General features: G+C 70.3%; 47 protein-coding genes (1 of these 47 only partly in view). 28 read left to right on the top strand and 19 right to left on the bottom strand.

The window, feature by feature from the left end:
• Together ABZ664_RS13950 and ABZ664_RS13945 are read right to left on the bottom strand one after the other, a co-directional pair.
• Nucleotides 1-483, bottom strand: the beginning of a protein-coding gene (locus ABZ664_RS13950) for an MFS transporter (protein WP_362508104.1). The gene continues 726 nt to the left of window position 1, outside the view; the window shows 483 of its 1209 coding nt (coding positions 1-483); the start codon lies at nucleotides 481-483; its stop codon lies beyond the left edge, outside the window.
• Nucleotides 484-659: 176 nt separating this feature from the next.
• A complete protein-coding gene (locus ABZ664_RS13945) occupies nucleotides 660-2111 on the bottom strand; it encodes a benzaldehyde dehydrogenase (RefSeq protein WP_362508273.1) in 1452 nt (483 codons plus the stop codon).
• Nucleotides 2112-2309: 198 nt separating this feature from the next.
• Here ABZ664_RS13945 and pcaB point away from each other — a divergent pair, with 198 nt between their 5' ends.
• The 5 genes from pcaB (at nucleotide 2310) to ABZ664_RS13920 (ending at nucleotide 6527) form a co-directional block, all read left to right on the top strand.
• Entirely contained in the window at nucleotides 2310-3794 is a 1485-nt protein-coding gene (pcaB, locus tag ABZ664_RS13940) for a 3-carboxy-cis,cis-muconate cycloisomerase (RefSeq protein WP_362508101.1), read from the top strand.
• Nucleotides 3795-3832: 38 nt separating this feature from the next.
• Nucleotides 3833-4294 carry a 4-carboxymuconolactone decarboxylase gene (gene pcaC, locus ABZ664_RS13935; protein WP_362508098.1) on the top strand — a complete coding sequence of 154 codons (462 nt, stop codon included), beginning with the start codon at nucleotides 3833-3835 and terminating at the stop codon, nucleotides 4292-4294.
• The gene (locus ABZ664_RS13930) at nucleotides 4278-5084 is read left to right on the top strand and encodes an IclR family transcriptional regulator (RefSeq protein ID WP_362508095.1); all 807 of its coding nucleotides are present in this window, start codon (nucleotides 4278-4280) and stop codon (nucleotides 5082-5084) included. Before pcaC ends, ABZ664_RS13930 begins: the two co-directional genes overlap by 17 nt.
• Nucleotides 5085-5330: 246 nt before the next feature.
• Nucleotides 5331-5789, top strand: coding sequence for a hypothetical protein (locus ABZ664_RS13925; RefSeq protein ID WP_362508092.1), 459 nt, complete (start codon nucleotides 5331-5333; stop codon nucleotides 5787-5789).
• A gap of 96 nt (nucleotides 5790-5885) precedes the next feature.
• Nucleotides 5886-6527 carry an MBL fold metallo-hydrolase gene (locus ABZ664_RS13920; RefSeq protein WP_362508089.1) on the top strand — a complete coding sequence of 214 codons (642 nt, stop codon included), beginning with the start codon at nucleotides 5886-5888 and terminating at the stop codon, nucleotides 6525-6527.
• 48 nt (nucleotides 6528-6575) lie between these two features.
• Here the strand turns inward: ABZ664_RS13920 and ABZ664_RS13915 are convergent, their stop codons facing one another.
• Nucleotides 6576-7931 carry an MFS transporter gene (locus ABZ664_RS13915; protein WP_362508086.1) on the bottom strand — a complete coding sequence of 452 codons (1356 nt, stop codon included), beginning with the start codon at nucleotides 7929-7931 and terminating at the stop codon, nucleotides 6576-6578.
• A 66-nt stretch (nucleotides 7932-7997) separates the two neighbouring features.
• Between ABZ664_RS13915 and ABZ664_RS13910 the strand changes: the two genes are divergently transcribed.
• On the top strand, nucleotides 7998-8984 hold the full coding sequence (locus ABZ664_RS13910) for a winged helix-turn-helix domain-containing protein (RefSeq protein WP_362508083.1): 987 nt from the start codon (nucleotides 7998-8000) through the stop codon (nucleotides 8982-8984).
• A 59-nt stretch (nucleotides 8985-9043) separates the two neighbouring features.
• Here ABZ664_RS13910 and ABZ664_RS13905 read toward each other — a convergent pair whose 3' ends face one another.
• The 3 genes from ABZ664_RS13905 to ABZ664_RS13895 all read right to left on the bottom strand — a co-directional run bounded on the left by ABZ664_RS13905 (nucleotide 9044) and on the right by ABZ664_RS13895 (nucleotide 13985).
• Nucleotides 9044-9826, bottom strand: a complete 783-nt coding sequence (locus ABZ664_RS13905; RefSeq protein ID WP_362508080.1) for an SDR family NAD(P)-dependent oxidoreductase — start codon at nucleotides 9824-9826, stop codon at nucleotides 9044-9046.
• 175 nt (nucleotides 9827-10001) lie between these two features.
• Nucleotides 10002-10778 (bottom strand): AMP-binding protein, encoded by a 777-nt coding sequence (locus tag ABZ664_RS13900; protein WP_362508077.1) that lies wholly within the window; start codon nucleotides 10776-10778, stop codon nucleotides 10002-10004.
• Between the two features lie 699 nt (nucleotides 10779-11477).
• The gene (locus tag ABZ664_RS13895; RefSeq protein WP_362508074.1) at nucleotides 11478-13985 is read right to left on the bottom strand and encodes a tetratricopeptide repeat protein; all 2508 of its coding nucleotides are present in this window, start codon (nucleotides 13983-13985) and stop codon (nucleotides 11478-11480) included.
• Nucleotides 13986-14152: 167 nt separating this feature from the next.
• Between ABZ664_RS13895 and ABZ664_RS13890 the strand changes: the two genes are divergently transcribed.
• Nucleotides 14153-16030, top strand: a complete 1878-nt coding sequence (locus ABZ664_RS13890) for an ABC transporter ATP-binding protein (protein ID WP_362508071.1) — start codon at nucleotides 14153-14155, stop codon at nucleotides 16028-16030.
• On the opposite strand, the gene ABZ664_RS13885 is transcribed toward ABZ664_RS13890, so the two are convergent.
• Together ABZ664_RS13885 and ABZ664_RS13880 are read right to left on the bottom strand one after the other, a co-directional pair.
• Complete coding sequence (locus tag ABZ664_RS13885) at nucleotides 16018-17478, bottom strand: penicillin-binding transpeptidase domain-containing protein (RefSeq protein ID WP_362508067.1); 1461 nt, start codon at nucleotides 17476-17478, stop codon at nucleotides 16018-16020. The genes ABZ664_RS13890 and ABZ664_RS13885 overlap by 13 nt on opposite strands.
• A 326-nt stretch (nucleotides 17479-17804) precedes the next feature.
• Nucleotides 17805-18161: a MerR family transcriptional regulator gene (locus ABZ664_RS13880; protein WP_362508064.1), complete on the bottom strand. Its 357-nt coding sequence runs from the start codon at nucleotides 18159-18161 to the stop codon at nucleotides 17805-17807.
• Between the two features lie 274 nt (nucleotides 18162-18435).
• On the opposite strand from ABZ664_RS13880, the gene ABZ664_RS13875 reads away from it, so the two are divergent.
• A complete protein-coding gene (locus ABZ664_RS13875) occupies nucleotides 18436-19374 on the top strand; it encodes an aldo/keto reductase (RefSeq protein WP_362508061.1) in 939 nt (312 codons plus the stop codon).
• A 13-nt stretch (nucleotides 19375-19387) separates the two neighbouring features.
• Here the strand turns inward: ABZ664_RS13875 and ABZ664_RS13870 are convergent, their stop codons facing one another.
• Nucleotides 19388-20044, bottom strand: coding sequence for a TetR/AcrR family transcriptional regulator (locus tag ABZ664_RS13870; protein WP_362508058.1), 657 nt, complete (start codon nucleotides 20042-20044; stop codon nucleotides 19388-19390).
• A 70-nt stretch (nucleotides 20045-20114) separates the two neighbouring features.
• On the opposite strand from ABZ664_RS13870, the gene ABZ664_RS13865 reads away from it, so the two are divergent.
• Both ABZ664_RS13865 and erm read left to right on the top strand, forming a co-directional pair.
• Nucleotides 20115-21431 carry a GH1 family beta-glucosidase gene (locus ABZ664_RS13865; RefSeq protein ID WP_362508055.1) on the top strand — a complete coding sequence of 439 codons (1317 nt, stop codon included), beginning with the start codon at nucleotides 20115-20117 and terminating at the stop codon, nucleotides 21429-21431.
• Nucleotides 21432-21778: 347 nt separating this feature from the next.
• Complete coding sequence (erm, locus tag ABZ664_RS13860) at nucleotides 21779-22612, top strand: ErmE/ErmH/ErmO/ErmR family 23S rRNA (adenine(2058)-N(6))-methyltransferase (protein ID WP_362508052.1); 834 nt, start codon at nucleotides 21779-21781, stop codon at nucleotides 22610-22612.
• Between the two features lie 87 nt (nucleotides 22613-22699).
• On the opposite strand, the gene ABZ664_RS13855 is transcribed toward erm, so the two are convergent.
• Nucleotides 22700-23305 (bottom strand): NAD(P)H-dependent oxidoreductase, encoded by a 606-nt coding sequence (locus ABZ664_RS13855; protein ID WP_362508048.1) that lies wholly within the window; start codon nucleotides 23303-23305, stop codon nucleotides 22700-22702.
• A gap of 151 nt (nucleotides 23306-23456) precedes the next feature.
• Between ABZ664_RS13855 and ABZ664_RS13850 the strand changes: the two genes are divergently transcribed.
• From ABZ664_RS13850 to ABZ664_RS13795, 12 genes are all read left to right on the top strand, one after another.
• Nucleotides 23457-24311 (top strand): helix-turn-helix transcriptional regulator, encoded by an 855-nt coding sequence (locus tag ABZ664_RS13850; protein ID WP_362508045.1) that lies wholly within the window; start codon nucleotides 23457-23459, stop codon nucleotides 24309-24311.
• Between the two features lie 303 nt (nucleotides 24312-24614).
• Complete coding sequence (locus tag ABZ664_RS13845; protein ID WP_362508042.1) at nucleotides 24615-25454, top strand: hypothetical protein; 840 nt, start codon at nucleotides 24615-24617, stop codon at nucleotides 25452-25454.
• Nucleotides 25455-25508: 54 nt separating this feature from the next.
• Nucleotides 25509-26501 (top strand): sigma-70 family RNA polymerase sigma factor, encoded by a 993-nt coding sequence (locus tag ABZ664_RS13840; protein ID WP_362508039.1) that lies wholly within the window; start codon nucleotides 25509-25511, stop codon nucleotides 26499-26501.
• A gap of 226 nt (nucleotides 26502-26727) precedes the next feature.
• Nucleotides 26728-27489: an SDR family oxidoreductase gene (locus tag ABZ664_RS13835; RefSeq protein WP_362508036.1), complete on the top strand. Its 762-nt coding sequence runs from the start codon at nucleotides 26728-26730 to the stop codon at nucleotides 27487-27489.
• A 190-nt stretch (nucleotides 27490-27679) separates the two neighbouring features.
• Nucleotides 27680-28543, top strand: coding sequence for a maleylpyruvate isomerase family mycothiol-dependent enzyme (locus ABZ664_RS13830; RefSeq protein ID WP_362508033.1), 864 nt, complete (start codon nucleotides 27680-27682; stop codon nucleotides 28541-28543).
• A gap of 271 nt (nucleotides 28544-28814) precedes the next feature.
• Nucleotides 28815-31052 carry a glycoside hydrolase domain-containing protein gene (locus ABZ664_RS13825; RefSeq protein WP_362508270.1) on the top strand — a complete coding sequence of 746 codons (2238 nt, stop codon included), beginning with the start codon at nucleotides 28815-28817 and terminating at the stop codon, nucleotides 31050-31052.
• The gene (locus ABZ664_RS13820; protein WP_362508030.1) at nucleotides 31049-32323 is read left to right on the top strand and encodes a glycosyltransferase; all 1275 of its coding nucleotides are present in this window, start codon (nucleotides 31049-31051) and stop codon (nucleotides 32321-32323) included. The genes ABZ664_RS13825 and ABZ664_RS13820 overlap by 4 nt, the downstream gene beginning before the upstream one ends.
• 80 nt (nucleotides 32324-32403) lie before the next feature.
• Entirely contained in the window at nucleotides 32404-33222 is an 819-nt protein-coding gene (locus ABZ664_RS13815; RefSeq protein ID WP_362508027.1) for a trypsin-like peptidase domain-containing protein, read from the top strand.
• Between the two features lie 80 nt (nucleotides 33223-33302).
• On the top strand, nucleotides 33303-34292 hold the full coding sequence (locus ABZ664_RS13810; RefSeq protein WP_362508024.1) for a MoxR family ATPase: 990 nt from the start codon (nucleotides 33303-33305) through the stop codon (nucleotides 34290-34292).
• 6 nt (nucleotides 34293-34298) lie between these two features.
• Complete coding sequence (locus ABZ664_RS13805) at nucleotides 34299-35363, top strand: DUF58 domain-containing protein (protein ID WP_362508021.1); 1065 nt, start codon at nucleotides 34299-34301, stop codon at nucleotides 35361-35363.
• Between the two features lie 175 nt (nucleotides 35364-35538).
• Nucleotides 35539-36489, top strand: a complete 951-nt coding sequence (locus ABZ664_RS13800; RefSeq protein ID WP_362508018.1) for a VWA domain-containing protein — start codon at nucleotides 35539-35541, stop codon at nucleotides 36487-36489.
• Between the two features lie 62 nt (nucleotides 36490-36551).
• Entirely contained in the window at nucleotides 36552-37613 is a 1062-nt protein-coding gene (locus ABZ664_RS13795; RefSeq protein WP_362508015.1) for a VWA domain-containing protein, read from the top strand.
• Nucleotides 37614-37637: 24 nt separating this feature from the next.
• Here ABZ664_RS13795 and ABZ664_RS13790 read toward each other — a convergent pair whose 3' ends face one another.
• Complete coding sequence (locus ABZ664_RS13790) at nucleotides 37638-38789, bottom strand: saccharopine dehydrogenase NADP-binding domain-containing protein (RefSeq protein ID WP_362508012.1); 1152 nt, start codon at nucleotides 38787-38789, stop codon at nucleotides 37638-37640.
• Between the two features lie 102 nt (nucleotides 38790-38891).
• Here ABZ664_RS13790 and ABZ664_RS13785 point away from each other — a divergent pair, with 102 nt between their 5' ends.
• Nucleotides 38892-39839 (top strand): helix-turn-helix domain-containing protein, encoded by a 948-nt coding sequence (locus ABZ664_RS13785; protein WP_362508009.1) that lies wholly within the window; start codon nucleotides 38892-38894, stop codon nucleotides 39837-39839.
• 152 nt (nucleotides 39840-39991) lie between these two features.
• Here ABZ664_RS13785 and ABZ664_RS13780 read toward each other — a convergent pair whose 3' ends face one another.
• Nucleotides 39992-41416, bottom strand: coding sequence for an arabinofuranosidase catalytic domain-containing protein (locus tag ABZ664_RS13780; RefSeq protein WP_362508005.1), 1425 nt, complete (start codon nucleotides 41414-41416; stop codon nucleotides 39992-39994).
• Between the two features lie 626 nt (nucleotides 41417-42042).
• On the opposite strand from ABZ664_RS13780, the gene ABZ664_RS13775 reads away from it, so the two are divergent.
• Complete coding sequence (locus tag ABZ664_RS13775; RefSeq protein WP_362508002.1) at nucleotides 42043-42429, top strand: hypothetical protein; 387 nt, start codon at nucleotides 42043-42045, stop codon at nucleotides 42427-42429.
• A gap of 31 nt (nucleotides 42430-42460) precedes the next feature.
• On the opposite strand, the gene ABZ664_RS13770 is transcribed toward ABZ664_RS13775, so the two are convergent.
• On the bottom strand, nucleotides 42461-42985 hold the full coding sequence (locus ABZ664_RS13770; protein WP_362507999.1) for a hypothetical protein: 525 nt from the start codon (nucleotides 42983-42985) through the stop codon (nucleotides 42461-42463).
• Between the two features lie 80 nt (nucleotides 42986-43065).
• On the opposite strand from ABZ664_RS13770, the gene ABZ664_RS13765 reads away from it, so the two are divergent.
• Complete coding sequence (locus tag ABZ664_RS13765) at nucleotides 43066-43497, top strand: hypothetical protein (protein WP_362507996.1); 432 nt, start codon at nucleotides 43066-43068, stop codon at nucleotides 43495-43497.
• Between the two features lie 37 nt (nucleotides 43498-43534).
• Here ABZ664_RS13765 and ABZ664_RS13760 read toward each other — a convergent pair whose 3' ends face one another.
• Together ABZ664_RS13760 and ABZ664_RS13755 are read right to left on the bottom strand one after the other, a co-directional pair.
• The gene (locus ABZ664_RS13760; protein ID WP_362507993.1) at nucleotides 43535-44659 is read right to left on the bottom strand and encodes a LacI family DNA-binding transcriptional regulator; all 1125 of its coding nucleotides are present in this window, start codon (nucleotides 44657-44659) and stop codon (nucleotides 43535-43537) included.
• A complete protein-coding gene (locus tag ABZ664_RS13755; RefSeq protein ID WP_362508267.1) occupies nucleotides 44643-46211 on the bottom strand; it encodes a glycoside hydrolase family 43 protein in 1569 nt (522 codons plus the stop codon). Before ABZ664_RS13755 ends, ABZ664_RS13760 begins: the two co-directional genes overlap by 17 nt.
• Before the next feature lie 295 nt (nucleotides 46212-46506).
• Between ABZ664_RS13755 and ABZ664_RS13750 the strand changes: the two genes are divergently transcribed.
• Together ABZ664_RS13750 and ABZ664_RS13745 are read left to right on the top strand one after the other, a co-directional pair.
• The gene (locus tag ABZ664_RS13750; protein ID WP_362507990.1) at nucleotides 46507-46689 is read left to right on the top strand and encodes a hypothetical protein; all 183 of its coding nucleotides are present in this window, start codon (nucleotides 46507-46509) and stop codon (nucleotides 46687-46689) included.
• Nucleotides 46686-48830 carry a cellulase family glycosylhydrolase gene (locus ABZ664_RS13745; RefSeq protein ID WP_362507987.1) on the top strand — a complete coding sequence of 715 codons (2145 nt, stop codon included), beginning with the start codon at nucleotides 46686-46688 and terminating at the stop codon, nucleotides 48828-48830. Before ABZ664_RS13750 ends, ABZ664_RS13745 begins: the two co-directional genes overlap by 4 nt.
• Before the next feature lie 440 nt (nucleotides 48831-49270).
• On the opposite strand, the gene ABZ664_RS13740 is transcribed toward ABZ664_RS13745, so the two are convergent.
• Nucleotides 49271-50743, bottom strand: a complete 1473-nt coding sequence (locus tag ABZ664_RS13740; protein WP_362507984.1) for a DUF1996 domain-containing protein — start codon at nucleotides 50741-50743, stop codon at nucleotides 49271-49273.
• A 321-nt stretch (nucleotides 50744-51064) separates the two neighbouring features.
• Entirely contained in the window at nucleotides 51065-51931 is an 867-nt protein-coding gene (locus ABZ664_RS13735; RefSeq protein ID WP_362507981.1) for a hypothetical protein, read from the bottom strand.
• 537 nt (nucleotides 51932-52468) lie between these two features.
• Between ABZ664_RS13735 and ABZ664_RS13730 the strand changes: the two genes are divergently transcribed.
• The gene (locus tag ABZ664_RS13730; RefSeq protein WP_362507978.1) at nucleotides 52469-53902 is read left to right on the top strand and encodes an aldehyde dehydrogenase; all 1434 of its coding nucleotides are present in this window, start codon (nucleotides 52469-52471) and stop codon (nucleotides 53900-53902) included.
• Between the two features lie 263 nt (nucleotides 53903-54165).
• Here the strand turns inward: ABZ664_RS13730 and ABZ664_RS13725 are convergent, their stop codons facing one another.
• Both ABZ664_RS13725 and pta read right to left on the bottom strand, forming a co-directional pair.
• Entirely contained in the window at nucleotides 54166-55491 is a 1326-nt protein-coding gene (locus ABZ664_RS13725) for an acetate kinase (RefSeq protein ID WP_362507975.1), read from the bottom strand.
• Nucleotides 55488-57533 carry a phosphate acetyltransferase gene (gene pta / locus ABZ664_RS13720; RefSeq protein WP_362507972.1) on the bottom strand — a complete coding sequence of 682 codons (2046 nt, stop codon included), beginning with the start codon at nucleotides 57531-57533 and terminating at the stop codon, nucleotides 55488-55490. The genes ABZ664_RS13725 and pta overlap by 4 nt, the downstream gene beginning before the upstream one ends.
• Between the last annotated feature and the right edge of the window lie 138 nt (nucleotides 57534-57671).

Below are 57671 nucleotides of genomic sequence, written 5' to 3'. Positions count from 1 at the left end.
CACCTCGCGCCAGCCGAGCCCGGTGGCCCGCTCGATCGGTACGACGGAACCCGATGCCAGGGCGGCGCCCAGCACCAGGCCGGAGACGTAGATCGCGGTGAACGGCCCGACCCGCGAGGGGAAGTGCTGCTTGACCACGCCGGGCATCACCACGTTCATCACCGCGATGGCCGTACCGGCGACGGCCGCGCCCGCGTAGAGGGCCGGGACGCTTCCCTCGGCACGCAGTGCCACCCCAGCCGCCAGGATCAGCAGCCCTGCCAGGAGTGTGCGGTCCAGGCCGAAGCGGCGGGCGAGCAGGGGGGCGAGCGGGCCGAGGATGCCCAGGCAGACCACCATGACCGTAGTGATCGCCCCTCCCCCGGCGGCGCTCAGCCCGAGGTCCTCCATGATCTCGCCCAGCACCGGGGAGATGCCCGCGAGCGCGGGCCGCAGGTTGAGCGACGCGAGCACGAACCCCGCGATGAGCAAAACCCGCGACATCCGCGACATCGGCGACATCGACGCCCGTGACACACTGACTCCCCGTTCGGACATTGCCCAACTCTCCCATAAGCCTCACGACGCACCGTCAGGGAAAGTTGGGTCATCACAGAAAGGTGCCAGGACACGGCCTACCGCCGTCACGACGCACCGTCAGGGAAAGTTGGGTCAGGCGATCAGAAGGGGTAAGTCGCGATATTTCCTTGCATCGTCACCCAGCGGGTCTCGGTGAAGGCCTCGATGTTGGCCCGTCCCCCGCCGAAACGCGCGCCGGTGCCCGAGGCCCCGACCCCGCCGAACGGGGCCACCGCCTCGTCGTCCACCGTCTGGTCGTTGACATGCACGATCCCGGTGGGAACGAGGTCGGCCAGCGCGAGGCCCCGCATCGCGTCGCGCGTGAGGATGCCCAGCGACAGTCCGTACTCGCTGTCGGACGCCAGCGCGGCGGCCTCCTCGATCGTGGAGAACGGCACGACGGGCGCCACCGGGCCGAACACCTCCTGGACGTAGGCGGGAGCGCGCTCGGGCAGGTCCGCCAGGACCGTGGGCCGGTAGAAGAGCCCTTCGTAGGTGCCGCCCGCCGCCAGCCGCGCCCCGGCGTCGACGCTCGCGGTGACCAGGCCGTGCACCTTGTCCAGCTGGCCTGAGTCGATGAGCGGACCGAGCGCGACCTGCCCGCTCGCGGGGTCGCCGACCGGCAGGTGGTCGGCCTTCTCCGCGAGCCGGGCCACATACTCCTCCGCGATCGAGGAGTGCACCAGGTGGCGTCCGGTGGTCATGCAGATCTGTCCCTGGTGCAGGAAGGAGCCCCACGCGCCCGCCGAGACCGCGAGGTCCAGGTCCGCGTCGTCCAGGACGATGAGCGCGCTGTTCCCGCCGAGTTCCAGATGCGCCCGCTTGAGCAGCCGCCCGCACGCCTCGCCGACCGCGCGTCCCGCCGAGGTCGAGCCGGTGAAGGAGATCACCCGTACCAGCGGATCGCCGACGAGCGCCTGCCCCGCCTCCACCCCTCCCGGCAGTACCTGAAGCAGGCCGGACGGCAGTCCCGCCTCCTCGAAGACGCGGGCGACGGCGACACCCCCGGAGACGGCGGTGCGCGGGTCGGGCTTGAGGATCACCGCGTTGCCCAGGGCGAGCGCCGGGGCGACCGAACGGATGGCGAGGATCAGCGGGAAGTTGAACGGCGCGATCACGCCGACCACCCCCACGGGTACCCGCCTGGCCAGGCTGAGCCGCTGCTTGACGGTCGGCAGGATCTCCCCCAGCGGCTGGGACGCCAGCGCGGCGGCCTCGTAGCACTCCTGGGCGGCGACGTGCGTCTCCACACCCGCTTTGGGGCGGATCGACCCGGCCTCGCGAACCAGCCAGTCCTGGATCTCCTCCGCGTGATCCTCGAACAGCCTCCCGGCCCGTCGCAGCACGGCCGCCCGCTCCTCGAAGGAGGCCGCCGCCCACTCCCGCTGCGCCCGTACGGCGAGCACGGCCGCCGCCGCCACGTCCTCGGCCCCCGCCACGCCGACCCTGCCGAGTTCGGCTCCGGTGGCGGGCTCGACCACGGCCGTGTCGCCCGCGTGCGAGGTGACCCAGCCGTTCCCGAAGACCTGCCCGGTCCACGTCGTCGCATCCATGAGGGTCGTACGGGGCACGGGACCTCCCGAGGGAAAGGACAAGGGGATAGTGTTCGTTATGCGAACAATGATTCCCTGAACGAACGAGGCGTATCGCGGAAGCTACGCCGCTTATGTCGGATATGTCAAGGAACGATCACCGAGGGACCGACCATCCGGAGAGCAACCTCCAGGCCCCCCAGACAGGAGCCTCCCACCGTGAACGACGTCCACATCCTCGACGCGGCCCGCACGCCCACCGGCCCGCCCCCCGGTCTGTTCTCAGGGATGTTCTCCAGGGGCGAGGCGTCGGCGCGGGTGTCGGATGTCGCCTGGCTCGCCGCCATGCTGGACGTCGAGGCCGCGCTCGCCGGCGCGCAGGCCGGGATCGGCCTCGTCCCCGCCGAGGTGCCCGCCGCGCTGGCCGCGGCCTGCCGTCCCGAGCTGTACGACATCGCCGAGCTGGGCCGCGAGGCCGCGCGGACCGGCAACCCCGTCATCCCCCTGGTCACCGCCCTGCGAGAACGGATCCAGCCGGAGCTGCGGCGGTTCGTCCACTACGGCGCCACCAGCCAGGACGTCAACGACACCGCGGCCATGCTGATCGCCCGTCGCGCCCTCACACCGGTCCTCACCGACCTGTCGGCCTGCGCGGACGCCTGCGCGCGACTGGCGTCCGAACACCGCGGCACCGTCATGGCCGGGCGTACCGTGCTGCAACACGCCGTACCCATCACGTTCGGGCTGAAGGCGGCGGGCTGGCTGAGCGCGCTGGACCACGCCAGGACCGGGCTCGCGCAGGTGCCGCTGCCGGTCCAGTACGGCGGGGCCGCGGGCACCCTCTCGGTCCTCGGCGGGCGGGGCCACGAGGTGCCGCCACTCCTCGCGGCCGAGCTGGGACTCGCCGAACCGGTCGTCCCCTGGCACACCGACCGGACCCCGGTGGCCCGGCTCGCCTGCGCACTCGGCACCGTCGCCGGGACGCTCGGCAAGACGGCGAACGACGTGAAGCTGCTCGCCCAGACCGAGGTGGCGGAGGTCGCCGAGCCGGCGGGTCCCGGCCGGGGCACCTCCAGCGCGATGCCGCACAAGCGCAACCCGGTGGGCTCGATGTCCGTACTCGCCTGTGTCCAGCGCGTCCCCGGGCTGGTCGCCTCGATCCTCGACGGCATGGTCCAGGAGCACGAGCGCGCGGCGGGCCCCTGGCAGGCCGAGTGGGAGACGCTGGGCGAGCTGCTCAGGCTCGTCGGCAGCGCCGCCTCCTGGCTCCGCGAGGTACTGGAGGGCCTCACCGTGGACGTCGCGAGGATGCGCGCCAACCTCGGCGCGACCCGCGGGCTGCTCATGGCCGAGCAGGTCGTCGTACGGCTCGGAGGCACCCCCGAGGCCCGGCGACTGGTGGACGCCGCCTGCGCCCGCGCCGCCGAGGGGGGCTCGGAGCTGCGGGAGGTCCTGCTCGCCGATCCCGGTGTCTGTCTGAGCACCGAGGAGATCGACGCGGCCCTCGACCCTGCGGGCGCCCTCGGCTCCGCCGCCGTCTTCGTCGACCGGGCGCTCGCCGCCCACGAGAACCGCATGAGCCCGCACCTGAGCGGACGGAACGCGGACGAGTGGCACGAACGGACAGGAGACCGGAAAATGAGCGGCGCGGGCGGACGGGAAGCCGGGGATACGGGAACACAGACGGGATTCCCACGGGAATGAGCGGCTCGGACGGACAGAAGCGCGGGGAGGCCCGAGGAATGAGCGACGCGGACGCGCGGACGCGCGGGAAGACCGGAGAGGTGAGCGAGGCGAACAGGTGGGAGGCCGGGGACGCGACGCGCCGGGCCGTGCTCGGCGACGAGCACGTGGACCGCGCCGTCGCGACGACCACCCCGTTCACCGCGGACTTCCAGGAGTTCATCACCAGGTACGCCTGGGGCGAGATCTGGACCCGCCCCGGCCTGGACCGGCGCACCCGCAGCTGTGTCACGCTGGCGATGCTCGCCGCGCTCGGGCACGAGAACGAGCTGGCCATGCACGTGAGGGCCGCGCTCCGCATCGGCCTGACCGAGGAGGAGATCAAGGAGGTCCTGCTGCAGACCGCGATCTACGCGGGCGTGCCCGCCGCCAACCGGGCGTTCGCGGTGGCACGGGCGGCGCTGAGGTCCGGGGGAAACTTCGAGGGGAACGAGGAGGGCGGGGATGACCGAACCGATTGACCGTGGCTCGGAGCATGTGCAGTCACTGGCACGCGGGCTCTCGGTGATCAAGGCGTTCAGCGCGACGAGCCCCGAGCTGACGCTCAGCGAGGTGGCCCGCGCGACCGGCCTGACCAGGGCCGCGGCCCGGCGGTTCCTGCTGACGCTCGTCGACCTCGGCTACGTCAGGACCGACGGGCGGCTGTTCGCGCTCTCCCCCCGCGTCCTGGATCTCGGGTACGCCTACCTGTCGGGCCTCTCGTTGCCCGAGGTGGCCGAGCCGCACCTCGAACGCCTCGTCGCCGAGGTGCGCGAGTCGGCGTCGGTGGCGGTGCTCGACGGCGAGGACGTCGTCTACGTGGCCCGGGTGGCCACCAGCAGGATCATGCGGGTGACCATCAACATCGGCACCCGCTTCCCGGCCCACTGCACCTCGATGGGCAGGGTGCTGCTCGCCTGGCTGCCGCCCGACGACCTCGACGCCTACCTCGGGCGCGTCGAGCTCCACCGGTTCACCCCCAACACGATCACCTCCCCCGCCGCCCTGGGGGCCGAGCTGGAAAAGATCCGCGCCCAGGGCTGGGCCATGGTCGACCAGGAGCTGGAGGAGGGCCTGCGCTCGATCGCCGTCCCCGTCAGGGAACGTTCGGGACGGGTGAGCGCCGCGATCAACATCTCCTCGCACGCGAGCCGTACGACCCCGGAGTCCGCCCGCCGCGATCTGCTCCCGCCGTTGCTCGCCACCGCCGCGCGGGTGGAGACCGACCTGCACGCGGCGGGCGTCAGGAGCGGTTCCCTGTCCCACCGCTGACCCTTTCCCTCGCTGTCCCTCGCTGTCCCCCCGCTGCCCACCGCTGCCCACCGCCCCGCGAAGGCGCAGGCCGGCGCGGGGTTGGCCGTGACGACGGCGGGCATACCGACCTCGTCGCCGACTCGGGGGAAAACGCATGTCGCAGGGGTGGAGGACGGCCGTTCCGCAGCGACGGCCACGGGTCCGGACCGCCACGGGGTCAGGGCACGTCCACGACCCGGTCTGCCTGCGCCTGGCGGGAAGGCGATGAGCGTGAGCCCGGTGGCGGGGATCCTCGCCGGCGCGGCGGGCACCACCGCGCTGAACATCGCCGGTTATCTGGACATGGTCGTACGTGGCCGGGCCGCGAGCGGGTTGCCGGCCGAGGCCGCGGGCAAGCTGGCCGACCGCGCGGGTGCCGACCTCGGCTCGGGGGAGGCCGCCGACAGCAGGCGCGAGGGCATGGGCGCGCTGCTCGGGTACGCGACGGGGCTGGGTGTCGGCGGGCTGTACGGCCTGCTGACCGGAGACCGTCGCGTTCCGCCGCCGTTGGCCGCCCTGGGACTGTCGGCGATGGCGATGGCCGCGAGCGTGGCCCCCCTCACCGCGCTGCGCCTGACCGACCCGCGCGAGTGGGACGCGTCGTCCTGGGTCTCCGACATCGTCCCCCACCTGGCCTACGGCGTGACGGCCGCGACCGTGTACGACCGCCTGACCCGCCCCTGACCCGGCCGGCGTCCGTCTCCGCGTACGATCCGTCGGCGCCCGTTCGCCCTTGGCGGATCCGATCAAGGAGGCGCCACGGGTGAGCAGGATGGGCGCATGACGATAAGACTCACCAAACTCGGACACGCGTGCGTACGGCTGGAGAAGGACGGGCGGAGCCTCGTCATCGATCCCGGTGCGATGACCCCCGAGGTCGATGCCATCACCGGGGCCGAGGCCGTGCTCGTCACCCACGAGCACTTCGACCACTTCGAACCCGACCGTCTGCGCGCGGCCGTCGCCGAGAATCCGCGTCTCGTCGTCCACACCTGCCCCGGCGTGGCCCGGCACCTGACCGAGTTGGGCGACAGCGTACGGGTCGTGCGTGCGGGGGACGTGCTGGCGGTCGCCGGGTTCGAGGTGACCGTCGTGGGAGAGAAACACCACTTCAGTCATCCCGACGTACCACCGGTGGACAACGTCGGGTTCATCGTCGACGGGGAGGTCTTCCACCCCGGCGACGCGCTCACCGTCGTCGACGTGCCGACGTTGCTGGTGCCCGGCCAGGCCCCCTGGATGACGGTTCCCGACATGATCGTCTACCTGCGGACGATGGCACCCCGGCGCGCGTACGCGATCCACGACGGGCTGATCAACGACTGGGGCGTCAAGGTGCTGGAGAGCGTGCTCGCCAGTGAGGCCGAACGACTCGGGGCCGACATCCGGCGCCTCACCCCCGGCGAGAGCGTCGACCTCTGACCCCCTGTTGATGACGAACCATGCCCGGTCTCCTGGGGCGGAGCATCGTCATGCGGGCGGCTGTCCACCGGTTCTCAGGGGGCGGTGCAGGGCGAGGGAGCTGAGGACGGTCGCGGCTCCCATGAGGACGATCGCCGTGTGCGGGGAGGTCAGCTCGGCGGCGGCGCCGGCGAGGGCGCCGCCCACGGCCTGGCCGGTCATCATTCCCGCGGCGGCCAGGCCGAAGGCCTGCCCCCTCACGGCTTCCGGCACCGCGTCCACGAACCACCGCTGCAACCCCAGCTGGCAGGCGCTCGACGCCGCGGTGGCGAGCATCACGATCAGCGCGGCTCCGGCGAGTCCCGGCTGGAGTGCGAAGGCGAGCAGGGGGACGCCCGACACGATCGCGAAGGGAAACGTCAGCCGTTCCCTTCCGGTGGGCGAGACGAACCGGCCGATGACGAAGTTTCCGGCCGCCAGGCCGACGGAGGCGGCGGCGAGCGCGAACCCTGCGGTGTTGCCCAGGTAGGGGATCATCATCGCCTCGGCACCCACTATGAGCGAGATCGGCAGCCACTGCGCGAGCAGCAGTCCGCGTACGCGGGGGTCCGTCAGCAGGGCCCGGTTGACGCGCAGCGTCTCCCGTACGGCACCGCCATCCGCCCGGGTCCGGGCATCCGCCCTGCCCGTCTCCTCGGTGAGGGAGCCGCCGCCTGGAATACCCGTGTCGGAGAGCTCGCCATCGGAGAGGTTCTCATCGGGAAGGCCACCGCCGGAGGGGCCACCGTCCTTCGTATCGGCGCCGGGGAAGCCGGTGTCCCTCGCGTTCCTGGCGGGGAAGTCGGGCAGGCCGTAGCGCAGTACCGCGGCCGCCAGGAGGGACAGCACCGCGGTGACGGTCAGCGCCCCCTCGGGTCCGACGAAGGCGAGGATGGCGCCGCCCGCCGCGAGGCCGCCGATCTGGGCCCCGGCGGCCGTCACGTTCAGCACCGACCTGGCCAGGACGAACGCGTCGCCGGGCAGCAGGTCGGGCAGGAGTGCGCTGCGCGCCGCCCCGAAGACCGGCGAGAACAGACCGGTGGCGAGAACGAGGACGAGCATCGCCCAGACGGGCAGCCCGGTGAAGGCGAGGAGCAGGCAGGTCACCATCCGCAGCAGCTCACCGATGATCATCAGCGCGCGAGGGCGGAGCCGGTCGGCCAGCGAGAGCAGGAACGTCCCGCCGACGATGTAGGGGAGGAAGCCCACCATGTACGCCGCCGCCGACAGTCCCGGCGAGCCGGTCCGCGCGTACACCAGCGCCGACAGGGCGAGCATCTTGACCTGGTCCCCCGCGACCAGGAGGGTGAAGCTTCCGAACAGGACACGGAACTCCCGGCTCGCGAAGACCTCCGTATAGGTCGCGCCGCGCTCTTGTGTGGTCATGGACACGATGGTGGAAGACGCCCGAACGGCTGACTAAGCTTTCGGATATATCCGAAAGGTCGCCCAGTGGTCTTCCGTATCGAGGTCACCCCGCACGACATCATGGCGAGCAGGTTCGCCATCTCCCCGCTCATCGTGACCAAGCACGCGCTCTGGATCCTCTCCGGCAGGCGGGAGGCCGGGGAGTGGCGGGCGTGGATCGCCAGGATGCGGGAGCCGTACGAAAGACTGCTGCTCACACACCCCGGGCTGGTTCCCATGGTGGCGCTGTTCCGTGAGCGTTACTACAACGCCGACTTCCCCGCGCCGCCACCGACCGGCGTGAACACCCCGTTCGAGGCGGAGATCGCGGTGGTGCGGGCCACCCCGGTGGCGCGGGCACACGCCGAGATCACCAGGAACCTGGAGGGGGCGCCGCGCCTTCCCCGGCCCGTCATGGACGTGCTGTTCTCGCCGGAGGTCGTACGACTGTTCGCCGAGGCGCTGAGTGCGATCTGGCAGGAGATCGTCTCCCCCGCGTGGCCGCGCTTCCACGCGATCCTGGAGCGGGACGTGGTCCAGCGGGCGGGCCGTCTGGCGACCTACGGCTGGGGCGCGGCACTCGACGACCTCAACCCCCGGGTCCGGTGGCGTCCCGACGGTGTCATCGAGGTGTTCTCCAGAGAGAAGGAGGAGACCCACCGGCTCGACGGGCGCGGGCTGCTCTTCATACCGACCGTGTTCCCCACCGGGATCGGCTCCTACCTGGAGTCCCACTGGCCGTATGCGATCAGCTATCCGGCTCGGGGCACCGGCGTCCCGCCCGAGACGCCGGACGGCCTGGCCGGACTGATCGGCAGGACCAGGACCCGCCTCCTGCTGGAGTTGGCGACCCCGGCGACCACCACCCAGCTCGTGTCCCTGCTGGAGCTGAGCCTGGGGACCGTGGGCGGGCACATCTCCGCCCTGCGCAGGGCGGGCCTGGTCACCGGGAGCCGCACCGGTCGCGGTGTCCTGTACCACCGCACCGCGCTGGGCGACTCCCTGGTCAGCCCATCAAGGCTGCGGTCTTGAGGAGCCGACGGCCGATCAGACGATGAGGAACGCGACACGGAACACGATGCCCCGGACGCTCATGCCGCGTGCGACGGGAGAGAGACGCCGGTCAGCTTGGCGCACGCGTCGAGGAGCCCGTCCTGCAACTCGGGCGAGCGCGCGGCGGGATGGACGAAACACGGTTTCCGGTGGTGGAAGTAGCCGCCGGTCACGGTGGCCTCGGGGTCCTGGCTCACGGCGAGCCACGCCTGCGTCACCGGCCCCTGGGAGAGGTCGTCGGGCGCGCCCGGACCTCCCATCTTCGTCGGGACCCAGCCGGGTTCGAGCGCGTTGGACAGCACGTCGGGCCATCGGCGGGCGACCGCGAACGCGAGAACGACGTCCAGCAGCTTGCTGTCGGCGTACGCCCGCGAGCCGTCCCAGGGCCGGGCGGTCCACTGGAGGTCGTCCAGACCGGTGTCCCCGCCGCGATGCATGCCCGAGCTCAGGTAGACCAGCCGGGCGGGCGGGGCGATGAGTGCCGTGAGCAGGTACGGGGCGAGCACGTTGACCGCGAACACGTGGGCGAGCCCGTCGGCGGTCTCGATCCTGCTCGGCTCTCGGTATCCGACGGCGGCGTTGTGGATGATCGCGTCGTAGCGGGCCATCCTGCCTGCCTGGACGGCGACCGACCGCATTCCCTCGATGGTGGTCAGGTCGCCGATGAGGACGGCTTCGGCCTCCGGCAGCGCGTCGCGCGCGTCACCGGCGCGGGTGTCGTTACGTGCGTGCAGGGTGACGTCATGGCCGTCGTGAGCCAGCAGCCGGGCGGCCATGAGACCGAGGCCGTCGGTGGAGCCGGTGATCAGAACACGTGCCATGGAGACGATCCCCTTTTTTCGAACGGGCTGATCGTTGACTACCCAGCGGAACGGGGGCGCACGCCGCCGGATGGGCATCAGGCCAGGTCAAACCCCTGCCAGGCCATCTCGAGGAGGCCATCGGACGCGCCCGGACACGGTCGGCGACCACCTGCAGGTCGCCTCGGAGACGCCGTCAGACGCGCTGGACGGCTCCGTCGGACATCGCCACGACGGTGACGCCGAAGTCGTGGATCGTCGCCGACAGCTCGTCGGACGAGAGGCCAGGGGCTACGACGACCAGGGAACCGCGCATCAGCGCCAGCCCGATCAGCGTCGTCATGGCCAGGCTGCACCCCAGGGGCCAGGTCACCAGAAGGACGTCGGACTTGCCCAGCTCGGCACCCTCGTCGAGGGTGTTCATCCGCGTGATCAGGTCGTGGTGGGTGAGCACCCCCCCGTCGTCGATCAGGAGGGCGGGCTGCACCGCCGGATCGAGGAAGGGCAGCGGGACGGGCTCCAGGAGTAGCAGGTCGGCGAAGTCGACGGTGTCACGGGCCTGACCGAACGCGATCACCTGCCGGACCCGCGAGTCCTCCACGGCCCGCAACGACACGTCCGCCAGGCGCGGGGTGGTGATGAGCAGCCGCGCGTCCCACTCGGCCAGCAGGTCGGCCATCTCCTCGCATCCGGAGGTGATCGGCGCCGCCACCCCTCCCGCCGCGATGACCGTGTGCACCGCCAGTGTCTGGGCCACCGCGCTGTCCACGTGGATCCCGGCCACCTGGCGCCGTCTGGCTCCCCGCCTCACCAGGCCCGACGCTCCCCGCGTCACCTCCGCGGCCAGCCGGCGATAGCCGTACACCACCCCGGCACCGAGGTCGATCAGCGCGGGTCGATCACCTCGACCGTGTGCGTAGCCGAACACCGCTTCGGTGAGGGTGCAGCTGGTTGACGGGGAGGTGGGTCTCATGCCGCCGACGGTAGGGCCGTTCCATCCGCGCGGGCATCCGTAGATGTATGTAGATGACTGTGTATTCGGCCCCCTGCCCCCGGCGCGCACCCGGTCGGCGGGTCCGCACCCCCGATGAAACCGCTCCCCGCGCTCCGAATCCCCGATGAAAACGTGCCTCCGCTCCGAATCCCCTGCCCCCCGGCGGGCGTCGGGGCCACGGGCTCCGCCTCCGATGAAACCGCTGAAACCGCTCCTCGCGCTCGAAACCCCCGATGCGACCGGTCCGCCGACTCCCCGGCCTCTGTGAACCTCCGTCGTGAACCTCCGTCGTGAACCTCCGTGGCCTCCGTGGAAACGGAGACGCGATGGGCGGGCCCGAGCCCTGCGCGACTCGAGCCCGCTGTCGCATGGCCCATGCCCCAGGTCCCCACCCCTCCGAGGGGACCCGGGCCATCAACGGGGACACGCGACGTCCGCGACGTGCTCGACCGAGACGCCCGGGATGGTGTGGACCTGCCGTCCCGGACCGGAACTGTGACCGGCACGGTGCGGAAGGCTGGACGTCATCGGTCGAACACCAGGAAAACGTATGGCGCGCGGTGAGCACGACACATGCACCGGACTGCGTATCCGGAGATGTATCTTCACGCCCACGAATGTGTAGCCCGGGGTATGTAGAGCTGCACGCCCGCCGGACGGGACGCGTGAACGCGCGGCCTAGGAGCGGTTCTGCTCGATGACCCAGGTGGCCACCTGGGTCCGGGAGGAGAAGCCGAGCTTGCCCAGGATGTTGGCGACGTGCCTGGCGGCGGTGGCGGGGCTGATCACCAGCTCGTCGGCGATGGCCTTGTTGCTCATCCCCCTCGCGATCAGCTCGGCGATCTCCCATTCGCGGCAGGTCAGCGTGGTCAGCGGGGCCGCGACCGGATGCTTGCCGAGCAGTACGGGCGTCTCGGACGGCTCGTCGAACTGCAGCGCGTAGCGGACCGCCTGTTCCTGGGACATCTCCTGGCCGTGCGCCCACAGCTGGGCGACGAGCGCGTCACCGAGGCGCGCACGGGCGGGCTGGAGCAGCTCCTCCATCCGCGCCCCGAACCCGGGTGGCAGCACGGCGCCGCTCATCGCGCTCCTGATCGCGGCGGAGGCCCCGGCCAGGCGCACCGCCCGGCGGTCGTCCTCCTCGGCGAGCGCGAGTTGCGCGAGCGTCTCGATGCGGCGGGCCACGCCGAGCCGCTGTCCGGTCCCGATGCAGAGTCTCAGGCTCTCGATCAGCCTGACCCGCGCGGTGGGGAGGTCTCCCTGGGCCAGCGCGATCCTGCCGAGCCCCGACAGGCAGGTGATCGCCTGCCAGTGGGCGGTGATGTCCTGGAGCATGTCGAGGGCGCGCTCGTAGTGGGCTCGGGCCTCGACGAGGTCGCCGCGGAGCCAGGCGACCTGGGCCAGGCCGATGAGGGCGACCGGCGCGGCCCAGTGGTTGTCGAGCTCGTGGGCGATGGCGAGCGCGGCCTCGAAGGATCGCTGTGACTCCTTCGCCCTGCCCTCGGACAGCGCGAACGTGCCCTCCATGGAACGGATGACCGTCTCGTGCCAGGGGTCGTCGACCGTGCGTACGGCCTCCAGCGCCTCATCCAGCAGGGATCTGACCCTCTCGGGGCGCCGCTGGTAGATGGCCACCCAGGCGAGGATGGCGAGCGCGCCGCTGAGCGGCCCGTACAGGCCCGCCTCGCGGCACAGGCCGACCGCGGCGGTGCAGGCGATCTGCGCGGTGTCGGGGTCGCCCTGCCCGAAGGCCACCTGCCCGCGCAGCGCGAGGGCGTCGCCGCGCACGCACGGCGTCAGCTCCTCGGGGGCGGCGTCGAGCAGGCGGTCGAGCCACTTGTCGGCCGGGGTGAACCTCCCTCCGGCGATGATCGGCCAGCGCAGCAGGACGAGGAGGCGCAGCGCGCTCTCCGGGTCGCCCGCGGACTCGACCGACCAGCGCACCGCCGCCCACACGTTGGTCTGGAGTTCGTCCAGCATGACCAGCATCGGGCAGATCTCCGGCCAGGTCGGGCGGGGGCGCCTGACGATCGTCCGGTGGATCCTGGCGGCGACCTCGATCATGTGGTCGCGGTGCAGCCGCCGGAACTCGGGCTCCTCGCCCGAGGCGTCGAGCTGCTCGACGGCGTACTCGCGAATCGTCTCCAGCATGCGGTAACGCGTCTCGCCGGCCACCTGGGCGTCGGCCAGGACCAGCGACTTGTCGACCAGGTCGCAGAGCACCCCCAGGACGTCCTCGGCCCACAGCGCGTTACCCGCGCAGACCTGCTCGGCCATGTCGAGCGTCCACCCGCCGGTGAAGACCGCCAGCCGGCGCAGCAGGATCCGCTCGGGCTCGTTGAGCTGCTGGTAGCTCCAGTCGACGGTGGCCCTGAGCGTCTGCTGCCTGGCCGGGGCCGTCCTGTCGCCCGCGGACAGCAGCCGGAACCTGTCCCTGATCCTGGCGTTGATCTGCTCCACGGTCAGCACCCTGCACAGGGCCGCGGCGAGCTCGATCGCGAGCGGCATCCCGTCGAGCGCCTCGCAGAGCCCGACGATGTCGGCCGCGTTCTGCTCGGTGACGGAGAAGGCCCGCGAGGCGGCGGTGGCACGGTCGGCGAAGAGGCGCACCGCCTCGCTGGTGTTGAGGAGGAGGTGCACCGCCTCGCCGGTGCCGAGGTCGTGGCCGCCGCTTCTGGGCAGGGTGAGCGGCGGCACCCGCCACACGGTCTCCCCCGCCACCCTGAGCGGCTCGCGGCTGGTCGTGAGCACGCGCACGTCGGGGCAGACGGTGAGCACGGCGCGGCAGAACCTCGCGGCCTCCTCGATGAGCGACTCGCAGTTGTCCATGACGAGCAGCAGCCGCCGGTCGCCGAGCGCGTCGATCAGGGTGTCGGCCAGCGCGCGGGACGGCTCGGCCTTCACCCCGAGCACGGCGGCCACCCGGGGCTCGATCTGGTCGCCGCGCACCGCGTCGGCCAGCTCGACCAGCCAGACGCCGCCGGGGAAATCCTCCGCCACCTGGCGCGCGACCCGGACCGCGAGCCTGCTCTTGCCGATGCCACCCGCACCGCAGAGCGTCACCACCCGGGCGACGCCCAGCAGGTCGATGAGCTCTTCCACGTCGGCTTCACGCCCCACGAAACCGTTGGGTTCGAGGGGGAGATTGCCTCCGGTGAGGGAGGCGTGTGCGGTGTCCTGGGTCATCGGCTCTTAAAGAGGTCGCGGGTAGAACCGTCACAGAAAGTGTGACATCAATTACCGAACCATGCCCAACTCTTAGAATCTTTTCTAGCTATGGATTATCCTGCCCAGCCCTGGCCGCCCTCGGCCATCCGATGGCCATCACCGGTGCGTCGACTCACACTGCTCCCATGACAGACTCCCCGGCCGACCCGGCTCCAGAGATCGGCGAGATCAGCGTCTCCGGTTGGTACGCCCACACCGACAAGATGACGAAGGTCGGCTTCCTGACCATAGCCCGCAGGCTTCCCGCGCTGGTGTCGCAGGCCGTCAGACTGGCGTGGCTGGCCGGCCCCCGTGACACCGTCGTCGCGATCACCCTGAGCCTGCTGGGCGGGATCTTCACCGCGTTCGGACTGTTCGCCACGACGGGGGTGCTGTCGGCGCTGTTCGAGGCGGGACCGACCCCCGAGCGGGTGCGGGCCGCCCTGCCCAGCCTGATCCTGGTGGGTGTCGCCGCGACGCTGCGCACCCTCACGCAGGCGGGCGCGGGCTGGGCACAGTCGCGGCTGGAACCCCAGGTCGGCCGGATCGCCGAGGAACGTCTGTACGGGCTGACCAGCCGGGTCGGCCTCGCGTCCTTCGACGACCCCGAATTCCACGACGCGCTCCAGCGGGCCAGGTCGCGTGGGGTCGGCGTCGCGGACGAGGTGGTGAGCACGGCGATCAACACGCTGACCGCGCTCATCGGCATCGTCGCCGCGGCGAGCGTGCTGGGGGTGCTCCACCCGGTCCTGCTGCCTCTGCTGGTGCTGGCGGTGCTCCCCGACGCGTGGGCGGCGGTCCGCGCGGCGCGCATGCGCTACACGACGATGTACGCCCTGATCCCGGCCAGGCGCCGTAAGTGGATCATCGCGGAGCTGCTGGCCGAGCGTGAGCCGGCCGCGGAGGTGCGCTCGTTCACCATGCGCGGCTTCCTGATGCGGATGTACGACGCGGTGGCGACGGCCGAGCAGAACGTGATGCTCGGACTGGCACGGCGCCAGGCCCTCGCGCGGGTGGTGGGCGAGGCGCTGGGCGGCGTCGGCACGGCCGTGGTCTACGTCGCCCTGGGCGTGCTGCTCGCGGTGGGCGCGGTCCCTCTCGCGGTCGCGGGCACCGCGGTGCTCGCGATCCGTTCCGGCCAGACCTACCTCGCCAACCTGATGCACGCCACGAACCGCCTCTACGAGGAGGGCCTGTACTTCACCGACTTCCTCGACTTCTGTGCCGAGACCGAGAGCGGGCTGCCCGCCGGACGCCCGGCGCGGGCGCCGGAGGATTTCGAGCGGATCACCGCCGAGGACGTCGTCTTCACCTACCCGGGAGCCGCGGAGCCCGCGCTCCGGGGGCTCACGGTCACCATCGGCAGGGGGGAGGTGATCGCCCTCGTCGGGGAGAACGGTTCCGGCAAGACCACGCTGGCCAAGATCCTGTCGGGTCTGTACGAACCGGACAGTGGCCGGGTCAGCTGGGACGGCACGGACCTGGCGGACGTCGACCCCGACGAGCTGCGCAATCGCATCGCGGTCATCGCCCAGGACCACACGCGCTGGCCGCTGACCGCCCGTTACAACATCAGCATGGGCACCGACAAGGGAGAGCCGGCGCTCGTCGCGGCGGCCGAGGTCGCGGGCGCCGACCAGGTGGTGGCCGAGTTGCCGCACGGCTACGGCACCCTGCTCGACCGGCGGTTCAAGGACGGCCAGGAGTTGTCGGGCGGCCAGTGGCAGCGGATCGCGGTGGCCCGGGGGTTCCACAGGGACGCTCCGCTGCTGATCTGCGACGAACCCACCGCCGCCCTGGACGCCCGCGCCGAGCACGCCCTGTTCGAACGCATCCGGCAGCACGCCGACGGGCGCACCGTGCTGCTCATCACCCACCGGCTGGCGAGCGTCCGCTACGCCGACCGGATCTACGTCCTCGACCACGGCGAGGTCGTCGAGCACGGCACCCATGAGGAGCTCATGGATCTGGACGGCCTCTACGCCGACCTCTACGGCCTCCAGGCGAGGGCCTACTCGGCCTGACCGCCGAGGAACGCCTCGATCACGCCCCTCGCGATCGATGCCGCCCGCCTGTCGGGGCCGCCGCCCTCGACCAGCACTCCGACGGCGATCCGAGGGGAGACCGCGGGGGCGAAGCCGCTGAAGACGGCGTGGTCCTCCCCCGGGGGGACGTTCTCCGCCGTGCCGGTCCTCCCCGCGCCCTTCATCCTCCGGAGGGCCGCGGCGGCGCCGGTTCCCTCCCTGCCGGTGGCGGCGATCATCATCTCCGTGAGCCGTTCCGCCTCCTCGGCGCCGACCGCGCGGCGGTACGGCGAGGGCTCGGTCACGTCGATCACCGCGCCGTCGGCGAGGCGGACCTCGTCCACGAGGTGGGGGCGCATCAGCGAGCCGTCGTTGGCCACCGCCGCCGCGATCATCGCGATCATGAGCGGGGTCGCCCGGACGTCGGACCGCCCCAGGGCCGACATCGCGGTCCGCGCGTCGTCCAGCTCGGAGGGATAGACGCTCCTGGTCACCGGCATGGGCACCTCCAGGTCGTCGGTGTCGAACCCGAAGGCCTCCGCCCGCTCGCGCAGCGCGTCCTGGCCGAGGTCGATCCCGATCTTCGCGAAGGGGGTGTCGCAGGAGAGCCTGAACGCCTGGAGCAGCGGAAGGTCGACGTCGCCGCAGGCGGCGCGGCCGTCGCGCAGGTGGGTGCCGGTGCCGGGGAGGTGGAAGGACCTCGGGGCGCCGACGCGGGTGTCGAGGTCGTACCGCCCCGAGCCGAGCGCCGCCGCACTGGTGATTACCTTGAAGGTGGATCCCAGCGGGTAGGTCCGCTGGATCGCCCGGTTCAGCAGCGGGTCCGCGGGGTCGCCCCGCAGCCGCTTGTCCGTCATGTCGAGCATGGCCGCGTCGAAGCTCGCGTAGAGGTTCGGGTCGTAGGAGGGCAGGGAGACCATGGCGAGGATCGCGCCGGTGCGAGGATCGATCGCGACAACGGCACCGGGCCTTCCCGTGGCGCGCAGCCCGTCGTAGGCGGCCCGCTGGGCACCGCGGTCGACGGTGAGCCTGAGTGTGGCGCCGTCGCGAGTGCCCTCGACCAGCCCGTGCACCCTCACCCGGGGGTCCTTCCCCGACAGCAGTGCCTCCTCGGCCTGCTCGACGCCGCCGGTGCCGCGGAGCGAGAAGTGCCCGGTGATCGTGGCGTAGAGCGGACCGCCGGGATAGACCCTTCGGTATCGGTAGGCGGCGTTCCTGGCCTTGCGGCTGGTCGCGACGACCGTGCCGTCGCGGAGCAGGATCCTGCCCCGGGGGTTCTCGAAGCGCGCGATCATCGTCCGCCGGTTGCGCGGGTCCTCGTTGAGCCGTTCGGAGTCCAGCGCCTGGAGGTAGGTCACGCTGGCGAGAAGGGCGAACAGCATCCCCCCGCACATCAGGGCGACGTGACGCAGCGGAATGTTGATCCGGCGTGCCCGCGGTGCGATCATGACCCCTCCCCGGACACCCGACCTCGATACCGGTTTAACAGCCGGACCGAAAAGGGCACCTCGACCGGGGGCAAAGCCGTCGTACGACTTCTGAACGGCCATATACCTCAGGGGTCACGCCGACGCGGACCGCGCGGCCGTACGGCTCTCCACCGACCCGGACACGCGGCCCCCGACGGCGCGGGGCGACGCGGATCAACGCGGACCGACGCGGACCGCGCGGTTCTCGGGGAGAGCGGATCGACGCGGGCCGCGCGACCTCCCGCCTGACCACCGACGCGGGCCGCGCGGTTCCCGACCTCCCGCCGGGGCGGGCCCCGCGATTTCTAGTCGGCCACCGAGCGGTAGTAAGCGATCTTGTTCCGGATCGCCCGCTGCTGCTCGCGCAGGTTCTCGACCTGCTCCTGCACCCGCCGGTCGTGTGCTTCGAGCAGCGCGATCCGGTCGTGGACCGTGTGGTCGCCCTCCCTGATCATCTCCGCGAAGCGGATCATCTCCGCGATCGGCATGCCGGTGTCGCGCAGGCAGCGGACCATACCGAGCCAGCCGACGTCCTTCTCGGTGAACCTGCGCTGCCCGGCCGCGTTGCGGTCGATCGACTCAAGCAACCCGATCCGCTCGTAGTAGCGGAGCGTGTCGAGGCTGAAGCCGGTCTCCTCCACCACCTGTCTCGGTGTGTACACACTCACACTCGTGGCCCCCATCGAATAACCGCCTAACCGAAAAGTCGCCCCTGCCGACCTGTCGCCACCGACGAATCGGCACAACCAAAAACGGCCCCGATCCGGTGTGCCCACACCGGCTCAGAGCCTTGGCATATCCACCTGCGGAGAAGCCAGGGGATAAACCACGCATAACCCTACCTATGCCCTCTTGGCCATCACAAACAATTTTTCTCCATCATTTCCCGGCCATCCACTTGCCCTGGAGTTCACTCCAGCATTCAAGGTGGTGCCCATGACTCACATCCCCCTCGCTCTGGGCACCATCCCCTTCGGCACGACGGTCGACGACAAGACCGTCTTCGCGATCCTCGACCGGTTCGTCGACGCCGGAGGCGCCCTGCTGGACACCGCGAACAACTACCCGTTCTGGAACGAGGGCGCCACCGGCGACGAGAGCGAGCTCGCCATCGGCCGATGGCTGGCCGCCCGGGGCAACCGCGACCGGATACTGCTGAGCACCAAGTGCGGCGGGCGGCCGACCGTCCCCGGTGACCGGACCCTGGACTCCGCCGAGGGCCTGTCCGCCCCGGTGATCGCCGCCGCCGCCGAGGGCAGCCTGCGACGGCTGGGCACCGACCACGTCGACGTTTACTGGGCGCACCTCGAAGACCGTTCCGTTCCCCTGGAGGAGACCCTGGGCGCCTTCGCCGAGCTCGCCCAGGCGGGCAAGGTCCGCGAGATCGGCGCGAGCAACGTACCGGCCTGGCGTCTGGAGCGCGCCCGCGCCGTCTCGCGGGCGAACGGCTGGCCGCCCTACACGAACGTGCAGCTCCGCCACACCTACCTGCGCCCCCGGCCCGGGGTGTCGCTGCGGGAGGGGGGCCACGTCCTGGCCCAGGACGACATGCTCGACTATCTGCGCTCGGAGTCCGACCTCACCCTGTGGGCGTACAACACGCTCATGTTCGGCGCCTACACCCGCGAGGACCGCCCGATCCAGGACATCTATGATCACCCGGGCACCACCCGCGGGCTCGCCGTGCTGCGGGAGATCGCGGGTGAGCTGAACGCGACCGTCAACCAGGTGGTGCTGGCCTGGCTGATCGGCGGTGACGTGAAGACGATCCCGATCGTCGGCGTGACCTCCACCGCCCAGCTGGAGGAGGCCCTGGGCGCCCTGGACCTCAAGCTCGACGACGAGCACCGCGCCCGCCTGGAGGCCGCCCGCTGACGGGGAGGGCGGGTCAGTCCTGGGGCAGGTGCGCCGACAGGTAGCGGCGGACCAGGTGCTTGCACTCGACGATCAGGTCGGGATCCCCGTTGGGCAGGGAGCGGAAGGCGAGTTTGAGCACCGCGTCGGCGGCCTCCACCGCGACGAAGAGCACCCGGTCCAGCTCGGGTCCGATCGGGGTGCCGACCACCTCGACGATGATCGTACGGAGCCGGTCGGCCACGATGGCGTTGTTCTCCAGCGCGGCGTCGAGCATGCGGTTGGTCCCCTTGACGGCGGGACCGCCGGGGGCGGCGAGCACCTCGCCGAAGTCGACGACCCCGAAGCCCGGCGTGGACCGCTTCATCGCGACGAACTCGTCGATCGCGAGGTCGACCATCTCCGTCCACTCCGACAGCCGCACCTCGGAGAGCCTGGCCGTGACCCGGCCGAGGAACGCCTCCAGGTTGCGCAGCGCCAGCGCGCGTACGAGTCCTTGTTTGTCGGGGAAGAACTGGTAGAAGGTGCCGATGGGCACCTCCGCGCGGCGCGCGACCTCCTTGGTGGTCAGCGCCTCGTAGCCGACCTCGTCCAGCAGTCGCGCGCACTCGTCCAGCATGCGCTCCACCCGTTCCAGGCTGCGGCGCTGGGCGGGCCGACGGCGAAGCGTTCCCCCGGAGACGTTCGTCATCTCCCCATCATCCCCCACGGACAGACCGAGGGATTAACATGAGCCAGACTCGCGCTATCTGGAGGTCGGGATGTTTCTGTGGGGTACGGCGACCGCGTCCTACCAGATCGAGGGCGGCGTCGCCGAGGACGGGCGAGGTGTCTCGATCTGGGACACCTTCTCCCACCGGCCCGGCCGCGTCCGCGACGGTGACACCGGCGACGTGACCTGCGACCACTACCACCGCTGGCCGGAGGACATCGCGCTGCTGTCCGATCTCGGGGTGAACTCCTACCGCTTCTCCATCGCCTGGCCACGCGTCCAGCCGGACGGCAGGGGCGCGATCAACCGGGCGGGCCTCGACTTCTACGACCGGCTCACCGACGCGCTCCACGAGAAGGACATCGTCCCCGCGGCCACGCTCTTCCACTGGGACCTGCCCCAGCCCCTGGAGGACGAGGGCGGCTGGCTGAACCGCGACACCGCCTACCGTTTCGCCGAGTACGCCGCGGCCGTGGCCGACAGACTCGCCGACCGGATCCCCCTGTGGATCACCCTGAACGAGCCCTTCATCCACATGGTCTTCGGCTACGCCCTGGGCACCCACGCCCCCGGCAGGACCCTCGTCCTGGACGCGCTACCCGCCGTCCACCACCAGTTGCTCGGGCACGGCCTGGCCGTGCGGGAGCTCAGGGCGCGCGGCGCGGAGAAGGTCCTGATCACCAACAACTGCACCCCGGTCTGGCCCGCCTCCCCCGACCCCGCCGACCTCGCCGCCGCCGACGCCTACGACACCCTGCACAACCGCCTGTTCAACGACCCCGTACTCCTCGGCGCCTATCCCGACCTGTCCGCGTACGGGGTGAGCCTCGACTGTGTGCGCGACGGCGACCTGGAACTGATCGGCGCGCCCCTCGACGGCATCGGTATCAACTACTACAACCCCACCCGGATCGCCGCGCCCAGCGGCGAGGGCCTCCCCTTCGAGGACGTGGGCGTCACCGGCTACCCCACCACCGCCTTCGGCTGGCCCGTCGTCCCCGACGGCCTGCGCGAGCTGCTCTGCGGCCTCGAAGCCCGGTACGGCGACGCACTCCCGCCGGTCTACGTCACCGAGAACGGCTGCTCCCAGCCCGACGAGCCCGGCCCCGGCGGGACCGTGGACGACCAGGACAGGATCGCCTTCCTCGACGGCCACATCGAGGCCGTCGAGCGGGCGCGGGCCGAGGGGGTGGATGTGCGCGGCTACTACGTCTGGTCCCTGCTGGACAACTTCGAGTGGGCCGAGGGCTTCAGCCAGCGCTTCGGGCTCGTGCACGTCGACTTCCCCACCGGTACGCGCACCCCGAAGGCCTCCTACCACTGGCTGCGCGACCGCATCTCGCGCGGCACGCCCTCCCCGTCGTGACGCGCGGCGCGGGCGGCCCCCTCACCGCGCCCGGCCGTGCCGCCCGTGCCGCCCACGCCGACCCCCTCGTCGCCCGCGAGGCGCCGGGGCGCCCTTTCCCGAGCCGACCCCGGTGTGCCGCGCCGAAGGAAAAACCCGTTGTGCTGACACGAGACGGGTCGTACCGTCTAGGGCCATGTGCCTGTACTTCGCCTGCCAGACGGCCGGCTACGTGATCCGTCCCCGCCACAGCCGGCCTCCGGCCCGCTAGGGGACCTTCACCTTCCTTCCGTTCTTCACGCGTTCCCTACGCGCGCCCAGGGCCTCCGAGACCTTCCTTCACCTCGGACCCGAAAGGGCGAAAAGCTGTGGCGCACTCCTTCGCGCACGGAAACCATTCACACACCCAGAGAAAGGTCAAAAACGGCGGTGGCCGCAGTGACCGCGACCGCGCCAGACGCACCCTCTCGCAGAACTTCCTCGTCGATCCGCACGCCGTGCGGCGGATGGCCGAGGCGGCAGGATCGCACGAGCTGGTCCTGGAGCCCGGCGCGGGAGAGGGTGCTCTCACCCTCGCCCTCGCCGGAAGCTGCGCCAGGGTGGTGGCGTACGAGATCGACCCGCTGCACGCGGGCAAACTCGCCGCCCGCACCCGCGACGACGACCGGATCGAGGTGGTCAGGGGCGACTTCCTGGCCGCGCGGGTCCCGCGCGAGCCGTTCGCGGTCGCCGGGAACATCCCGTACTCGATCACCTCGAAGATCGTCGACTGGTGCCTGCGCGCGCCCGCGCTCACCTCGGCGACCCTGCTCACCCAGCTGGAGTACGCGCGCAAACGTTCCGGCGACTTCGGCCGCTGGAGCAGGCTGACCGTGCTGACGTGGCCCGGCCACTCCTGGGAACTGGCCGGCCACGTCGGCCGCGCGAGTTTCCGGCCGGTGCCCGCCGTCGACTCCGCGATCCTGCGGATCGAGTCGCGTCCCGTCCCGCTGCTGCCCGGCGGCCGGGACGCGGCCTGGCGGGAGTTCGTCGAGTACGGCTTCACCGGGCTGGGCGGTTCGCTGCACGCCTCGCTGCGGATGCGGTACGCGCCCCACCGGGTCGACGCCGCGTTCGCGGAGGCGCGGGTCGACCGTGACACCGTGGTGGCGTTCGTCCATCCTGACCGGTGGCTCACGCTGTTCGAGCTGCTTCACCGATGACACCCGGGAACCCCCGGGGCCGGCCCGCCCCATCGGCCGGCCCCGGGGGTTCCCAACCCGTACGGCGAACGGCTGTTCGAGGGGGCCCTACCCCTCGGCGCCGTACGGGCGGTCGCGCCGGGCGTCGTGCAGGATCGAGCCCCACCAGAGAAGCTGGTCGAGCATCGCCTTCGCGGCCGCGTCGTACCTCTCGGGCTCCTTGAGGTCGCCGTCGGGGCCGAACAGCTCGAAGTACCGGGGGAAGCTGACGTAGTCGCGGACCGTGTGGGCGTGCAACTCACCGAAGACCTGCCGCAACTGCTCTATCGCCAGAAGGCCGCCGCTCCCCCCGCTGTAGCCGACGAAGCCGACCGCTTTCGCCGCCCACTCGGTGTAGTGCCAGTCGATCGCGGCCTTCAGCGAGGCCGGGAAGCTGCGGTTGTAGTCCGGTGTCACCACGACGATCGCGTCGGCCGCGTCGATCCGCCGGGTGAGGTCCGCCATCTCGGCGGGGCGGGCCATGTCGGGTTCGAGCGCCGGTGGCAGGGGCGGCAGCTCCAGCGGCAGGGGCGTGTCCGCCAGATCGACGAGGTCCACCGCGAACCGGCCGTGCCGCTCGGCCCGCTCGGTGAACCAGTTCGCGACCACGGGGCCGAACCTTTCCTGCCGCACGCTACCGATGATCACCGTGAGGTTGAGGGTCTCACTGGGCATGTCTGTGCTCCCTGCTGGAGATAGGGGTTCATGGGTGACCGGAAGATCACGTCCCCCAACCTGCCGGGCGGCGTGGAGACCGGGAAGACCGGGCCAAGGCTGGTAGTGACAGGGCCACGACCACGGCGGCCACGGCTGTTACGTTCGAAACGTGAGCGACAACGAGCTGGGCATGTTCCTGCGCATCCGCCGTGAAGCCGTCACCCCCGCCGAGGTGGGGCTGCCCACCGGCTCCCGCCGCCGCACGCCGGGCCTGCGCAGGGCCGAGCTCGCCACGCTCGCCGGAGTCAGCGTCGAATACCTCACCCGGCTCGAACAGGGACGAGACCGCCGCCCGTCCACCCCCGTACTGTCCGCGCTCGCCACCGCGCTACGGCTGACCACGAGCGAACGCGTCCACCTGCACCGGCTCTCCAAGTCGGCCGACGGCGGCTTCACCTGCATGGGCGCGACGACGCCGGCCCGCGCGGTCCGCCCCACCGTACGGGCACTGCTCGACCGGCTGGAGCCCGCCCCCGCCCTGCTGCTCAACCGGCTGAGCGAGATCCTCGCCTGGACGACGGGGTACGACCGGCTGGCGCGGCCGATCGGCCTGCTGGACGGCAGCCCGCCGAACCTCGCCCGCTTCGTGTTCGCCGACAGCCGGGCACGGACCGCCTACCCCGACTGGGAGCATGTCGCCGACGAACAGGTCGCCGCGCTCAAGCAGGGGCCGTTCAGGGCGGACTGGCACATCGCCACACTCGCCGACGAGCTGGCCGTCACCGCCGGGGCGGATTTCGCCGGGCGGGTGGACACCCTGCCCGGCCTCCCGAAGTCCAGCGGCGTCACGCGACTGGTCCACCCCGACGCGGGTGAGCTGCGCCTGGCGTACGAAACCCTCGAACTGCCCGCCGACGACGACCAGCGCCTCATCGTCCATCTCCCCGCGGACGACGCCACCGCCGCCGCACTCGACCGCCTCACCGGCCGCCGCCCGGGCGCGCTGCGCGCGGTGTCCGGCTGACGCGGGATACGTCGCCGCTGGGGAAGCGGTGCGTCCACCCGGATCGTACAGATCATCCGGCACGGGACACGTCGCCCACCGGGGAAGCGGACCATACCCGCGTACGGCCACGATCGGGTCCGTACCAGCGTGGCTCCCCCCACTGTGCGTCACAACCGGCATAATCGAGACGATCAGCCTGGTCAGGGCGCACGCGCGATGCTCCCCTCCGGTTCGTACCGCCGGGCGGATCCCCTCCACCGACACCCACGTCACGCCACGTGACGACCGTACAGCGACCCGGGCGTCAGACAGGAGGAGCGCATGCGTCTCGCCATACGGATCGGAGTGGCCACCACTCTCATGGCGGCCCCGAGCACCCCGGCCGAACCGGTCGTCCCGCCCACTCCCACACCCGCCGCCAGGCCGGTCGCCCCGCCCATTCCCGCGCCGACCACCAGGGTCGACGTCAAGGCCCTCCCCACCCCCGTCGTCACGGCCAACGCCGCCCCCACCCCCGCACCCGTCCCCACGAACAGTGTCAAAGCCGTCCCCACCCCGGCCGCCACGGCCGGCGCCAAGGCCGCACCCACCCCGACTCCCACGCTCACCCCCACCCCCCTCGCCACGGCAACCCCCAGTGCCACCGCCAGCGCCACCGCGACCGTGAACGCCACTTCGACCGCGACCGCGACCGCGACCATTAAGAGCAAGACCAAGAGCACGGTCTGGCTGCCTCCCTTCGGCGGCAGGAACACCATCCCCCCGTGGCTGAAAAAGGTCCCTTCGCTCCGCGTCGTCCCCACGTGGCCCCGCCAGGCCAGTAGCGTCCGGATATTCGTACACTGCCCCCCGAACTCGAACCACGCGATCATCGGCTCCGGCGCGTTCAACCTCAAGGGGTCGAGGCGCATCTACCGGGAGGTGGGGCTGGGACTCTCCAACCGAGGGCTGGGGCACCGCGCCGCGTCCATCTCCCGCTTCGTCCTGCCGGGATACCACGGGGCGTGCCTGACGTGCGTGAAGGTCACGATGAACAAGCAGACCGGCATCAGGCGGATCAAGGTGCTCGGTCGAGCCTCCGCCCCCCTCTACGTACGAAGGTTCAGCATCTGGCAGTTCTTCAACGCCTCGACCACCTGCGTCAAACGCGACCGTTGCTGACCCCTCGCAGCACCGCCCGGCGAACTGTCAGGGCTCGCCGGTAGGTTCCGCGAGATGAGCGAGATCGAGGGGAAGTCCGGGCTCGACGCGCCCGGAGCGCGGCTTCTGGACGCCGCGAGGAAGGGTGACCCCGACGCGTTCGGGCAGCTGGTCGAGCCGTTCCGCGGTGAGCTGCACGCGCACTGTTACCGGATGCTCGGATCGGTCCACGATGCCGAAGACACCGTGCAGGAGACGCTGGTGCGTGCCTGGCGGAGCCTGGAGCGGTTCGAGGACCGGGGCTCGATCCGGTCGTGGCTGTACAAGATCGCGACCAACAGGTGTCTCACGCTGATCGAACGCCGGGGCCGCCGGGAGCTCCCCACCGATTTCGGCCCGGGTGCCGCGCCGCTCGCCGAGACCTCGTGGATCGAGCCGTACCCCGACGAGCGACCGGGCCCCGAGGCCCGCTACATGGCCCGCGAAGGCATGGAACTCGCCTTCGTCGCCGCGCTCCAGCACCTGTCGGCTCGCCAGCGGGCCGTCCTGGTCCTGCGTGAGGTCCTCGGGTTCTCGGCACGCGAGGTCGCGGACCTGCTGGAGACCACGGTCGCCTCGGTCAACAGCGCGCTGCAGCGGGCCCGCAAGGTGATCGGCCCACGGCTTCCCGACATCGACCGGCGTTCCCCGGACGGGAAGGAGCTCCGGGAGATCGCGGATCGGTACGCCGCCGCGTGGGAGGCAGGAGACGTCGAGGCCATCGTGGCGATGCTGACCGACGACGCCAGATACGCGATGCCGCCGCTGACGGAATGGTACGAGGGGCACGAGAGGATCAGGGCCTTCCTGATCGAGGGACCGCTGACCGGCCGGTGGCGCTTCCTGCCGACGTACGCGAACGGGCAGCTCGCGTTCGGCACCTACATGTGGGACGAGGGCAGGAAGGTCCACGCCGCGACCGGGCTCGACCTGCTCACACTGCGGGGTACGAGGATCGCCGAGATCGTCTCGTTCCTGACGCCGGAGATCTTCCCCATGTTCGGCCTCCCTGGCGAGATCGCGGACTGATCCGGCGCCCACCGCTTCCGGCATGAGGCGATCGCGGTGTGAAGCGGTCTCGGGTGAAGCAGTCTCAGTGTGAAGCGGTCTGGGCGCCGGATGATCCCACCATGAGGCGGTCTCGACGCCGGGCAGTCTCGGTGTCGGGCGGAATCTCGACGCCGGGCGATGAGTTCGGCGCCCTCCACGGGTTGTACGCGGCGACACCACCCATTCGACACACAGGAGGCGGACCATGTCGCTCAAGGGCAAGAACGCGATCATCTACGGCGGAGGCGGCTCGGTCGGGGGTGCCGTCGCCCGCGCGTTCGGCCGCGAGGGGGCACGCGTCTTTCTCGCCGGACGGACCCTGACGACCCTGGAGAGGGTCGCCGACCGGATCCGTGCCGTGGGAGGCGCGGCCGAGACCGCCGAGGTCGACGCGCTGGACGAGAGGTCGGTCGACGAGCACGCGGCCGCCGTCGCGGCGGAGGCGGGAAGCATCGACGTCTCCCTCAACGTGATCGCGGACACGGACGTGCAGGGGACGCCGATGGTCGACATGTCCCTGGAGGACTACCTGAGCCCGGTCGTGACCGCCGTACGCTCAAAACTCCTCACCTCGCGCGCGGCCGCCCGGCACATGATCGGGCGGCGGTCGGGCGTGATCATGTTTTTCGGCGGGGCGGGCGACCACAGCGCGACGCGACGCTACAACCTGGGAGGTCTGCTCACCTCGTTGGACGCGGTCGAGTCCATGCGACGCCAGCTCGCCGTCGAGCTCGGCCCTCACGGGATTCGCGTCGTCACCCTGCGGACCGGTGGCCTGCCGGAGACGATCCCCGCCCACCTCGACGAGCGCGAGGACATCGTGCGGGACATCGTGGGGCAAACCCTGGTCGGGCGGGCGGCGTCGCTGGAGGACGTCGGCAACGTGGCCGTCTTCGCCGCCTCCGACTGGGGACGCACCATGACGGGGACGGTGCTCAACATCACCTGCGGCGCGGTCCTGGACTGACGATCGCGCTCGGCGGCCGACGACGTCGCTTCACCTGTGATCGGGGAGGCGGCTCGACAGCGGCGGAAGGGGTAATCCAGCGGACTTCCTCGGGTGACGCGTTCGACGAGCGGATGGCCGCGAAGATCCTCGACAGACGCGAATCCGGCCGGATACCCTGCGCACCCCCGAGAAAACGAGCGGAGTCTTCGTGAGCGTTGATTCGAGCCGGCTGACACTCACCGAGAGGGCGGGATTGAGCTGCGGCCCAGAGGTGATGCGCGAGGCGCTGTACACGCAGCGCAGGAGCCTCGCCGGTCGCCTCGCCGAGTTGACGCCATCCGACTGGGCGGCTCCGACGCACTGCACGGAGTGGTCCGTTCACGATGTCGTCCGCCACATCGTCGATGTGGCGGAGTATCACGTCGCCGAGCTCACCGGCCAGTCGGGGTACACCCGCTTCAACGGGCTCGGATCGTTCGATCCCACCTCGACTCCCGACCTGTGGCTCCAGGACTCCGCGGGCCGGTCCCCCGAGCAGACGGTCGAGGCGCTCCTGACGGTGACGGAGGACGAGTACGACAGCCTCGGTGCCCGGATCGAGAAGGGCGACTCCTCCCTGGAACGCAACGTCGCGGGTCGCGAGACCCTGTGGTCGGTACGGTCCCTGCACGTGCTGTGGGACACCTGGCTCCACGAGCGCGACATGTCGCAGACCCTGCGGACGGACGGCCCGCCGGACGTCACCGTTCGGCGCCTCGCCGCCCTGTACGGCCTGCTGTTCGCCGGAGGTGTCGCCGCGCTGTTCGGCGACCTCCCACAGGTGTCCTTCCAACTCGTGGGCAGTCCCGACGGCGTGTACGAGATCTCGGGGCGGCAGGACGACGTCAGGGTGACCGCCGGAAGCGCCTCGCCCCCTGACCTCGGCGGGCCGTTCGAGGCGGTGCTGGAGAGCCTCTCCGGGCGCGGCCCCTCTCTCTCCGGGATCGTCGGGGTCTCGAACGCCGCCGTCGAGGGCCTTTCCAAGCTGTCCACCGCCATGAGGCCTGAAGATCCCGAAGACACGTCGTCGTAGAAGCCGATGATCCCGAGCGTGCCCGGGGCCGGGTGAGAGGCACCGGTTCGCCGAGCGGGCCCCGGTCCGGGGGAGGCGCAGGTTCGCCGAGCGGACCCCGGTCGGGGGAAGAGACAGGTTCGCCGAGCGGACCCGCACACCGTCGCGGTGGTCCCGAGAGTCGCGGAAGATCCCGGAAATCATCGGCCGATCCGGGTCTTTTGTGACTCCGGACACAGGATTTCACCTCACCGAAACCTACGGCGGTATCGCGTCTGGGTAGAGTCCCGCCATCCTCGACAATGTTGATCCCTTCATCGGCGTAGCGGCCACCGACCTGCCTCGGGCACATGGTCTGGCCGCCACTTGGTGGTGGCCGAAACCGCAGGTGGGCAATACCCATCCGGGCGCCACGTCACCGCTGGGCATGGTGTCGGCCTGCGCCTACTCCGGCGCGTACCCGACGGGCTACGGCAGATACACCAAGAACACCGAAGGTGTCCCCGAGGAGATGTTCGAGCGGCTGCAGGCGTCCGGGTTCACCCACTTCCAGCAGTCGGGCACCGGCGCGATCCGCAAGTACTACAACTACGTCCGGGTCACCCCGATGGTGCAGCCGCTGGACGCGCTGGGTGAGGCCTGGCCGCTGCACGACGAGGTGGCGGAGGCGGGCTACTACGCGGCCACCCTCGACACCGGGATCCGCTGCGAGCTCACCGTGGGCACCAAGGTCGCCGTGCACCGATACACGTTCCCCCGGCACAGCAGCGCTCGCGTGGTGGTCGACCTGTCCTGCGGCGGCCTCGCCATCGAGCACGGCCGCACCGTGCCGTTGCGTGCGCAGGTGGAGAGCATGGGCCACGGCCGTGCCCAGGGCACGGTGGCGATGGAGGGCGTCCCGCTCTCGGTGTACCTGGACGTCGACGCTCCCGGCTGGCGGCAGATGCTCTGGTACGACCGGCGGCTCATCGACGGCGGCACCCGCCTGGACTTCGACAGCATCCGGCACACCACGTTGCGTCCCTTCGGCATGCTCTTCATGGGTCCCACCGAGCCTGGGCAGACGATCGAGGTGCGGCTCGGGTTCTCGCTGCGCGGGTGCGACCAGGCGCGGGAGAACCTGGAGCGCGAGTGCGGGGCCCGGCCGGCGTTCGACGTGGTGCGGTCCAAGACCAGGGTCCGCTGGGGCGACCACCTCGACCGCGTTCAGGTCGAGGGGGGCACGCCGGCCCGCCGCACCGTGTTCGCGACGGCGCTCTACCACTCGCTGATCAAGCCGTGTTTCGCCGACGACGAGAGCCCGTTCTGGCCGACGTCCGGGCCGTTCGCGTTCGACGTGTGCACCATGTGGGACATCTACAAGACGCAGTTGCCGCTGCTCGCGGCCATCGTCCCCGACCGGGCCGCGCATCTGCTGGAGTCGCTGATCCGGGTCTGCGAGGAAGAGGGCAACTTCCCCATCGGCTACCGGATGGCTCGCGGCGCCGACCGCTTCTACCGCCAGGCGAGCGCGCTCGCGCACACCGCGCTGGCCGACGCCCACGCTCTCGGCCGGGCGGGCCTGGACTGGAACTGGGCGCTCGTGCACATGGTCGACGACCTGCGTCGCCTGTACGGCGAGGAGTTCTTCGAGCACGGGGTGGTGCACCCGATCACCCACACCCTCGACCTCGCCTACGGCCACCACTGCACGGCGCAGGTCGCCCGCGCGATGAACGACCGGCGCCTCGCCGACGATCTCGACGACCGCAGCCGCCGGTGGGTGAACGCCTTCGACCCGAGTACGGGACTGCTGCGCGACTCGGAGTTCTACGAGGGCGGCAAGTGGAACTACTCGTTCCGGCTGCTGCACGACATGGCCGCGAGGATCGCCCTGGCGGGCGGAGACCGGGCCTTCATCGGCATGCTGGACAGGTTCTTCGGCTTCGACGCCGCACCGGTGGCACAGCCGGGGCGGCGCCCCCAGGCTGCGGAGATGGCGGCCGGATACGCCCTGAACCGGTTCGAGGGGCTGAACAACGAGCCCGACATGGAAGCGCCGTGGGCGTATCACTACGCGGGGCGGCCCGACCGTACGGCCGAGGTGGTCCAGGCCGCGCTGACCTGGCAGTTCGGCACCGGACCCGGCGGGCTGCCCGGCAACGACGACTCCGGCGGCCTGAGTTCCTGGTACGTCTGGGCGTCGCTGGGACTGTTCCCGATCGCCGGCCAGAACCTGTTCCTGGTCAACGCGCCCGCGTTCTCCGGGGCCGTGCTCAAGGCCGGTGGCAACGAGTTCGTCATCGAGACCAGCGGGCACCGCGAGACGCCGATCGGTGTCGACGGCATCGACCGTGACCCGCCGGCGCAGTACGTCCAGTCGGCGACCCTCAACGGCGAACCCATGAACGCGACGCATCTGAGCGCCGCCACCGTGCATCGGGGCGGTGTGTTGCACCTGCGGCTGGGCCCGGAGCCGTCCGGGTGGGGGCGGGAGGTCCGCCCCCCGTCTCTTTCAGATCCGCCCGCCAGAACGAAGGAAGCACGATGACCAACCCCCGCCGCCGTCTCGTCATCGTTGTCAGGGCCGACCCGGTCATCTGCGGCCATTCAGGCGAGGCCCGCAACCTCGCCGAGGTGGCACTGACCCGCGGGTTCGACGACGTACGCCTGCTGACCTGGCCGATCCCCGCGCTGCAGGCGGCCGGACTGCCGCTCAAGCCGCTCGACCGGCTGCTGCCGTACAGCGCCGGGATCACCGTGGAGCGTCCCGAGGCGGTCGGCGACTACCGGGTGCCCGACGGGCGCCACCAGGCGGGACTCACCGGACGCCTCGTCGAACTGCTCGCGGAACCGGTGCCCACGACCTGCCTGTCCATGTATCTCGTGCCGCACACCTCGGTCGTCATGGACGCGGTCACCTCCGCGCGCGCCGCCGGGTTCGCGCCCGACGTGCACACCGTCGCGAAGGCGGTCGGCTCCGACGTGACCAACGTGATCCGGTCCTGCCTGCGGGAGGGCCGGTTCGGCGCGGCGACCGTGCTGTTCACCACGTTCCTCGCCAACGACGAGGTCGTCGCGGTCTCCGAGTACACCCGGGAGGAGATCGTCGCCTCGGCCGAGCAGGTGGACGCTCACTGCGGCACCACGTTCGCCGAGCAGTGCCGGCGTCGCGTGACCGTCAGCTACCCGCCGATCGACTCCTCCGCCTTCCTCGACCCGGATCCGGCCGACGTGGACGCCGCGCTCGCGAAACGCGGTCTGGAGCGCGACGGATACATCCTGTTCCTGTCCCGGGTGACCCGGGCGAAGGGCATCCACGACCTGATGGCCGCCTACGGCCGGATGCGCTGCCGGTCGCGGGTGAAGCTGGTCGTCGCCGGCACCGGGCCCGCGCTGAAGGAGATACGGGCGCTGGCCAAGGAGGACGACCGGGTGACGATCCTCACCGACGTGGACGACAACGAGAAGCCACTGCTCATGCGCGGCTGCGCGGCCTACGTCCTGCCCACCAAACCCGAACCCGACTTCGTCGAGACGTTCGGCATCGCCCTCGCCGAGAAGATGCTGGCCGGAGGCGGACCGATCGTCACGACCAGGACGGGCGGGACCCTGGAGGCGGTCGGCGACACCGCCGTCATTGTCGAGCCCAGGGACATCGGCGGCCTCGCCGCGGCCGTGGACCGGGTGGTCCTGGAGATGTCCGCCACCGAACGCCAGGACCTGGAACAGCGCGCCCGCACCCGCGCGATGGCGTTCGACCGGGCCGCGGTGTTCGACAACCTGTTCCCCCAGAAAGCTCTCACCGTCGGCGCCCTCTGACCTCCGCACGCCCCCGGTTCCCATGGAGTTCCCAGGCAGAGTTTGTAGCACTTTCGACTGAGATTAATGAGTATGGGTAGATGGAGCCCATGCCGCAGGAGACCGACGCGGCCAGGGCTCAAAAAACCGTGGCCGGAAGGACCGGGCGGTTCGTCGTCGGAGGTGTCACGCTCGTCGTCGTGGCGCTGCTCGCGTACTGGCTGGGAAGCAGCGGCGGGAACGGCGAGGAGGCCGCGTCCGGGCCGAGCGCGACACCGACGCCCAGCGCGACGCTCACGGTGAACGACGTCTTCAAGAGGGTCGGGCCGTCGGTGGTGGTCATCCAGGCCGAGAAGTCGCTCGGAACCGGAGTGATCGCCGCCGAGGACGGGACGATCCTGACGGCGCACCACGTCGTCAAAGGCACCTCCGACAAAGGCGGTTCCGGCAAAGACGCCGGGAAGGTCACCGTGACGTTCGCCGACGGCACCAGGACGAAGGCCGTCGTCGCGTCGTCGAACCCCAAGCTCGACGTCGCGACCCTAAAACCCGAGAAGCTGCCCGAGATCGTCGTCCCGGCGACGCTCGGCGGCACCGCGGCCGTGGGCGCGCCCGTCGTCGCGATCGGCAATCCGCTGGGCCTCACCTACAGCGTCTCCACCGGCGTCGTGTCCGGCCTGAACCGGACCGCCAATGACGGCGGCCCGAACGGGCTCATCCAGTTCGACGCCTCCGTGAACCCCGGCAGTTCCGGCGGCCCCCTCCTGGACGCCCGCGGCCTGGTCATCGGGGTCGTCGTCTCGATCGCCGACCCGGGAAACGACGAGGCGTTCGCCGGCATCGCGTTCGCGGTGCCGATCGGTGCGGCCCTGGGCGGCGGCGAAGGCGACGGGCCGCCGGGTGACGGACCCCAGATCTGACCGCGGCGTCACGAGAAGGGACGCCATTTGACTTCCTCCCCACACCTCAAGGCGGGGGTCTCCACGCCGGAAGGAACACGATGACCTCGACCAGGTTCTCCCAGTCGGCCCATCCGCTCGAACAGGTGCTGTTCGAGGTCAAACGCACGATCGTCGGGCAGGATGTCCTGCTGGAACGCATGGCCGTCGCGTTGATCGCCGGTGGCCACCTGCTCGTCGAGGGCGTACCCGGCCTGGCCAAGACGCTCGCGGTGAGGTCGATGGCCGCCGCGATCGCCGGCAGTTTCCAGCGCGTCCAGTTCACCCCCGACCTGGTACCGGCCGACCTCGTGGGCACGCGGGTCTACCACCAGCACTCCGGGGAGTTCAAAACCGAGCTCGGCCCGGTGTTCGCGAACCTGCTGCTCGCCGACGAGATCAACCGCGCCCCCGCCAAGGTGCAGAGCGCCCTGCTGGAGGTGATGCAGGAGCACCAGGTGACGATCGGCCGCGAGACGTTCCGGGTGCCCGAGCCGTTCCTGGTCATGGCGACGGAGAACCCGATCGAGTCGGAGGGCACCTACCCGCTGCCCGAGGCGCAGGTCGACCGTTTCATGATGAAGGTGGTCGTCGACTATCCGACACAGGTCGAGGAGCGGGCGATCGTCGAACGGGCGCTGCGCCCGCCCGAGCCGCCGCAGCCGACGGTGACGGCCGAGGACCTGATCGCGATGCGGGCCCGCGCCCAGCAGGTGTACGTCGACCTGGCGATCGTCGACTACGCGGTACGGCTCGTCTCCGTGACCCGTTCCCCCGCGATGGCCGGGCTCGGCGAGCTGGAACGGTACGTCACCCACGGCGCGAGCCCGCGGGCGTCCATCGCGCTCGTCACGGGCGCCCGGGCTCTGGCGTTCCTGCGTGGCCGCGACTACGTGCTGCCGCACGACCTGTCCGAGATCGCGCTCGACGTGCTGCGCCACCGCCTCGTACTGTCCTACGAGGCCCTCGCCGACGACGTCGACACCGACGCGATCATCACCGCGGTGCTCGGGGCCGTTCGTACGCCCGACGTCGTCCTGCAGAACCGCTGAACCGCCATGGCCACCGCCCCCGAAAAACTCCTGCTCCGCCTGGAGTGGAAGGTCGTCCGCAGGCTCGACGGCCGGCTCCAGGGCGCCCACCGCACCGCGCACCGCGGCTCGGGAATCGACTTCACCGGGCTACGCGCCTACAGCGAAGGCGACGACGCCCGGCACATCGACTGGAACGTGACCGCACGGCTGGACGATCCGCACCTGCGAGTGTTCACCGAGGACCGTGAGCTGACGGTGTGGCTCGTCCTCGACCGGTCGGCGTCGATGACGGCCGGCCGGCCGGGACGCGGCAAGCACGACGTACTCGCCGAACTCGCGCTCGTCCTCGCCCGGCTGTTCGGCCGGGGCGGCAACCGCGTCGGCGCCCTGCTCTTCGACACCGGGATGCCGCGCGTCGTGCCACCCGGCACCTCCCGGCGGCACGCGCTGCGGATCGGCGCCGAACTGGAACGCACCTCCGGGGCGCGCGACGGCGCAGAACCGAAACGCACCTTCAGGACGCGCGTCGGCGGTGAACCGGAACGTACTCCCGAGACCGGCGTCGGCGGTGAACCGGAACATACTGCCAAGACCGGCGTCGGCGCCACGCTGAAACGCGCCTTCAAGGTACGCGCCGACGCCGAGCCGAAACGCGCTTCCAAGACGCACTCCGGCACCACCACCGACCTGGCGGAGATGCTCGACGCGGCCGGGCGGCTCGCGCGCCGCCGCGCACTCATCGTCGTACTGTCCGACTTCATCGGCGACGGCGACTGGGAACGCTCGCTCCAGCGCCTGGCCCGGCGGCACGAGGTGGTCGCCCTGCGGATCGTGGACGCGGCCGACGACGTACTGCCCGAGGCCGGGCTGATCGTGGTCGAGGACGCCGAGACCGGTGAGCAACTCGTCGTCGACTCCGCCGACCCGCTGCTACGGGTCCGCCTCCGCGCCGCCGTCGACGCCCGCGACGCCCGGCTCAAGGCGGGCATGCGCCGGGCGGGGGTGCCCGTCCACCGCATCGACACCGACCGCGACCTGGGCGAGGCACTCGTCGAAGTCGTCGCCCGGACCAGGGACCGGTCGCCATGACCGAGCATGTCGGAACCATCGATCGGTCCCGGAACCGAACCACTACGACCGAGCATGCCGAACTCATCACCCGAACCCGGAACCAAGCCACCACGACCGAACACCTCGGCACCGTCGATCGAACCCGGAACCACGAGGTCGTCAACGGATACCCGAGGCCGGCGAAGGAGGCCTCGTGACGCTGTCCTTCCCGCTGCTGCTCGCCGTCGGACTGCTCCTCACGGCGGCGCTCGCCTGGGCGGCCGTCGTCTCGGCACGCCGCAGAACGACCGCCCTCACCGCCGCCGGAGTCGCGGTGCCCGGCGGCCGCCAGGCGTACCTCGGTGTCGGCCTGGTGATCGCCGGCGTCGGGATACTCGCGGTCGCCGCGGCCGGACCTGCGGCGATGGTGCCGGTCCCGCGGACCGCGGGCACCGTCATCCTCGCCATCGACGTCTCCAACAGCATGGGGGCCGACGACGTCGCGCCCACCCGGCTCGCGGCCGCGCAGCGGGCGGCCCGCGCGTTCGTGGCGGCGCAGCCCGACAGCGTCGACATCGGAGTCGTCGCGTTCGAACGCGGTGCGCTCACCACCGCGCGGCCCGACGCCGACCACTCCGTCGCGCTCAAGGCCATCGACCGGCTGAAGATCGTCGGTGGCACTTCGCTGGGGGCGGCCATCACGGCCTCCCTGTCGGCGATCACCGGCAAGCAGGTGGCCGTCGGCCGCGACGGCCCCGCGCCCGACATCGGCTACTGGCCGTCCGCGACGGTCGTGATGTTCTCCGACGGCCAGAACGGGGGCGGGGACGTCGAACAGGCCGCCGCGGTGGCCCAGCGGGCGGGCGTCCACATCCACACCGTCGGGGTCGGCACCACGGCCGGGGCGACGGTGAAGGTCGACGGCTACCGTCTGCAGACCTCGCTTGAGGAGGACACCCTCACCTTGATCGCGCAGACCACCGGTGGCGCCTACCACCCGGCCTCCGACACCGCGCGACTCGACGGGATCGCCGACACGATCGACCTGCGGGTCACCGTCTCCGACGAGCCTCTGCCGCTCGCCGGCGGGCTGATCGGACTCGCCCTCGCCCTGCTCACCGCGGGCGCGGCGCTCACCGTACTCCGAACCGGGCGGGTGATCTGAGTGCCGTTCCCATGGCCGCGGACGCGGCGCTCACCGTACTCCGGATCCGACGGGGTGATCTGATGTCGTTCTCGTGGCCATGGGCGCTGCTCTCCCTCCTCGTCATCCCGCTGATCTTCGCCGTCCGCGAGTGGGCGCGCCGCCGCCGTCGGCGGGCCGCCGTGCGCGTCACCTCCATCGCGCTCGTACGCGGCGCCCTGCCCGGTCGTACGCTCTGGACGCGGAAGATCCCTACGGCGCTGTTCGCAGTCGGGCTCGCGCTGCTCGCGGTCGGGGCCGCGCGACCGCAGGCGTCGGTCCCGGTGCCGCAGACCTCGGCGACGATCCTGCTCGCGCTCGACACCTCCGGCTCGATGTGCTCGACGGACGTCGATCCCAACCGCATCACCGCCGCGAGGAAGGCCGCCGCCGAGTTCATCGAGTCACAGCGGGGCGGGCCGCGCATCGGCCTGGTCACCTTCGCGGGCACCGCGGGCCTGCTCGTCCCGCCCACCGACGACACCGACTCGCTGATCGAGGCGCTGGACGGCCTCACCGTGTCCCGTGGCACCGCGATCGGGCAGGCCGTGCTCACCTCGATCGACGCGATCGCGGAGGTCGACCCGTCGGTCGCCCCCACCGGGGCGGACCCCGGCGACAGCGGGTCGGGCTACGCCGGTGCCGCGATCGTCGTACTCACCGACGGCGCCAACATCCAGGGCGTCGACCCGCAGGTCGCCGCCCAGGAGGCGGCCCTGCGCCGCGTCCGCGTCTTCACCATCGGTTTCGGCACCACGGACCCGGCCCCGATGGTCTGCGAGAACTCACAGTTCGACGGCCGCGGCTTCGGCGGCTGGGGCGGTGGCGGGGGAGGCGGCCGTGGCGGATTCGACAGGGGCCGCAACCCCCGCACCATCGACGAGCCCGCGCTCAAACAGATGGCCCAGACCACCGGCGGCTCCTACCACCGCGCCGAGAACGCCGACCAGCTCCAAAACGCCCTCGACGCCCTACCCGGCACCTTCACCGTCATCCGCCAACAGGTCGACACCGCCGCCGCCTTCGCCACCGGCGGTGGCCTCCTCGTCGCCGCGGCCCTCGCCCTCTCCCTCTGGTGGAACCGCCCCCGGCCTCCGGCCCGCTGACCGTACCTGCGTCCGCGCGAAACCTCAGCGACGACCGTCGAGCGGGGCGTACAGCGAGAGGTGCGGGGACAGGGCGCGGAGGAAGTCCGGGGCATCGAAGACCGCGCCCGCGGAGGCGACGCCGGCACTCCCAGCGCTCCCGGCGCCGCCGGTGCTCCCTCTGCCCTTGGCACCGCCGGAACTCTCGGCGCCGCCGATGACTCCGGTACCTCCGCTGGTCCCGGCGCTGCCGACACCCCTGGTCCGGCCGCTGAGGATGCGGTCGACGGCCTCCACCGCGAGCGGCGCACTGATGGCGTAGATGTCCTGACCGGCGGCGGTCACCCGGCGTTCCGTGCCGCCGGAGCGGACGAGGACGTCGACGACGAAGGTCTGCGCGGAACGGCCACGCTCGTCGACGGCGGTCGGAGCCGGGGCGTCGGGAGCGGACAGGTCCGAGGCCGCCTTGGCGGTCATGTAGGTGCGCACCTCCGGGACGGCCAGGTGGCTGGGAACGGTGACGACGTCGGCCATGGTGAACTCTCCGATCACGCTCTGGGGGCCGAGCGGAGCAGGGAAGGGCCACTCCAGGATCGGCAGGGCGTCGTCGTGATACTCCAGCCGTCCACCGGTGAAGCGAACACGGCGACCACCTCGCCGCTGCCCCGAGACCACGCCCGAGGCGAGCGTTCCGCCGGTGGGGTGCCAGCTGCTCAGGCCGTAGGCGATGTGCGCCTCGTCCGCCGCCGTCCAGTCGCCCATCGCGGCGGTGACCAGGAGGTCGCCGAGCCCGCCGAAGAAGGCCATCGCCGGGACCACCAGGGTGCCCGCGGCGCGGGCGCGCTCCGCGAAGCGCGCGAACGTGTCGACGTTCGCCTCGATCTCGGCGGCCACGTCGACATACGGAATGCCGGCGCGCAATGCCGCCTCGATGAGCGGGGCGGCGGTCGCGGCGAAGGGCCCGGCGCAGTTGATCACGGCGACCGCGCCTTTCAGCGCGCGGTCGAGCGAGGCCGGATCCTCGACCGACGTCTGCCGCTTCTCAAGTCCGGGGTGGGCCTCCACCAGCGCCGCCAGCTTGTCCTGATCACGGCCGAGGAGCAGCGGGACGTATCCGCGCTCCCGCAACTCCGCGACCACGAACCGCCCGGTGTGCCCGTAGGCGCCGAACACCGCCACGTTCCGACCCGATCCCATGCTTGCTCCCCGCGTACTCGAAGTGATCCACCGCCGAAATCCTGTCCCCGTTGCCCCATCGGGGCCAGTGTCTGGAATGACATGACTCGTACAATTCCCGACATGAGCCCTGTCCCGCGTTCCGTCGCGGTCGCCGCCACAGACGGGATGCTGCACTTCGAGCTGGCCCTCGCCTACGAGGTCTTCGGCTCCGCCCCGGCCGCACTGCCCGGCCCCTGGTACGACGTCAGGGTGTGCGGCACGCACGCCGTCCGGGTCGGCCGGTTCCTGCTGGAGCCGGACTGCGGGCTCGACCGGCTGGCGCACGCCGAAACCGTGATCGTCCCCGCCCTGGTGGACGTCGACGAGGACCCGCCGGCCGACCTGGTCGAGGCGGTGCGCGCGGCTCACGCGTCGGGCGCGCGGGTGGTCTCCCTGTGCACGGGCGCGTTCGTGCTCGCCGCCGCCGGCCTGCTGGACGGGCTGCGCGCGACCACGCACTGGGCTCACACCGAGGAACTGGCCGCACGCTACCCCCGGGTGGAGGTCGACCCGGACGTGCTCTACGTCGACAACGGCAGCGTGTTCACATCCGCGGGCAAGGCCGCGGCGATGGACCTGTGCCTGCACCTGGTGCGCCGCGACCACGGCTCCGCGATCGCCAACGTGGTCGCCCGCCGCCTGGTCGTACCGCCCCACCGGGCCGGCGGCCAGGCCCAGTTCGTCACCACACCGGTGCCCGCCCAGGACGGCCACCCCCTGGCCGAGCTGCTCACCTGGGCGATGCGACGACTGGACCAGCCTCTCACCGTTGAGGACCTGGCCCGCCAGGCGAACATGAGCTCGCGCCACCTGACCCGCCACTTCCGCTCGGTGGCCGGCACCACCCCGCTGCAGTGGCTGTTGACTCAGCGGATCCGCCGCGCGCAGGAACTGCTGGAGAGCACGGACGACAGCGTCGAGGCCATCGCCTCGGCCGCGGGCATGGGCACGGCGACGACCCTGCGCCGCCACTTCCACCGCACGATCGGCGTACCGCCGGACACCTACCGCCGCACATTCCGACCGTGAGACCACTCACCGACCTCGAAACCGTCCCGGCCGCGTATTCACGACAGCGGGCGAAGGCCCGTCCCGGGGAGCCGTAGCCCTCCCAGGTGTCCGGACCTCCGCCCGAGGCGCTTCACCCGATCGCCCTCATGCGCCGAACCGGCTGGTCGGCGTCAGCTGCGCAGGGTCCATCGCTGGTTGGCCTGGCCGTTGCAGGACCAGAGGATGATCTTCGTGCCGTTCGCTGTGGCTGCGGCGTTCGCGTCGAGACACAGGCCGGACTGCACGCCGGTGACGGTGCCGTTGGCGTTGACGTTCCACTGCTGGTTGGCCTGACCGTTGCAGTCCCAGATGGCCACCTGGGTACCGTTCGCGGTGCCCTGCCCGTAGGCGTCCAGGCACTTGTTGCCATACACCTGCAACTGCTTGCCCGCGGTGTAGGTGAACCGCTGGTTGGTGCCGCCCCCGCAGTCCCAGATCTGCGCCTGGGTGCCGTTGACGGTGCTGGAGTTCGGCACGTCGATGCAACGGTTGGACTGACCGCCGACGATCTGGACGTTCTGCTGCGGGTTACCGCCGCCCGCAGGCGCGTAACCGGCGGCGGTGATGTTGGCCTGTACGGCGTTCTCGGTGGCGGCCGTCGGATAACCGGAGGTCAACACGCCCTCGAAGAAGGTGCCGCGGGCGGAGACGCTGTTGTCGCCGCCGATACCGAGCAGGATGGCGCCCTCCTTCTTCATCGGGTGGTAGCCGCTGGGACGCGGTCCGTCGAAGTAGGTCGTCAGACCGCCCGACTGCGCGTTCCCACCCCGGATCGCCCAGTGGTTCGGCTCGCCCTTGACGATGGCCGTGACGAAGCGGTGGTTGATCGACGGGAGGTTGTTGTAGCCCGCGTTCACCCCGGAGAAGAGTCCCCACTCCATGTCGGCCATGATCCAGGGACCGGCTCCGGCCCCGTACCCCCACTGTTTGTTGGCGCCGAAGTAGACGGTCTCCATGATGCCGCGGGCGTCGGCCTGGCCGTCCGTCTGCGCGTTGCCGTAGTCGAAGCAGCACCACTGGTTGTAGTGCGTGCCGTCGACGACGGCGTAGATGCCCTCGGGCTGGTCACCGGTCGCGACCCCGTTGGTGTTGTTGTTGCGGTAGCCGGTGCCGGGCTCCACGCGGACACCGTATGCCTTGTTCCCGTTGATGGTGATCGGCGCCGCGGTCGCGTTCGCGAGGTTGTCCCATCCGCCGGGGCCGGGGCCGGGCCAGAAGCCGGGCGGCGCCTGGGTGAGCCGGTTATTGCGGCCGGACTGGTCGTAGATGATGGTGATGAGGCAGGTCGTGCCGGAGCAGAACGAGTCCTGCGCGGCCGCGTTGGCGTATCCGCCCGCGCTCAGCACGCCGATGTCGCGGGTGGCGTTGTCCGAGGCGCGCCTGACCTGGTACAACGGGCCGTTGTACTCGCCGTACAGCGCACGGGTCGTGCTGTGCGCCGCCACACACGGCGTGCCGCCCGCGGCGTAGATGTCGCATGACTGTGCCGCCGCGGCCTCGGCCGTACCGGCGCCGACTGGCCACGTCATGGCGATCAGCACGCTCGCACCGATCACGAGCGACCTTCTCAGGGTCCCGAAAAACATCATGCCTTCTTCTCTCGATGAAGAAATCGCGATCGGACGGCGCCGGGACGACAGGCCAGGTCGCGATGTTAGCGCTAACATAAATGGCCCGTCTGACAGCGATTCGCGGCTGAAGATACTGTGGAGTACATTCGACGGAGATCCTCGCGTCAATAGGGTGGGCCGAATTTCTCGGACATCCGAGCGCACTCGGCGCATTACCTGGACTCTTGCCGCGGCAAACTCTCACCATCACGATGAGACATCGTGAAACTTTCATCCGTCGCGCCCGCCAGGCGGTGAGCCATCGCCCGCGAGGTCCCCAGCGGCCCGCTCACCAGCGGCGCGATGTCAGACTCCCGACTCCGGCGTCAACTCCGCATGCACTCGCGGTGCACCGCGGACGCCGCAGGACCCGACAAGGATCTCACGAACGACTTCAACAGGTTCGGCATCGGCGTTTTTCCGTACGGACGCGACCCGCCGAGCCGATCGTGACATCCGGAACGAGGTAACCCCAACACTCGTCAGGTGCATTATCCACGGCAAATTAACGGACCGACGAGTACGCTGTTTTCGGAGGAACGTTATCATGCGCAAAACAACTGGAGGCGCCCGTGGCGATGCCCGGAAAGGGCTCACGGCTCATCAGCGTCGACGGCACCGCCTTCCGCTGGCGCGTCCGGCACAAGCCCACCTACCACCAGGGCAACGGTTGGAGTCCCCTCACCGTCACCGTTGAGCGGGCCGAGGAGCCGGGGTGTGTTCTCGCGGTGTCGCTTCCTTGCGCCCGGCCGGACAACTGGCTCGGAGAACGGACGATCGCGGTCCGCCCCGCCCTCGTCACCGGATGCATCCGGCGGGCCGTCGAACAGGGATGGAACCCTGGCCAACGAGGCTCGGCATTCACCCTCAGCGTCACCGAGAACGAGCTGGCCGTGCTCCTGGGCGAACCGCCCCGGTACCTGATCCCCTTCCTCGTGACCGCGCTCCGGGGTCAGTAGCCGCGGCTCTCGGCCTTCCGGCGAATCACGGTCACAGCGTGGCGTCCTCCCAGTGCGGAGTATGCGATTCGATGTCCTCCGGCATGCGAATCCGCCCGTCCACGAGAACGAGTGGCGCGATCTCGATGCTCTCGTGGAAGCGCAGGTAGCCGACGAAGGATTCGACACCGTCGGCAGGTGCGCCGACCGAGCACCGGCCGAGCCAGTCCAGCAGTGTCCTGAGCCGGTAGAAGTCGTCGGGATGGAGTTCTTGGCGTACCGTCAGCGCCCAGCCGTCCGATCGCTCTCGCGCGACCAACTCGGCGACGAGCGCACCCCCTACCCGCCAGGCAGCGCCTCGCTGCGCGAACACGGGCTCCACATCCGCGTCTTCCCACTCGCAATCGGGGTCGTCGGGATCACCGAGTGGACAGGTTTCCACATATCGGTCAGAGCCGATCGGCAGCCGCTCAGGTCGTGGCCCCTGCCCCATGTGCCACCGCAGTTCGGCGAGCTCGTCGTCGGTCACGTCAGCACGAATGTTCACCGACAGCACGAGTTCGTAGATGTCCCCCATCGGCACACCGTACCGTCGCGACGCCCTGAGAGATCGTTCCGGGAGGAGTTAACACGGGACGAGACCATCGTCCGTTATCTGTGGCGTTCGCCTTGTCAGCGCCGGGAGAATCGGTAGTCTGCGGCAATGCCATTCGATCATCGATCAAGGCGACGGGAACACCGGTGTTCGCCGCGACCATGCACCTCCCGGAACAGAACGGGGCGAACGCCTGCGCGGGCGCGGGCTCCGCGGGCATCGCGAAATCCGGCATCCATATCGGCGCGGACGCCACGAACCTGATGAACGCGTCGACCATCCGCGTGATCGGGATCGACGCCAATCGCACGGGCATCGCCCCGACGACGCTCGGCGGCTTCGGCATGACCGGTTACGGCACGAAGGCGACCTCCGGCTCCAGAAAGATCGACTACCTGTTCGTCAAGGGTGCCGTGCAACCGTCGAGCATCGGCCACACGGTGGGCGGCACGAAGTCGAACCATCTCGCGTTGTATGGATTCATCACGTTCTGAAGGCGTACCTGAGCGAACGGTCTCCTCTACCGACCGGTCAGTCATCGTGGTGCGGCGGGGCGGTGCTCTCCCGGATCGTCAGCGTGGTTGCCAGTTCGAGGCCGACCTGCTGCGTTTCCTCGCCGCGGCCAAGAGCGAGCGCCAACTCGGTGGCCGTAACGGCCATCTCGGTCAGTGGCTGGTGGACGGTGGTCAGCGGAGGGTCGACGAATGCGGCGACCGGCAGATCGTCGAAGCCGACCACGCTCAGGTCTCCGGGAATCCGCAATTCCAGCTCGCGAGCAGCCTGGTACACCCCGAGCGCCTGAAGGTCGTTGCAGGCGAAGACCGCCGTCGGCCGCTCCCTGCCTCCCAACAGTCTGATCGCCGCCTCACGGCCGTCCTCTCTCGTGAGTTCGGCACGTACGACGAGGCTGTCGTCCATCGACAGGCCCGCCGTCTCCAGGGCGGAGCGGTAGCCGTCGAGCCTGGCGCGGCAGCACAGGACACGGTCCGGGCCTGCGATCATCGCGATGCGCCGGTGGCCCAGTTCGATGAGATGCCGGGTGGCCGACCGTCCGCCGGCCCAGTTGGTCGCTCCGACGAAGGGGACACCGTCCGGTAGTTCGGTGGTGGGGTCGAAGACCACGAACGGAATGTCCTTGGCCCGCAATTGGTTCCGCTGTTCCTCCGACAGCTGGGCCACCGTCACGACGCATGCCGGGCGGCGGGCCAGGGTCTCGTCGATCGGATGTTCCGTGGAATCCTGGCGAGGGCCGAACTCCGTCAGCACGACACCTACTCGCTGCTCACGGGCCACCCGCTCGACTCCTCGGATGATCTCCAGGCCCCACATGTCCTCAAGCTCGCCGAAGACGAGCTCCATCATGTTCTTACGGTTACTCTTCCGATAGCCGTACTCGCTGATCAGCGCCTCTACTCGGGCACGGGTGTCAGCGGAGACACCGGCACGGCCATTGATGACCTTGGAGACCGTCGGAACGGACACTCCGGCGGTCTCCGCGATGTAGGAAATGGTCACGGGACGCGTGGGGTCGCCTGCGGGGTGCTCTCTGTCTGCGACCGGGCCGCCCGCCTCGGCGTACGACAACGTGGCCCCCTTCTTCGCTGTTTCGTTCTCGCCCGGTGAGCCGTCGCGGGCCTGGTCACGGCGCAAGGACAACCCGTCGGGTTTCGCTTGAACGGCGCCGTGCGTCCTCGTCGAGCGACTCGTGGTCGAACCAGTCGAACCGGACGGTGCCCGCCGCGGCGTAGAGACCTATCACGCGCCCGGTGAAGCCACCGGCGACCTCCGTCGACAGGTATCTGCCGTCGAGTTCGGCCAGCACGTCGAACCCGCCGTCTGTGTCTTCTATCCCGAAACGGAGCTTATCGGGTTCTTTCCGGGGATGCTGCTCCTCCTGCCGGGTGGCGATGATGTCGATTCGAAGCCGGACCGGCCCAGGGGACGTGTGACGGACGGCCGCGACGGTGCGAAGCGGGCCGATCCGCGCGATGACCCGCGTTTCTCCGTCCTCGGCTTCGATCTCGTAGTGATGGCGCTCGTCGAGGCGGACCGCGAGCCCGCCGCGTCCCTCGGCGGGGTCGATCAGAACGCGCGAGCGGCAGGACAGATGCTCCTGACGTCGGCCGACGAACGTGACGCCCGGACCGTCGAGCGAGACGTCGCGGGCATGCAGGGTGAGCCATCCAGGTCGTTCCGTCGTCGAGCAATCGCCGACCGGCCGCGAACGTACCGACATCCAACGAGGGTCCAGGACCTCCTCGTCGAAGTCGTCCCTCTGCGGCACGACGACGGGGTGCGGCGGCCAGGGCGGCGCCGCCATGAGGGGCGCGACCTCACCGACCACGGGCCATCCGTCGGCCCATGTCACCGGAACCAGGAAGGTCTCCCGGCCGAGCACGTGCCAACCCGGCGTCCCTCCGCGCGGGCGTACGCCCAGAAGCACCATCCACCACGACCCGTCAGGGGCCTGGACCAGGTCGGCGTGCCCGGTGTTCTGGATGGGAAGCGCAGTGCCCCGGTGGGTGAGGATGGGGTTGGCGGGGCACGGTTCGAAGGGCCCGTCGGGAGCGGGCCCACGCGCGATCGCCACGGCGTGGCCCCGCTCCGTCCCGCCTTCCGCGATCAGCAGGTACCAGTGCTCTCCGATGCGGTACAGGTGCGGAGCCTCGGGAGCCTGGGCACCGGGCGTGCCGGACCACAGCGGTCGCAGCGGGCCGAGATGGTGCCCGGTCTCCGGGTCGATGCGTACCTGCTGGATCCCGGCGAAAGTGCACCAGCACCGGCCCTCCTCATCCCAGGCGAGATCGGGATCGATACCGACCCCGGGCACGTGGACCGGATCCGACCACGGTCCCGCGGGGTCGATGCTGGAGAACAACATGGCACCGCCGTCAGGACCGACGTTGGTGGTGATCAACCAGAAGCGGCCATCGTGGTGCCGTAACGTCGGCGCGTAGATACCGCCCGACGACGGGGTGTCGGGCGGCAGGAACAACTGACTCGGCCGGTCCAGGGCGTTGCCGATCTGTACCCAGTGCACCAGATCCCGGCTGTGCAGGATCGGTACGCCGGGGAAGTACTCGAAGCTGGAACAGGCCAGGAAGTAGTCGTCGCCGACCCTGCAGATGCTCGGGTCCGGGTGCATGCCGGAGATCACCGGGTTGACGAACGTGCCGTCGGTCCAGAGGTCCACCGCAGGTTTCCGCATGTTCACTCGCCAGCTCCTTCATCGGATGATCACCAGTCTGAAACATTCAGCGCATCACAGCCAGAAAATTTTCTTCGTTCCTCGCCCCTCGTCGCTGCGGGCGACCACCACGGCGGAGCCTATGAGGCTCTTGGCCTGCTCTTTTGTCCTCCAGATCAGTGCAGGGCCGGCCGCGTCCAACCTGGGCCTTCTCATCGAGCATGTCGCCCGGGGATAGACAGCACCACTCCACCTCCTTATTTAATGTTTTCGCTCAAACCGCCAGAAAGTTTCTCTCCAATCGGATGGAGCTCGCATGGTGGCCACCTTGAACTCCGGCGCTTCCGCCGACACCACCGCGCCGCCCACCGAGGCGATCAAGACGGCTGTCGTCGTCCTCAGCGTCGCGCCGCCCACCCGTTCGTCCAACGCCACTTCATCGAAGGAGTGCCGATCGGCGCCGTCAAAGGTTGACGCGCCCGAAGGAGGACAACCGTGAAACCGCACAGGTTACGAAGAGCCCGCTCACGGATCGGCGCGGCCCTCGCCACCGTGATCGCGTTGCTCACAGTGAGCACGATGACGGCTTTCAACGCCCAGGCCGCTGCCGGATGCCGCGTGGAGTACACGGTCTCGTCCCAATGGCAGGGCGGGTTCACCGCCAACGTGAACGTCACCAACCTCGGCGACCCGGTCAACACCTGGCGGCTCGCCTGGACGTTCCCATCGGGACAGCAGATCACCCAGGCATGGAACGCGACGACCACCTCGTCCGGGGCGCAGACAACCGCCGCGAACATGAGCTACAACGGGACCGTGGCGACCAACGCCTCGGTCTCCTTCGGCTTCAACGGTTCATGGTCGGGCAGCAACACCGCGCCCGCCACGTTCACCCTCAACGGCGTCACATGCTCGGGAAACGTCGGACCGTCTCCCAGTCCGTCCACGTCCCCGTCCACGTCGCCTTCGCCTTCGCCGTCGCCTTCGCCTTCGCCGTCGCCTTCGCCTTCGCCTTCGCCGAGCCCTTCCCCCTCGCCGACCCCGCAGCCGGGGAACGCGATGGCGACCGTGGCCGCGATGCAACCCGGCTGGAACCTGGGCAACACTCTCGACGCGATTCCCGACGAGACCGCCTGGGGCAATCCGCTGACGACCCAGACCCTGCTCCGGCACGTACGGTCCCAGGGGTACAAGAGCATCCGGTTGCCGATCACCTGGAGCAACCACCACGGCCCCGCACCGGACTACACCATCGACACCGCCTGGCTGAACCGCGTCCGCCAGATCGTCGACTGGTCCCTGGCCGAGGACCTCTACGTGATGATCAACCTCCACCACGACTCATGGCAGTGGATCAACGGCTACCCGGCCGACTCCACAACCGTGATGAATCGCTACAAGGCCCTGTGGCGGCAGATCTCCGGCACCTTCCGCAACCACTCGCCGAAGCTGGTGTTCGAGAGCATCAACGAGCCGCAGTTCGCGGGCACGTCCGGAGACGACCAGAGCGACCAGGTGACGAACACTTTCAACACGGAGTTCGTCCACCTCGTGCGGCAGTCGGGCGGAGGCAACGCCACCCGGCTTCTCGTGCTGCCCACCCTGCACACCAGCGGCGAGCAGGCTCGGCTGGACGCGTTGAACGCCACCATCACCGCGCTGCGTGATCCCAACCTGGCCGCGACGGTCCACTTCTACGGCTGGTGGCCGTTCAGCGTCAACATCGCGGGTGGCACCCGATATGACAGCAATGTCGAACAGGACCTCGTCGGTTCCTTCGACCGGGTACGGACCACATTCGTCTCCCGCGGAATCCCCGTGATCATCGGAGAGTGGGCACTCCTCAGCTGGGATCACACCCGGCCCGGCATCATCGAGCGGGGCGAGTTCCTGAAGTACCTGGAGGCGGTCGGATATCACGCCCGGATCCGGAACCTCACCACCATGGTCTGGGACGCGGGCCAGTTCCTGAACCGCGACGAACTGAAGTGGCGCGACCAAGGCGTCTACGACATGTTCAAGGCGAGCTGGACCACACGCTCGGGGACGGCCTCCTCCGATCAGGTGTACCTGCCACGGACCGGCACGATCACCAGCCGGACACTCACGCTCAACCCCAACGGCACCACGTTCCAGGGCCTGCGGCAGGGCGGCACCAACCTCGCCCAGGGCACCGACTACACCGTTTCCGGCAACACGCTCACCCTCACCGCCTCGGCCCTCACCCGGCTGGCCGGAAACCGCGCCTACGGCGTGAACTCCACCATCGAGGCCCGGTTCTCCCAGGGAGTGCCGTGGTCGATCAGCATCATCAGCTCCGACACACCGACCCAGTCCGCCGCCAGCGGCACGACCGGCTCGTTCACCATTCCCACCCAGTTCCGCGGAGACCAGCTCGCCACGATGGAGGCCAAGTACGCCGACGGCAGCCCCGCCGGCCCGGCCAACTGGACCACCTACAAGGAGTTCTGGCAGAGCTTCCAGCCCGACTACAACGCGAACAGCATCATCTTGAAGCCCGAGTTCTTCGCCGAGGTCAACGACGGCCGCATCACCCTGACCTTCCACTTCTGGAGTGGAAAGCAGCTCACGTACTACATCACCAAGTCCGGAAGCACCGTAACCGGCGCCACCACCTGACAGCGGTCCCTCAACAGCGGTAGAACAGGTACCGGTATCCATTTTCGACCTGAGATTGCTACAGGTACCGGTACCTGTAGCAATCTCAGAGCATCGAGACCTGATCTGTCATCGCGACCGACCTGCGGTGATCTCTCGAAGTGGCGGCCGCACCGGGACGTGACCGACCGCGATACCCCGGATTCAATAGTCGAGGCCTCCGGTGGACAACCTCTGACGGCCGGGCCGCGTCGAGGGGAATCGCGGTGGCGCGCCGGTGTGAGCCGTCGTCGCACTGTTCGTACTGGTGGTACCGGCGAGGGCGTTGGCCGATCACCGCCAAACGAGCGTGCCGGCGGCCCCGCGGAACGCGGGATCACCGGCAAGCGGCCGTGCCGGCGGCCCCACGGGAGGCGGGGCCGCCGGCACGGCATGTCATGCGAGGTGGTGGCGGGGATCGGTCAGCGACCCCAACCCGGCGTGGTGCCGCACTTGGCTTTCGCGTTGAGGCAGACCTTCACGAGCGCGCCGAGCGTCTCCGGCGTCCACGCGTTCATGAAGTCCCCGTGGATCGAGGACGGCAGGCCCGACGACAGCGCCAGGCCGTCACCGCCGAGAGAGTCGTAGCCGAGCATGAACGAGAGGTTGGGGACCGCGACCGGGTAGTCACCGGAGCACGTGCCGTTCTTGGCCGGCCCCATGTGCGACTTGTGGTCGGGCGAGTCGATGTGCTTGCCGTCCCAGCAATCCTGGAATGTCAGCTGGTAGATCAGGTTGCCGCCTGGGGCGCAGACGGGCCAGTTGCCGTCGGCGCTACGGCCGGTCTCCGCACTGCCGGCGCACCAGAACTGGCCGGAGGCACCCTTCGGCGTCGCCACCTGCCGCTTCGCGTCGCCCTGCACCACGCGCAGGCCAGGCGGGAACGGAACGACCTCCGACGGGTCCTTGAGCCGGGAGCCGTAGTACACGCGGAAGTTCTTCATCGGGACCGGCTTGCCGTTCTTCAGCAGGGTCGGTGCCCAGTAGGCGCTGTTGTCCCCAAGAGCGTCACAGGTCGTGGCGCTCTTGAGCAGGTCCTCCGTCGTGGTGTTCGCCGACACCTTCGGGCCGAAGAAGGTGTGCAGGTGGGAGGCGCCGACCAGGCCGGGCAGCACGATCGGGTCGTCCTTGGCCTCGTTGGCCACCGTGCAGTTGGTGTGGAACTCGGGGACCCTCACGATTCCCGCGGGGACCGCCTGGGGCGCGACCTTGTTGTAGATGTCCAGGGCCTTCTTCCACGCGGCCTGGTTCACCGGCACCCATCCGACGGCGGGCGCGGTGCTGGTCGGGGTGGCGCTGGACGTCGGCTTGGGCGTCGCGGTGATGGTCGGCTTCGGAGTCGAGGTCGGGTTCGTGGTGCCCGAGCCGGTGCCGAAGACCTGGAACTCCCACAGCGAGACGCCGTACTGGCTGGACCGCTTGGTCGCGTACAGCCGCACGAACCTGCCGGTGGCCGACAGGTTGATGGTCTGGACGCCGCCCTTGCCCGCCGTGGTGCTGTGCACCGTCTTCCAGGGGCCGTCACCGCCGGCGGCGGTCTGGATCTGGAACGCCGTCGCGTAGGCGTTCTCCCAGTTGATGACGATCTTCTTGATGGCGGTGGACCTGCCGAGGTCGACCGCGAGCCACTGTGGGTCGCTGAACTTGCTGCCCCAGCGGGTGCCGGCCTTGCCGTCGACGGCGGCCGCGGCCGACAGGTCACCGCGCTCCGCCGAGGAGGCGATGGCGGTACGGCCCTGCGAGAGGGGCACCTCGGCCGCGGCGGCCGGGGAGATGACGCTCACCATGGAGGCGCCCAGGAGGCTGACGAGAACACCGGCCAGCGACAGGCGGCGGACCTGGCGTACGACGGACGCGCGTCCGGCTCGGATGCCGCGCGAGGCGGTTGTGCTCATAGTGAATGAAGTCCTTGTCCTGTTGGGAAATCTCGGAGGGGACATCTGGCGGCGCTCGCATGTGCCGCCACAAAGGAGACCCTCAGGCCACGGGCGGATAACGAAAACCTCGGGAAAGCTCGAAACTTTTCTTGCCCGTCCCGTGCCCGGTCCGTCTTCCGCAAAGGCGCCTTGCGGGCGGTCATCGGCGTGCCGCCCGCAATGGCTTCGGCTGCCGGAATTCCCGCCCTGATCAAGGCGGGCATCCCGACGCCGCGTGAGAACGGCTTCCACATGCTCCGCCATCACAATGAGATCACCGCAGGTCAGGAGCCCGGCAGCTCAGAACATCGAGATGTGGACGTGGTCGATGTGGTTGGCGGTGTTGCCGCCTCGGTTGGACATCATCTTCCATCCGGCGCCCGTGCGGACGTCGTAGTACTTCTGCTGCCAGATGATGTACATGACCCCGAGGCGGTTGCCGTTGTCGATGGCCCACTGGGCGAGGCGGTTGCCGCGCTCCAGAGCGTCCGCCGCGGGGACGCTGCCGCCGGAGCTCATCATGAAGTCGCAGGCCCGGCCGCTGCCGTGTTCGCCGGGGTCGCCGGGGCGCAGGCAGCCGTAGCCGTAGGGCATGGGGAAGTTCTGCAGCACGAGGTTGCGCATGGTGACCGTGCGGGGGGTCAGGCCGCCGTTGCCCGAGGGAGTCTGGAAACCGTACTTGGCCAGGAGTCTCTCGATCCTGACCCGCTGTCGCTTGAGGTCGGCGATGTCCTTCTTGAGCTTGGCGATCTTCGTGTCGGCGGACTTCTCCGCGGTCTTGGCCTTCTTGATGAGGTCCCTGACCCGGTTGAGCTGGCTGGCTCGGCGGCTGGCCAGGTGGGACATGGTGGCGGCCTGACTGAGGGCCTGGTTGGCGTCGCCCTGGAAGCTCAGCAGGCTGCCGTCGTCGAGGGCGCCGCCCATGTAGGCGGTCTGGGCGAAGCGCACGACGTCGGTCTCGGCCCTGGCCAGGGCGCGCCTGAGGCCCTTGGCGGTGGTCGTGGCCTTGCCGGCCTGGACCCGGGTCTCCTCCAGGCTCTGCACCTGACCGCGGTAACTCTTGTTGATCGCGGCGGCCTCTTGAGTGAGCCTCTTGAGCTCGGCCTCGGGGTTGGGCCTGGCGGTCCGGAGGGGCGCGGCTCCGGCGACGGCGGGCGACAGGAGCATCACGGTGAGTGTTACAGCCAATGCGGCTGCGCGAGTCGGCCTCACGCTTCGCTCACCTCCGGAGCACCCTCATAGACGGAGCGAAACTATAGAAGGCGATCTTGACGCTCGCCACCGGAACGAAGGAACTCGCGCACCATTGGTGAACTATATGCCTCTTTAGGGTGATTTAACCAAGCGCTGCAGGACATGCCACTCCTGTCACTCCGGTGAATCCTCGCACAGAACACACCACGCCATCCGCACCGGGAAGAGCCGGGAAGAGCACCACCAAGACCGCTACCAAGATCACCACAAAGGCCGCCGCCAAGGACATCACGAAGAGCGCGGCGGGGAGTGTGACGAAGATCCGGCGGGGACCCGGCCAAGACGCCACGAGGACGCCGGAGACGTCCGGCGACTCTTGTCATCAGCGGTAGAACATGATTCGGTCTCAAACAGCGTCTCAAGCATCGGCAGGGCGCGTGGCGCCCTCCCCGGCGGATGAGACCATCCGAGAATCGCGACTCTGGCCCGCCCACCAGGAGGCAACACATCATGCGCCAGCACGACACGCTCTTCATCGGAGGCGACTGGGTGGCCCCCGCGGGAACCGGCGTCATCGACGTCGTCTCCCCTCACACCGAGGAGGTCGTCGGCCGGGTCCCCGACGGCACCCCCGCCGACATGGACCGGGCGGTGGCCGCCGCCCGTCAGGCGTTCGACCACGGCCCGTGGCCCCGGATGACGATGGCCGAGCGCGCGGCCGTCGTCGGCAGGCTCGCCGAGATCTACGCGGCCCGCCAGGGCGAGATCGCCGAGCTCATCACCCTGGAGATGGGCTCGCCGATCACCTTCTCCCAGCTGGCGCAGGCCCCGCAACCGCTCGGCATGCTCCAGTACTACGCCGAGCTGGGCAAGACCTTCCCCGTCGAGGAGGAGCGCCCAGGAACGTTCGGCAGCGTGACCGTCCGCCGCGAGCCGGTGGGCGTGGTCGCCGCGGTGGTCCCGTGGAACGTCCCGCAGTTCGTCATCATGATCAAGCTGGCCCCGGCCCTCGTCGCGGGATGCACGGTCGTGGTCAAGCCCGCGCCCGAGACCCCGCTCGACTCCTACCTGCTGGCCGAGATGATCAAAGAGGCGGGCATCCCCGACGGCGTCGTCAACATCGTCGCCGCCGGGCGCGAGACGAGCGAGTACCTGATCTCCCACCCCGACGTGGACAAGGTCGCCTTCACCGGCTCCACCGCCGCCGGACGGCGCATCGCGGCGATCTGCGGCGAGCAGCTCAAGCGGTGCACCCTGGAGCTGGGCGGCAAGTCCGCGGCGATCATCCTCGACGACTGCGACCTGCCCTCCGCGATGGGCTTCCTCTCGATCGCCTCGCTGATGAACAACGGCCAGGCGTGCGTCGCCCAGACCCGTATCCTCGCCTCGCGCAACCGCTACGACGAGGTCGTGGACGCGGTCTCGGCGATGGTGCGGGGCATGCCGGTCGGCGACCCGGCCGACCCGGCCACCGGCATCGGCCCGATGGTCGCCAAGCGACAGCAGGAGCGGGTCGAGAGCTACATCAGGATCGGCATCGACGAGGGCGCCAAGCCGGTCGTCGGCGGCCTGGAGCGTCCTTACGACCGCGGCTGGTACGTGGCGCCGACCGTCTTCGCGGGGGCCACCAACGAGATGCGCATCGCCCGCGAGGAGATCTTCGGGCCGGTCCTGGCCGTGATCCCGTACGAGGACGAGAAGGACGCGGTCCGCATCGCCAACGACAGCGACTACGGCCTGGCGGGGACGGTGTGGACCGCCGACACCGAGCGCGGCATGGACATCGCCCGCCAGGTGCGCACCGGCACCTACGGCGTGAACCTCTTCATGATCGAGAACAGCTCGCCCTTCGGCGGCTTCAAGGGCAGCGGCCTCGGCCGCGAACTGGGCCCGGAAGGGCTGTCCGCCTATCTGGAGTACAAGTCGATCGCCCGTCTGGGCTGAGGGGACCACTCCAGGTGTGCCCGTACGGCGCACACCTTTCCGCGGTTGCCGGGTCGGTTCGTTGACCACCCCCAGGTGTGCCCGTACGGCTCGCGACGAGCCGTACGGGCACACCGCCGGACGGCCGCCCAACGCACCCCCGCGACGCTGGGCGACCAGCCGACTACGAGAAGTATGGCCTACGACGATCCCCGAACGATGATTCGGGTCCCGTGTACTTCTCACGGCGGATTCGATCCATCCGCTGTCGTGATAGACGTCTTTCAGCCGCGAAAGGTTCGGGAAACGACGGAAAGAGTTTGGCGGGCGATCTCGAACTCCTCGTCCGTGGGGATCACCGCGACCTTCACGGCCCCGCCGTCGGCGGAGATGAGCGTGTCGCCGCGGGCGTTTCGCACCGGGTCGACGGCGATGCCGAGCGCCCCGAGACCGGCGAGCGCCCGCTCCCTGACCAGGGTGGAGTTCTCGCCGACACCGCCGGTGAAGGCGATGACGTCGACCGTGCCGAGGACGGCGTAGTAGGCGCCGACGTACTTGCGGAGCCGGTGGCAGTAGACCGAGAGGGCCAGTTCGGCGTCGGGGTCCCCCGCGGCCACCCGCTCCGTCACCGCGCGCATGTCGTTGTCCCCGCACAGGCCGAGCATGCCGCTGCGACGGTTGAGCAGCGCGTCGATCTCGTCGAGGGACATGCCCGCCGTACGCGCCAGGTAGAGGACCACCGCCGGGTCCAGGTCGCCGCTGCGGGTCCCCATGACGAGCCCTTCGAGCGGGGTCATGCCCATGGACGTGTCCACGCACCGCCCTGCGGACACCGCCGAGGCGCTGGCCCCGTTGCCGAGGTGCAGGACGATCACGTTGGCCTCGGGCCCGCCGGCGAGGAGTGCGGCCTGTCGGGAGACGTACGCGTGTGAGGTGCCGTGGAAGCCGTAGCGCCGCACGCCCAGCCGCGCGGCCACCTCGCGGTCGATCGCGTACGTCGAGGCGGCCGGGGGGATCGTGGCGTGGAAGGCGGTGTCGAAGACGGCGACCTGCGGCAGGTCGGGGCGGAGCCGCCGGGCGATCTCGATGCCCGCCAGGTTCGCGGGGTTGTGCAGGGGCGCGAGCGGGATGAGCCGCTCGATCCCTCTCGCCACCTCGTCGGTGATGAGGGTGGGCCTGGTGAAGGCGGTCCCCCCGTGCGCCACCCGGTGCCCGATCGCGGTGAGTTCCGGCGAGTCGAGTCCCAGGCCTGTGGCGGACAGCCGTTCGGCGACGACCCTCAGCGCCGCCCGGTGGTCGGGTACCGGGGAGCCGGGCTCGCCGATGCGCTCCACCGTTCCCGAGGCGAGCCGCTCGGCGCCGGACAGGAGCCGGTACTTCAGCGAGGAGGACCCCGAGTTGAGGACGAGCACCCGGCCCGGCTCCCCGGCCCCGCCGTCCTCCCTCTCCAGGCCACTCCCCCGACCCGCGTCACCACCCACCACCGAACCACTCCCCTGAACCGCACCACTCCCTCGGAGCGCGTCACCCACCCGGCCCGCGTCACTCCTACGGCCGGCACCCCCGTCCAGGCCGGAGACCTCGGTCGTCCGCGCGACTCGTTCGCTCATTCGGTGACCTCCTGCGCCTGTACGGCGGTGATGGCGACGGTGCTCACGATGTCGGTGACCAGGGCTCCGCGCGACAGGTCGTTGACCGGCCTGCGCAGTCCCTGCAGGACGGGCCCGACCGCGACGGCTCCGGCCGAGCGCTGCACGGCCTTGTAGGTGTTGTTGCCGGTGTTCAGGTCCGGGAAGATCAGCACGGTCGCCCGGCCGGCGACTCGCGACCCGGGCAGCTTGGCGGCGGCGACCCTGGCGTCCACCGCCGCGTCGTACTGGATCGGCCCCTCGACCAGCAGGTCGGGTGCCCGTTCGGCGACCAGGGCGGTGGCGGCGCGGACCTTGTCGACGTCGGCGCCGCTGCCCGACTCTCCGGTGGAGTAGGAGAGCATCGCGATCCTCGGCTCGACGCCGAACCGCCTCGCCGTACGGGCCGAGGAGATCGCGATGTCGGCGAGCATCTCGGCGCCGGGGTCGGGATTGATCGCGCAGTCGCCGTAGACGAGCACCCGGTCGGCCAGGCACATGAAGAAGACCGAGGAGACGATCGAGGTGTCGGGCACCGTCTTGATGATCTGGAAGGCGGGCAGGATCGTGGCGGCCGTGGTGTGCGCGGCTCCGGAGACCATGCCGTGCACCAGGCCCCGGTGCAGCATCATCGTGCCGAAGAAGTTGACGTCGGCGACGACGTCCATGGCCGGCTCGAAGGTCATCCCCTTGTGCGCCCTCAGCGCCGCGTACTCCTCGGCGAACGACTCCCGCAGCGGCGAGGTGAGCGGGTCGACGACGGTCACGCCGGACAGGTCGAGGCCGAGGTCGCCGATCCGCCGCCGCACCACGTCCTCCCTGCCGAGGAGGGTGAGGTCGACGATGCCGCGCCGCAGGAGGATGTCGGCCGCTCGCAGGATGCGGTCCTCCTCGCCCTCGGGCAGCACGATGTGGCGCCGGTCGGCCCGCGCCCGTTCCAGCAGGGTGTGCTCGAACATCATCGGGGTGACCCGTTCCGAGCGGGTCAGCTCGATCCTGTCGGCGAGACCGGTCGCGTCCACGTGCGCCTCGAAGTGGCCGAGGGCCGTCTCGATCTTGCGGGGGTTGTCCGCGGTCAGCCGCCCCTCCAGCTCGGCGAGGGTGGTCGCCACGGCGAAGCTGCCCTCCTTGGCCGCGAGCACCGGCACGCCGGGCGCGAGGCGGGCCGTGAGCTCCATCACGGCCTCGCTGGGCCGCTCCCCCACGGTGAGGACGACTCCGGCGGGTCTCGCCGTACCGGCCGCCTCGACGGCGAGCGAGACCAGCAGCAGGTCCGCGCGGTCGCCCGGTGTGATCACGAGTGCGCCGTCTACGAGGTGCTCAAGGAAGACCGGGAGCGTGGCCCCGCCGAAGACGAACCCGAGCACGTCGCGGAGCAGGCCGTCCTCGGCGCCCTGGATGAGCTCGGCGTCCACGGCCCGCATGACCTGCCCGACGGTCGGCGCCGACAGCGAGGGGTGCTCCGGCACGGCGTAGTGGGGCACCGGCAGGTCGCACTCGATGACCGTGCCCTCGGGCACCCGGTTGGCGATCACCGCGAGCACGGTGCAGCCCAGGTCGGAGAAGACCTGGTAGCCGGTGCGCATCTCCGTCGCGATCTCCTCGGCGTCGTCGCCGTGCGCGCCCACCACCACGATCATCGGGGCGCCGAACTCGGCGGCGAGGCGGGCGTTGAAGGCGAGCTCGCGCGGCAGGTCGTCGGTGTCGAAGAAGCTGCCGAGCACCAGCATGGCGTCGCACTCGCGCTCCAGGGTGTGGAAGCGGGCGACCAGGCGGCCGATGAGCTCCTCGGCGCCCCGCTCCGCGTAGATCTCCGCGGCCTCCTCCGCGCTCACCCCGGTCGCCGAGGCCGCGGGACGGTATCTGGCCCGAAGCAGTTCCATCACCCGGTCCTCGCCGCCACCGGTTATCGGCCGGAACACCCCCGTGCGGTCGGCCCGCCCGCTCAGCAGCTCCATCATGCCGAGCTCGACGATCTGTCTGCCGTCTCCCCGCCCAAGACCCGCAACGTAGATGCTTCGCATGCGTCCTGCCCCGTCCCCTCGCCGCTGCCCGCGCCGCCGTCCCGGGCCACTGCCCGCGCCGCTGCCCAGGCCACTACCCGCGGCCGTCGTCTCTGCCCGCTGTCGTCACGTCGCTTTCGTCACGTCGCCTTCGCCATA

It is taken from the genome of Streptosporangium sp. NPDC006930, from assembly GCF_040635605.1.
In the GTDB taxonomy this organism is placed as follows: domain Bacteria; phylum Actinomycetota; class Actinomycetes; order Streptosporangiales; family Streptosporangiaceae; genus Streptosporangium.
This window is presented reverse-complemented; position numbering and strand designations above follow the sequence as displayed.

Excerpts from the sequence above, each read along its gene's own strand:
- ABZ664_RS13865 (WP_362508055.1), top strand. The coding sequence starts at position 20,115 with ATGTTTCTGTGGGGTACGGCGACCGCGTCCTACCAGATCGAGGGCGGC.
- ABZ664_RS13785 (WP_362508009.1), top strand. The coding sequence starts at position 38,892 with ATGAGCCCTGTCCCGCGTTCCGTCGCGGTCGCCGCCACAGACGGGATG.
- ABZ664_RS13890 (WP_362508071.1), top strand. The coding sequence starts at position 14,153 with ATGACAGACTCCCCGGCCGACCCGGCTCCAGAGATCGGCGAGATCAGC.
- ABZ664_RS13810 (WP_362508024.1), top strand. The coding sequence starts at position 33,303 with ATGACCTCGACCAGGTTCTCCCAGTCGGCCCATCCGCTCGAACAGGTG.
- ABZ664_RS13805 (WP_362508021.1), top strand. The coding sequence starts at position 34,299 with ATGGCCACCGCCCCCGAAAAACTCCTGCTCCGCCTGGAGTGGAAGGTC.
- ABZ664_RS13925 (WP_362508092.1), top strand. The coding sequence starts at position 5,331 with ATGAGCGTGAGCCCGGTGGCGGGGATCCTCGCCGGCGCGGCGGGCACC.
- ABZ664_RS13740 (WP_362507984.1), bottom strand. The coding sequence starts at position 50,743 with ATGAGCACAACCGCCTCGCGCGGCATCCGAGCCGGACGCGCGTCCGTC.
- ABZ664_RS13840 (WP_362508039.1), top strand. The coding sequence starts at position 25,509 with ATGAGCGAGATCGAGGGGAAGTCCGGGCTCGACGCGCCCGGAGCGCGG.
- pta (WP_362507972.1), bottom strand. The coding sequence starts at position 57,533 with ATGCGAAGCATCTACGTTGCGGGTCTTGGGCGGGGAGACGGCAGACAG.
- ABZ664_RS13815 (WP_362508027.1), top strand. The coding sequence starts at position 32,404 with ATGGAGCCCATGCCGCAGGAGACCGACGCGGCCAGGGCTCAAAAAACC.
- ABZ664_RS13895 (WP_362508074.1), bottom strand. The coding sequence starts at position 13,985 with ATGACCCAGGACACCGCACACGCCTCCCTCACCGGAGGCAATCTCCCC.
- ABZ664_RS13835 (WP_362508036.1), top strand. The coding sequence starts at position 26,728 with ATGTCGCTCAAGGGCAAGAACGCGATCATCTACGGCGGAGGCGGCTCG.
- ABZ664_RS13795 (WP_362508015.1), top strand. The coding sequence starts at position 36,552 with ATGTCGTTCTCGTGGCCATGGGCGCTGCTCTCCCTCCTCGTCATCCCG.
- ABZ664_RS13915 (WP_362508086.1), bottom strand. The coding sequence starts at position 7,931 with ATGACCACACAAGAGCGCGGCGCGACCTATACGGAGGTCTTCGCGAGC.
- ABZ664_RS13790 (WP_362508012.1), bottom strand. The coding sequence starts at position 38,789 with ATGGGATCGGGTCGGAACGTGGCGGTGTTCGGCGCCTACGGGCACACC.
- ABZ664_RS13905 (WP_362508080.1), bottom strand. The coding sequence starts at position 9,826 with ATGGCACGTGTTCTGATCACCGGCTCCACCGACGGCCTCGGTCTCATG.
- pcaC (WP_362508098.1), top strand. The coding sequence starts at position 3,833 with ATGAGCGACGCGGACGCGCGGACGCGCGGGAAGACCGGAGAGGTGAGC.
- ABZ664_RS13725 (WP_362507975.1), bottom strand. The coding sequence starts at position 55,491 with ATGAGCGAACGAGTCGCGCGGACGACCGAGGTCTCCGGCCTGGACGGG.
- ABZ664_RS13920 (WP_362508089.1), top strand. The coding sequence starts at position 5,886 with ATGACGATAAGACTCACCAAACTCGGACACGCGTGCGTACGGCTGGAG.
- ABZ664_RS13900 (WP_362508077.1), bottom strand. The coding sequence starts at position 10,778 with ATGAGACCCACCTCCCCGTCAACCAGCTGCACCCTCACCGAAGCGGTG.
- ABZ664_RS13770 (WP_362507999.1), bottom strand. The coding sequence starts at position 42,985 with ATGGGGGACATCTACGAACTCGTGCTGTCGGTGAACATTCGTGCTGAC.
- ABZ664_RS13930 (WP_362508095.1), top strand. The coding sequence starts at position 4,278 with ATGACCGAACCGATTGACCGTGGCTCGGAGCATGTGCAGTCACTGGCA.
- ABZ664_RS13945 (WP_362508273.1), bottom strand. The coding sequence starts at position 2,111 with ATGGATGCGACGACGTGGACCGGGCAGGTCTTCGGGAACGGCTGGGTC.
- ABZ664_RS13855 (WP_362508048.1), bottom strand. The coding sequence starts at position 23,305 with ATGCCCAGTGAGACCCTCAACCTCACGGTGATCATCGGTAGCGTGCGG.
- ABZ664_RS13820 (WP_362508030.1), top strand. The coding sequence starts at position 31,049 with ATGACCAACCCCCGCCGCCGTCTCGTCATCGTTGTCAGGGCCGACCCG.
- ABZ664_RS13875 (WP_362508061.1), top strand. The coding sequence starts at position 18,436 with ATGACTCACATCCCCCTCGCTCTGGGCACCATCCCCTTCGGCACGACG.
- ABZ664_RS13730 (WP_362507978.1), top strand. The coding sequence starts at position 52,469 with ATGCGCCAGCACGACACGCTCTTCATCGGAGGCGACTGGGTGGCCCCC.
- ABZ664_RS13755 (WP_362508267.1), bottom strand. The coding sequence starts at position 46,211 with ATGCGGAAACCTGCGGTGGACCTCTGGACCGACGGCACGTTCGTCAAC.
- ABZ664_RS13845 (WP_362508042.1), top strand. The coding sequence starts at position 24,615 with ATGCGTCTCGCCATACGGATCGGAGTGGCCACCACTCTCATGGCGGCC.
- ABZ664_RS13750 (WP_362507990.1), top strand. The coding sequence starts at position 46,507 with ATGGTGGCCACCTTGAACTCCGGCGCTTCCGCCGACACCACCGCGCCG.
- ABZ664_RS13735 (WP_362507981.1), bottom strand. The coding sequence starts at position 51,931 with ATGCTCCTGTCGCCCGCCGTCGCCGGAGCCGCGCCCCTCCGGACCGCC.
- ABZ664_RS13885 (WP_362508067.1), bottom strand. The coding sequence starts at position 17,478 with ATGATCGCACCGCGGGCACGCCGGATCAACATTCCGCTGCGTCACGTC.
- ABZ664_RS13870 (WP_362508058.1), bottom strand. The coding sequence starts at position 20,044 with ATGACGAACGTCTCCGGGGGAACGCTTCGCCGTCGGCCCGCCCAGCGC.